Source organism: Clostridium sp. HCP1S3_C6 (assembly GCF_052066735.1).
Lineage (GTDB): Bacteria > Bacillota > Clostridia > Clostridiales > Clostridiaceae > Clostridium.
In genome coordinates this window covers 1-56953 of the sequence record NZ_JBQHRN010000014.1, presented here as the reverse complement: position 1 = coordinate 56953, position 56953 = coordinate 1, and the positions used below count along the sequence as shown (strand labels likewise).

Genomic DNA, 56953 nt, shown 5'->3' with positions numbered 1-56953 from the left:
ATAGAATAATAATATGTTAACAAATAAATAATTATTATTTATTTAGACTTATAGGAGTTGATAAAACACATAAAAATGATATACAATTATTAGTATATAATAAAAAAAAGTAGGTAAAAATATAATGACATTAGGACTTAAGGATATAATTAATGAAGTATTTAAAAATAAATATGAAAGAACCACTTCAAATGAAGAATTAAAACCTCTTTTTTATAGATTTATAGGTGTTAAAGATCAAAATGAATATGATGATGTATTGAAAACGTTACAAAGTAAGTGTCTACAATATAAGGATGTTAGCATAATTTTTGATAATGAACTTCCTTTTAAACCTGAAATGGATCTTATAAATTATATTTATTATGAGCTTGGTAATATGAATATTACATCTATGAAGACTCAAGATATAGTAGTTTTTAAAAATGAAAATATTAATAACAAATTTTTAGAAGCTTTAGATTATGTTATAAATATTGCAAGACAAAAAGAAAATTTCTTTAGTGAAAATGTTCTTAAAAATTTTATTACAAAGCTAATTGTTTGGGCATATACTTATGGAAAAGATATTAATTTTGAGTCAGATTATAATCCAAAATGTATTTATTATGGCAATATAGAAAGGCATGCTGTGTATTTCTTAATAATATTATATTTAATTGGTTTTGATGTATTATATATTAATCCATTAAAAGAAGAATATTTTGAGGATATTGAGCAATCTAAATTAAGTATAAAGGTTCAAAATATGGCAATAGTTAGTCTTGACTCTTTTAAAGAACATGCCAAAAGAGGTAAGGAAATTGAAAATATTGAAACTGTAGCAAAAAAATTAGAAAAAGAAGTTACATCACAGTTTTTTGAAGGCACAGGTATGTATGCACCTTGGCAATTTAGAGATGGATATACAAAAGCTGTACTTTTAGATGGTATACTTGAAGATATTTTAATATATTGGAATGAGCCTGCTAAATTAAGAGATGGTTTTAGGGTAGATAAAAATGTGGTAACGGTTCCTTGCCTTTTTAAGAAAATAAGTGGTGTTTATAATGATTTATTTGAATACCAAAAGCTTATAAAAAAATGTATTGAAACAGAAAATACTCTTGTTTTTAATAACAATAATATTTCTACAGAAATTAAATTTAGTGAAGATATGTATGAACTTATGTTTTGTCAGTTAAGTGATGGAACATTTGATATTGCACAAGTTAAAAAATCAAAATTTTATAAATTCCAAAAGTTTAGTGATGAAGTACAAAATTTACTTTTAAATAAATTTAATGAAACAATAAAATCTAAAGATGTTTTTGCTAATGCTTTTGACAAAAAAGCTTGTCTTGAATTATTATGCCTTGTATTATCTTTAAATGAAGATATAGTAAAGCTTATAGATAATTTTGATTTTACTTCTAATATTCCTAAGATTGTTATTTTCTTAGATGAAGAAAATACATTGTCAGAGCAAATGATTAAACTTCTTGCTTATCTTCATTTAATTGGTTTAGATATTGTAGTATTTAATCCATCAGGTTCTTTAAATTTTAATCTGATTTTAATGAAAGAGGTGTATACTGAGGATAGGTTAGAATCAATGAAGTATGACATTTCATTTAAAAAGGTTATGTCTTTAAAAAAAGGTTTCTTTTCAAAATTATTTAATATGTAAAAATAATTTGTTTTTTAATATAAAGGTATTATGTGTAATTAGGAATTAAAATTCTTAATAAAAATGGAGGATAATATGGATAATCAAAATAACAATTATAATAATATGAATGAAAATAATTATAATGGTATAAATCAATATAATAGTGGAATGAATAATAATATGGGATATGCAGAAGCAAATCCAACTGTTAACATAATGAAGGATACTATGCCTCAAATGGATCAAAACTCAATAATGAATTCAAATAATAATGATATGCAAATGATGAATGATATTGATGAATATAAAATGAAACTTAGAAATGAAAAGGAAGTTCAAAACTTAACAAGCGAAGTAGATATTAATAATACAAATTCTATAATAAATTTCGGACAAAAGGCTAGTGAAAATATTTCAAGAATATCTGATGAACTATTAAATAATATGAAACAAGTTAAATCAGAAGAAGCAAGTGAAATGCTTATGGCTTTAACTAAGATAATGGATAAGTTTGACATTGATGAGTTGAAAAATGTAAAAGAGGAAAGTGGTTTGTCTAAACTATTTAAAAGAGCAGGTAATGCAGTAGCAAAGCTTTTCCAAAAATATGATACACTTGGTTATGAAGTAGATAAAGTTTATGTATTATTAAAAAAATATGAATCAGATATAAGGGAAGCAAATGCAAAATTAAAAAAATTATATGATGGTAACATACAATTCTATAAAATATTAGAAAAGTATATAGTGGCTGGGGAACTTGCTGTAGAAGAAATAGATGGTTATTTAGAAAGTTTCCCAAATAGAACAGATATAGATGAAAATGAAAAGCAAATGATGCTTCAAAAGCTTCAAATGAGCAAAGAAATGATGCAACAAAGAATTTATGATCTTAGAATAGCTGAAAATGTAGCAATTCAAGCTGCTCCAATGCTTCAAACTATTCAAATGTCAAATTTTAACCTAATGAGAAAGATAAATTCTTCATTTATAGTTACTTTGCCAATATTTAAGCAATGTTTAGCTCAAGCAATAATACTTAAGAGACAAGAAATTCAAGCTAAATCTATAAAGCAACTTGATGATAAAACTAATGAACTTATTATGAGAAATGCAAATAGTACAGCAAGACAATCTGTTGAAATAGCAAAAATGGCATCAGGCAGTTCTATTGCTCTTGAAACACTTGAAAGATCTTATGATACTATAATGAAAGGTATTGAAGATACAAAGCAAATTCAAATTGCTAATGCACAACAAAGAGTAGAAAATACAAAGAGATTAGAAACACTTAAATATGAAATGAAGAAAAATGCTTTTGGAGTTTAAAAATTAAGGAAATTTTAAGAAAGTAAAATATTTACTAATTAAACTCATTATGATAAGATATTGATAATTTATATATATTTAATTTTTTATATTATGTGGGAGGAATGAAAAATGGCAATTAATTTAGGAGGATTTTCTGGGGGAAGTAATTTTCAACCTAATAATGGTAACCAGAATATGAATAATAATCAAAATATGATGGGATCAAATTCAGGTATGATGGGGTCAAATCCAGGTATGATGGGGTCAAATAAAAATATGATTAATAATGGCGGAGTAATTAATAATAATGCAAGTCCTCTTAATCTTAGAAAAAATGATATTTTAGATTTAACTAAAAAAGTTCCAGGACTTAAAAAGGTAGTTTTAGGAGCTGGATGGGATGTAGCACAAAATGGTCAGGACTTTGATTTAGATATAGCAGCATTAATGGTAGGTGCAAATAATAAAGTACAACGTATACCAGATGATGTAATATTTTTCAACAATATGAGAGCAGATGGAATTTATCTTGAAGGAGATAATAGAACAGGTGCAGGTGAAGGTGATGATGAAAGAATTGATATTGATTTATCACAAATTAGACCTGATATACAAAAAATAGTATTTTGTGTAACAATATATGATGCACAGGCTAAAAGACAAACTTTTGGTATGGTTGATAATTCATATGTTAGACTTCTTGACGCAGAAAATAACGAAAGAGAAATATGCAGATTTAATTTAAAACAAGATAGTTCAACAGTAACAGCAGTTATTTTTGCTGAATTATTTAAGGAAGGCATGGATTGGAGATTTAAAGCAATAGGAGAAGGAAAAATAGCAGATTTAAATGGAATATTAAGTTTATACATGTAAATTTTATGGAGGTGGAGTACTATGGCAGGAGTTTTAAATTTAAAAAAGAATGACATTTTAGATTTAACAAAAAGAGATCCTTCATTAAACAAATTAAGATTATGTGCAGGATGGGATGTAGCATCAAAGGGTATATTTGGAATATTTAAACAAGATTTTGATCTTGATTTATCAGCAATACTTTTAGATAAAAATAATAAGATATTAAAGAAAAATGGGATAGTTTATTATGGCAATTTAAAAGGAACAGGATTATTTTTACATGGAGATAATTTAACTGGCGAAGGTGATGGAGATGATGAGATGATATCAATCTCATTAAATAATATTCCAAATGATTGTGAAAGAATAATTTTTGCTGTTACCATTTATGATGGAATAGAAAGGAATCAAAGTTTTGGTAAGGTTAAAAATGCATATGTAAGACTTCTTAATGAAGATAAAAATGATGAAGAAATATGCAGATATAATCTTACAGAAGCTGGTGGAGATAATACAGCAATAGTATTTGCAGAACTTAATAAGATTAATGGCCAATGGTCTTTTAAGGCTGTTGGAGATTTATTTAGAGGTAGCTTACAAACTTTAGCTAATAGATTTCGCTAAAGTTTAAAATATATAAGATATAAGTAGGAGTGAAGGGAAATGGGAATAAACATTGGAAAATTTAACGAAAATAGTGGAAATGGAGCTATGCCAAATCAAGGAGGTGCACCTTTAAGTTTAAATCTTAAGAAAAATGATATTCTTGATTTAACAAAGAGAAATCCAGGACTTAAACATGTAATACTTGGAGCAGGATGGGATATTGCAACTTCAGGAGATAGTTTTGATTTAGACATTGCAGCATTTTTATTAGATGCAAATGGAAAGTTTAATACAGTAGACAATGTAATATATTTTAATAATATGCAAGGTCAAGGTATTTTCTTAAATGGAGATAATAGAACTGGTGCAGGTGAAGGTGATGATGAGAGAATAGATATAAATCTAGATCAAATTAATCCAGCTATACAAAAAATAGTTTTTGTAGTATCTATTTTTGAAGCACAAACTAAGAGACAAACATTTGGTATGGTAGATAATTCATACATAAGATTACTTGATGCAGAACAAAATGAAAAAGAAATATGTAGATTTAATTTAAAAGAAGATGGTTCTGCTGCAACATCTGTAATTTTTGCTGAACTTTATAGACAAGGACAAGAATGGCAATTTAGAGCTGTTGGAGAAGGCAAAATAGCAGATTTAAATGGAATTTTAGCCTTATATCAATAATTAAAAATAATGTATAGTAAATAGAAGTCTTACTTAGGACTTCTATTTATGTACTTATTAATAAAATTTACAAACAATTATAGCTCATATTTAGGAGGAAAAAATGAAAGGTTTAAACAAACAAGAAGTAGAAGAAAGCAAAAGAAAGTATGGTCAGAATATTATAGAAGAAGCTGAACCTGAAACATTCTTTGATAAGCTTAAAGATGCATTAGATGATCCTATGCTTAAGCTTTTAATTGCAATTGCAGTAATAATGATAATTCTTACACTTATTACTGGTGGTAGTATACTAGAATCTGTTGGAATTATAGTAGCTGTAGCAATAGTTTCAGTAATTTCTGCAAAAACAGAAATGTCATCAGACCAAGAATATAGAAAGCTAAAGCAGGAAACTAAAAAAGACGTCTGTAAAGTTTATCGTGATGGTCAAATTGAAGAAATAATAATTGATGATATAGTTGTTGGAGATTATGTATTACTTCAATCAGGAGATAAAATACCAGCTGATGGTATTTTAATAGAAGGAAATATTGGAGTAGATAACTCTTCATTAAATGGTGAATCTGAAGAATGTAAAAAATCACCTAAAGAAGATTACTCAATGGATGATGCTGAAAAAGAAGTTGCTTTAACAGGTGATACATTTGTTGATAAAAGTTCTTTATTTAGAGGAGCAGTTACTTTAAGTGGAAAAGGTGTAATGCTTGTTCAAAAAGTTGGTATGAAAACTGTAATGGGTTCTATGGCAAAAGATATGCAAGACGATAATGTTGATAGTCCCCTTAAAGTTAAACTTACTGACTTAGCTGATAAAATATCTAAATTTGGATATATTGGTGCAATAGTTATTTTTATAGCATTAATGATTCATGGTGTTATTGTTCAAGGAGGTATAAGTGATTACCTTGGCATGGGAGCTATTAAAATAGTATCAGATGTACTTGAAAAGGTAATGGTTTCTGTAACAATTGTAGTTATGGCTGTTCCAGAAGGATTACCACTTATGATTGCAATAGTACTTATGCAAAATACTTCAAAAATGCTTCAAAAAAATGTATTAGTTAGAAAGCCTATAGGTATTGAAACTGCAGGTTCATTAAATGTATTATTTAGTGATAAAACTGGTACAATTACAAAAGGTATGCTTGAAGTTGTAGAATTTTTTGATGGTGACATAAAAGATTCATATAAAGACAGTGAAAATATAAATGAACTTGTTAATCTTTGTATTGGTAAAAATACAGCAGCTATGTTTGATGGAGAAGGCAAGGTAATTGGTGGTAATGCAACAGATAAGGCACTTTTATCATTCTTAGGTAAAGAAAAGTCTGAAAAGTATTCTCAAACAGAAGTTTTGAAAGTTCAAGAATTTAATTCTTCTAACAAGTATTCAGCAGCAGAACTTAATGGAAAAACAGTCTATAAAGGAGCTCCAGAAAGATTACTTTCAAAGGCAACTAAGTATATAAATGCTGAAGGTAAAGTAGTAGATATAGATAAAGACAAAATAAATGCTAAGATAGATGCTTTAGCAGAAAAAGCAATGAGAGTTTTAGGATTTGCATATAGTGAAAGTTCTCTTTCTGAAAATGAATTACCAAATGATTTAATAATTGTAGGATTTGTTGGAATAAGAGATGATGTTAGAGAAGAAGCAAAAAGAGCAATAAAAGAAGTTAGAGGTGCAGGAGTTCAAGTTGTTATGATTACTGGTGATAGAAAAGAAACAGCAGTAGCCATAGCCAAAGATTGCGGACTTATAGAAAGTGAAGAGGATATTGCACTTACATCAGATGAACTTAATAAAATGAGTGATGAAGAAGTAAAAAATATTCTTCCTAAGCTAAGAGTTATTGCAAGAGCACTTCCTACCGATAAATCAAGAATGGTAAGATTAACTCAAGAACTTAATCTTGTTTGTGGTATGACAGGTGATGGTGTTAATGATGCACCAGCATTAAAGAGAGCAGATGTTGGTTTTGCTATGGGATCTGGTACTGATGTGGCAAAAGAAGTTGGGGACATAGTTATTTTAGATGATAACTTTAAATCAATTGAAAATGCAATACTTTATGGTAGAACAATTTACAATAACATATTAAAATTTATAAAATTCCAATTAACTATTAATGTTGCTGCTGTTGTAATATGTGCTGTTACTCCATTTTTAGGAATTGACCAACCACTTGGTATAATTCAAATGCTTTGGATTAACCTTGTAATGGATGGACTTGGAGCTTTAGCCCTTGGTGCAGAACCTGCACTTTCTAAATATATGCAAGAAAAACCAAAGTCTAGAACACAAAGTATTATTTCAAAGAAAATGATGACACAAATTAGTTTAGCAGCTGCTTGGATTATAGCTGTAAGTTTAGTATTTTTATTTGCTCCATTTATGAAGGATTTATTTACTGTAAATGGAGAGTATGATAAATTGCTTCACTTTACAGGATATTTCTCATTATTTGTATTTTCAGCAGTATTTAATGGATTTAATGTAAGAAATGATAGTTTTAATGTTCTAAAAAATGTAAAAGAAAATCTAGGATTTCTTAAGGTAATGGGAATTATTGCAGTAGTCCAAGTGTTAGTTTCAACTTTTGGTGGAGAATTATTTGAATGTGAAGCTATTGGAATAAAGCAATGGGGTATAGTTTTATTACTTGCATTTACAATAATTCCATTTGATATGATAAGAAAAGCAATTACAAATAAGTTAGTTCAAGAATAATTTAAATAATAGACAAGAGGGAGTTTTCTCTCTTGTTTTATAAAATAAATGTAAATGTTTAAATGGAGGGATGTTTATATGGCATTAACTGATAAGGTAAAAGAAATAAGTGAAGAAATTAAAAAAACTGTTGAAGAAAGTGGAATAAAGGATACTGCAATAAGTGCTGGAATGATAATAACAGATACAGCTAAAAAAGGGAAAGAAACAATTGAAAATAAAATAGAAGAAAATAGACAAAAGCTTCAGGAACAAAGGCAATTTTTAAGTGATGTTCAAAATGAAACATATACTAGAATAGCAGAAAACAGTGTTTTATATGGAAAGTCAATGTTTTTAAATGTTTCGTCTAGTAAGCTACTATCATATTGCAATGACTTTAATAAAAATATATATAATTTTTATAAATCAGAAATTAAGAAACCATTGTATTTTTCGCAATCAATACCAGCAAGAACAATTGAAAAAATCAAAAATATATATGAGTTTAAAGATGATACAGAAGAAATATTAATGTGTTATTATGGAGGTAGTAAAGACAATTATGTTCTTACAACTAATTGTTTTTATTTTAACATAAAGCATTATAATGAAACTTTAATTTATACATTATCAATTGATTTAGATAAAATAAGTGAAATAGAAATAGATGATGTTACAAATGATTTAAAAATAAATGATGTACCTCTATTTAAAGTTGATGAAGATAAAAAGTACATATTAAATAAATTTTTTAGTAAACTAAAAGCACAAGATTTATCTTTTAGTGATGATGAAATATCAAAGGAAATTGAAAAATTAATAGATATTGATGAATTAGAAAAAATAAAAGAATCTATGAGTTTAAGTGAAAAGTTCATATATTTTGCAAGGTCATATAATAAAAATAGTGAAAGTATAATTTGCACAAGTAATAAATTAATTATAAAATCTTTAAAAGTAGATGGAATTACAGTTGTAAATAGTATATTATATAAGAATATAGATTATATAGATATAGAAGATTTAAATGATGCCATATCTATACTTAATATATTTAAGCAAGGTTCATTAGAAATTATATATAAAGGATCCAAAATAAAAATAAATAATATAGCATTAGAAGATGCTAAAAAGATAGTTGAAATAGTTAATGGATTAAGAAAAAATAATGATGATTGTATTAATCTTAACAAAGAATCTAGCGAAGATATATTTGTTAAAATAGAAAAGCTTTCTAAATTAAAAGATATGGGAGCTATAAATGAAGATGAATTTAATGAAAAGAAAAAAGAATTACTTGCAAGAATTTAAATAAAAGGAATTAGTAATGAAAAAATATAAGAGAATCTACATTGAAATAACTAATATATGCAATTTAAATTGTCATTTTTGCCCTAAAACAAAAAGAAAATATAAATTTATGAATATAAAAGAATTTGAAAAAATATTATATGAAATTAAACCTTATACAGATTATATATTTTTTCATCTTATGGGAGAACCTCTTTTAAATGATAATATAGGTGATTTTTTAGAATTGTCTTATAAAATGGGGTTTAAGGTTAATTTAACAACTAATGGTACACTGATAAATAATAGAAAAAACATTTTATTAGAATCAAAGGCTCTAAGACAAATTAATTTTTCGCTTCATAGTTTTGAAGCTAATGATAATGAAATAGACTTTTATGAATATGTAAATAACATTATATCATTTGTAAAGGAAGCAAAAAGCAATACTAATATTATATCAGCCTTAAGGTTATGGAATTTTAACAGTAGTATATTAAAGGGAGAAAATAACCTTAATGAGGATATTATAAATATTATTAAAAATGAATTTTCATATAATGGTGATTTACTAGAGAAATTAAATAAAAATAATTCAGTTAAAATTTCTGATAGGATTTATATAAATGGTGCAGAAAAATTTAGTTGGCCTAATATAAATATACAAGAAATAAGTGATAGAGGTTTTTGTTATGGGATTAGAAGTCATGTGGGCATATTAGTTGATGGGACAGTTGTACCTTGCTGTTTAGATAGTGAAGGCAATATTCCTCTTGGAAATATTTTTGAAAAAGATTTTGAATCTATAATAAATGGTGATAGAGCAAAAAATATGTTTAATGGATTTTCTCAAAGAAAAAAAATAGAAAAATTGTGTAGAACCTGCGGTTATAGCACAAGATTTTAAGAAAAATGCATCCTAAATTTTGGGGTGCATTTTTTTGTTGAAAATAATTTATTGACAGTGTATAATTAGCAAGAAAATTAATAATAATAGTAAAAATGCATAACATATGAATGTACATTTTAAAATTTATTTACACAAAAGGAGACACTATGACAGAAAATAATAATGACAGTTTAATGATTGATGTTTTGGAAAAGGTGCCATTTAAGAAAGCTTTTCCTCTTAGTTTTCAACATTTATTTGCTATGTTTGGATCTTCCATTTTAGTTCCCATAATGTTTAATATTGATCCTACAACAGTACTCTTTTTTAATGGTATAGGAACACTTTTGTATGCACTTATTACAAAAGGAAAGATTCCTGCATATTTAGGTTCAAGTTTTGCATATCTTTCACCAGTATTGCTGCTTATGGGAGAAGGATATAATTTTCAAACTATCCAAGGTGGTTTTGTAGCAACAGGCCTTGTATTTGTTCTTATTGCTATAATTGTAAAATTTACTGGTACAGGTTGGATTAATAGATTGTTTCCACCAGCTGCTATGGGAGCTATAGTTGCTATTATTGGACTTGAACTTGCAAGTTCTGCTGCTGATATGGCAGGATTTCCAGTAGGAGGAAGTAATACAACTGAATTTAATGGAACATGGGTACTTGTGTCTATGATAACTTTAGCAGTAGTTGTATTTGGAAATGTTTTATTTAGAGGATTTTTTAAGATTATCCCTATTCTTATAGGTGTAATAGTAGGATATATAGTATCATATTTTACTGGCTTAGTAGATTTTACACAAGTTAGAGAAGCAAGCTTTTTTACACTTCCTAATATTCAGCTTGCACATTTTGATGTAAAGGCAATATTAACTATTGTTCCAGCAACCTTTGTTGTTATTGCAGAACATATAGGTCATCTTAAGGTTACAAGTAGCATTATAGGAAGAGATTTAACAAAAGATCCAGGCCTTGATAGGTCACTTTTAGGTGATGGACTTTCAACAGTTATTTCAGGAATGTTTGGCTCAGTTCCTACAACAACATATGGTGAAAATATTGGAGTTATGGCACTTACAAAAGTTTATAGTGTATATGTTATCTGTGGAGCTGGCATAATATCTGTAATTTTAGGCTTTTCAGGGAAAATATCAGCCCTTATTAGCACTATTCCAACACCAGTTGTAGGAGGAATTAGCTTATTATTATTTGGTACTATTGCTGTGTCTGGGCTTAGAACATTTATAGAAGAAAAAGTTGATTTTTCCAAATCTAGAAATTTGATTTTAGCATCTTTAACATTTATATCAGGCCTTAGTAATATTACTATTCCTTTAGGTTCAGTAGAACTTTCTGGAATGGGGCTTGCAACAATAGTTGCTATGATAGTAAGTATATTATTTATTATATTTGATAAGCTTGGAATAATGAATGAAAAATAACATAAAAAAAGCGCCTAGGCGCTTTTTTTATTGTGAGATTATTTCAAGTTCTTTAAGAGATATATCTAAAACTTTAAATGAATGAGTAAGTGCACCAACAGATATATAATCTACACCAGCTTCTGCATAGTCTTTTATATTATCTATTGTAATATTACCAGAACATTCAACAATAGCTTTATGATCAATTAGCTTAACCATTTCTTTTACCATTGAAGGTGTCATATTATCAAGCATTATTATATCAGCCTTTGCTATTAATGCTTCTAAAACTTCAGATTTATTTTCTGTTTCTACTTCAATTTTACTTGTAAAAGAACAATTTTTTCTTGCAAGCTTTATAGCATTTACTATTCCACCAGCTGCATCTATGTGATTATCTTTTATTAAAACTGAATCTGATAGAGAAAATCTGTGATTTGCACCGCCTCCACATAAAACTGAATATTTATCTAAGTTTCTATATAATGGAGTTATTTTTCTTGTATCTACTACTTTAGCATTAGTAGATACAATTTTATCAGCATAAGCTTTTGTAATAGTTGCTATTCCACTCATTCTTTGCATTAAATTAAGTGCAATACGTTCGCCTATTAATACATTTCTTGTATTTCCAGTAACTAAAGCTATTTTTTCACCTTTAAAAACAGTGTCACCATCTTTTTTAAAGGCTTCAACTTTAACATTACCAAGTAATTCAAATACTCTTTTAAATACTGGAAATCCACATATTATTCCATCTTCTTTAGCAATTAAATTAACTTTACATATACTTGTAGGACTTATAATGCTATCTGTGGTAATATCACCAAATGGAGCATCTTCTTTTAGTCCTTCTTTTATGATATTATCAACAATTAAGAAGTTTAACATAATTTTCATCCACTCTTTCTTTTAAAAATTCAATAAGGGCTTCTCTGCTTGGACTTTCAGCATTACAGTTAAATAATTCATCATTTATTTTATGTGCACATCTATATCCAAATACTATTCCTTCAAGTAATGAATTACTTGCAAGTCTATTGCTTCCATGAACTCCAGTACAAGCAGTTTCACCTAAGGCATAAAGATCCTTTAAGCTTGTTTCTCCATATAAGTTAACTTTAATTCCCCCCATTGCATAATGATGAGCAGGAGATACAGGTAACATATCTTTTTCCATTGCATAACCTCTTTTTAAACATTCATCATAAAGATATGGAAATCTCTTCATAAGGAAATCTTTCTTTAAATGAGTCATATCAAGGTATACATATGGAGTTTCAGGAGTTTTTGCTATTTGTTTAAGTATTGCACGAGACACAACATCACGTGGCTTTAGAGAATCAACAAATTCAGCTCCCTTTAAATTTCTTATTTTTCCACCTTCACCACGTAATGATTCAGACAATAAAAGTCTTTTTCCTATAGAATCTTTTTCATATAGTACAGTAGGGTGAAGTTGAAGATAATTAATATCTTTTATTGTTATTCCATTTTTTAATGCTATGGCAATTCCATCACCAGTTAAAGAAGGAAAGTTTGTTGTAGATTTAAATAATCCTCCAAGACCACCAGTTGCAAGAATTGTACGTTTGGCATGAATTTGAAGGTTCTCACCTTTATATGAACATATTCCACCAGTACAAACATTATCTGTTTTAATAATATCAAGTAAAGTGCAATGTTCTAGGACACTTATATTATCTCTTGTTTCAAGTTCTTTAAATAAAGATTCCATAAGATATTTTCCTGTTTCATCTTTAATGTGTACAATTCTAAAGGTGCTGTGACCACCTTCTCTAGTATAGTTTAAGGTACCATCTTCGTTTCTATCAAATGGCACATTAAGATTTATAAGTCTTTTTATATTTTCTCTAGATTCAGAAACTAATGTTTCAACAGCATCAGTATCATTTTTATAGTTACCAGCAGCAAATGTATCATCCATATAGGCTGGCATATCTTCATTATTTAATGCAGTTGATATTCCTCCTTGTGCTAAATAAGAATTACAATCTCTTAAATTTTCTTTGCATATTAATAGTACACGTAAGTTTTTGTCAATATTAAGGGCAGAATATACTCCAGCAACACCAGATCCTACGATTAATACATCACAAGTTTTAATCATTATTATCTATCTCCTAACACATGCATGTTTTTTAGTGCATTAAGCGCTTTTAATCTTTTTTCTTCATCTATAATTATTTCATTAGATTCATTTTTTAAGCAGTCATATAATTCTTGAAGAGTTGTCATTTTCATATTAGGACAAATCATTGAATTTTTTAGAGGAATAAATGTTTTGTTAGGATTCTTTGTTTTCATTTGATACAAAACTCCCTCTTCTGTAACTACTATAAATCCTTTTGATTTTGAATTTGTTGAATAAGTAATAAGTTCAGAAGTGCTTCCAATGTAATCAGAAATAGATCTTACTTCTTTATTACATTCAGGATGACATATTACTTCAAAATCAGGATATTTATTTTTTAGCTCAAGAACTTCTTCCTTTGTTACTCTTTCGTGTGTTGGGCAAAATCCTTGATAAAGAATAAATTTCTTTTCAGGGAAGAACTCACTAATATATCCTCCAAGGTTTCTATCTGGAATAAATATTATTTCATCTTCTTCAATGTTTTTCATAATTTTAAGTGCAGATGATGATGTTACACAAACATCAGACAAAGCTTTAATATCAAGGTTAGTATTAATGTAACTAATAACCTTGGCATTTGGATGTTCTTTTTTCATATCATTAAGCTTGTCCACTAATGCCATGTCAGCCATTGGACATCTTGCTTCTTTTGCAGGAAGCAAAACTTTCTTGTTTGGTGAAAGAATTTTTGCACTTTCTGCCATAAATCCAACTCCGCAAAATACAATAAGATTAGAATCAGATTCAACAGCTTTTTTACTTAGAAAGTATGAATCTCCAACTATATCAGCAATTTCTTGTATTTCTTGTCTTTGATATAAATGAGCTAATATAAGGGCGTTTTTTTCTTTTTTAAGTTTTTTTATTTCGTCTATAATATTCAATTTAATACAACTCCTTGAATTAGGTAAAAAAATATATACTTATTATAGTTTAAATTAAAATATGGATAATTGTCAATAAAAATAAACTAATAAGTATAAAAAAAGTATAATTGGTTATAATTTGAGGTATAAGTAAAGGAGTGGTACGTAATATGAAAATTATTATAAAAAGAATTATTATGATATTAATGGTGATTTTTACATTATTTTATACAAGTTATATAGTTACAAGTATTAAAAGTCAGTATAAAAAGAATCAAAATGATATTTTACAAGAGCAAAATAATAAAAACAAAATATTAAGTAATAATGTTAAAATTTCTCTATTTAAGGGTGATATTTTAGAAAAACAAAAGTCCCTTTCTGATTTAAAAAAAGATTTAAACTTAGATGATGATTTGTCAGAACAGAAATTAGGAGAAGCTCTTGAAACTTTAGGATATTCATTAGAAAGTGAAACAGGGTCAGAATATATATATAAGAGGGATGTAAAGGATAGTGCTGAAGCCAATAAGTATTATATAAAAGAATATGATGGATATTTAGCAATATTTAAATGTGATGAAGAGGGTAATTTATTTATTGAAGATAAAGACAAGGATGTATATAGAAATTCTATAAAATTTAAAGATTTACCAGAAGGAGATAAGGAAATGATTAATAATATGCAACTTGTATATAATACAAAAGAAGAGGCACAATTAGATATTTCAGATATTATTTCATAAATATAAATTTAGACATTATAATTTTAGTGACAAGAAAAATAAAGTTAATGGTGGTTAGGTTATGAAAGCAAACCACTTGAAGGATGGGGAAATGGTGGAGCAATTCAATATGAATTTAGTCTTACGGTTGAACAATTAGAAAGATTAGGTCTGCTTAAGGAAATCAAATAAGAGGATAGAGTATGAATATAAACGAGGCAATAAAAATTATACATGATGAGAAATTACAAGATTATAATTTGAATGAAGAAAGGAATAATAGAGAAAATGAAGTTGTATTAAGGTATGAGAATGATAAATGGATTGTTTATGTAACAGATGAGAGAGCGAGTAAGATTACAAATTCACAAGATATTTATTCAGATGAGGAAGAAGCATTAGATGATTTTATTGATAGATTAAGAGCTGATAAAATATTGAGAGAGTTATAAAATGATGATGTAGCTAAAACAGTAAAGAATGTAGATAAAGCAGAAGATGTTGCATAGAAAAGTATGGAGCTGAAAATGTAGAGTGGGTTACAAATACAACAGAAGGAAGGCTTGCATTAAGAGAAAGAGTACTTAATAATATAAATGAAAGCAAAATAGCTAGAGAAAGTTCTGAATATAAGAGAGTTAAGAGGGCGTATGAAAAATAAAATTGGGAGTTGTGAAATAAATAATGTTGTTGATGATAATAATAACCATAGAGCAATTAGAATTAAGAATACCAGATAAATTTTTAGAAGCTAATGGTTGGAAATAGAATGCATAATTTAGAGGTATGTAACTGCATAATATGGAATATTAAGTTCAATAGTAAGTGATTTAAAGCAATATAATGAAGCAATAGGAAGTATATGCCTTAAATGAAGCAATGTTAGCTCATGGAGGGGTTAAAGTATGGAAAATAAAATATTGACAAAAGAGTATGTCTTAAAGAATGGAATAGATTTTGATGATGATATTTTAGAACAAGAATATTTAAGTGATAGAATTTTAGATAACTCAAAAGAATCAGGTGGAAAACCATTTACAGGATTAACCTATGAAACTTATCCAAATGGAAATTTGGCATATTATTGTTTTTATAAAAATGGTTTTTCGGATGGGGATTTTATTGAGTTTTATAATGATGGAAAAGTAAAGAGTATGCAGTATATGCAAAGAGGAAGAACTTTTGGCATTGAGAAAAGAATTGGTATAATAATGGCATATTAAAATCGGAAGGCAGATATGAATATGGTGTATGTTTAACATTAAAAGAATGGGATGAAAAAGGAAATTTAATAAAGGAAAAATCAGAACCAACTGAAGATGATATAAAGATTAGAGTAGGAAAGAAAAAATTCTAGGATATGTAATGTTTCCTGAATAAAAAGTGTCTAGATGCAAATTCTTGGCACTTTTTATTTTTGTTATAGATTGCAAAAAGTCTATTGAAACATAATAAGTAAAATGATAAAGTATAATATAGACTTATGAGAACATACTTTCACATGGAGGGGTATATGTACGAGTATATAAAAGGAAAATATATAGATATAAATAAAGATTATGTAATTATAGAAAATAATAAAATTGGTTATAAAATATATACTTCAGGAGCTACTATGGCTGAAATGCCAGAATCAGGACAAGAAACTATGCTTTATTTAGAACAAATAGTTAGAGAAGATTTTATAGGACTTTATGGTTTTACTACAAGAGAAGAACTTGAAATGTTTAAGCTTTTAATAAGTATTAGTGGGGTTGGAGCAAAGGCTGCTTTGTCTCTTCTTTCTATATGCAGAGTAAATAGTTTAAAGTATGCTATTATTTCAGAAGATCAAAAGCTTATTATGAGGGCACCTGGTATAGGAAAGAAAATGGCAGGAAGAATTGTTTTAGAACTTAAAGATAAATTAAAGAAGGAAGATAAGGTAGTAGAAAGTAGCTCATTAGATTTATCACAAGAATCAAATTATAATGAAAATACAAATAATAATATAAATGAAGCTATTTCTGCTCTTGTAACTTTAGGATATACAGAAAAAGAAGCTGAAAGTGCAGTAAGTAAAGCAGATAAAAACGAAACAGTAGAAAATATTATAAAAAGTTCATTAAAAGCATTAATGGGATAGGAGGTTTTACCTTATGGAGAGAATTATTACTCCAGAAGAATTAGAAGAGGATTCCATAGGATTAAGCTTAAGACCGCAAAAAATAAGTGAGTATATAGGACAAAGAAAAGTAAAAGAAAAATTAAATATTTTTGTAAAGGCTGCTAAAAAGAGAAATGAAGCTTTAGATCATGTACTTTTATATGGGCCTCCAGGTCTTGGTAAAACCACTCTTGCCAATATTATAGCAAAGGAAATGAGTGGTGATTTGAAAATAACCTCAGGTCCTGCAATAGAGAGAGCAGGGGATTTAGCTGCTATTTTAACTACACTTAAAGATAATGATGTTTTATTTATTGATGAAATACACAGACTAAATAGAAGTGTAGAAGAAATACTATATCCTGCTATGGAAGATTATGCTTTAGATATAGTAATTGGAAAAGGAGCTGCAGCAAAATCTATAAGGCTTGATTTGCCTAGGTTTACTTTAATAGGAGCAACTACAAGAATTGGAATGCTTACTTCTCCACTTCGTGACAGATTTGGAGTGTTATGCCCTATGGAGTATTATGAAAATGAAGAATTAAAACAAATTATTATACGAAGTGCTATGGTACTTGGGTGTGATATTACAGAAGAAGGTGCCTTTGAAATTGCAAGAAGGTCAAGAGGTACCCCTAGAGTTGCTAATAGACTACTAAAAAGAGTTAGAGATTATGCAGAAGTTTGCTCAGATAATGTAATAAGTTTAAAAGAAGCTAAAAAAGCTCTAGATATTCTTGAGGTAGATAATGAAGGGTTTGATAGGGTAGATAATAATATTTTAAAGGCAATTATTGATAATTTTAATGGTGGCCCTGTAGGTATAGAAACATTATCATATTTTATAGGTGAGGAACTTGGTACAATAGAAGATGTTTATGAACCTTATCTTCTTCAAAAAGGTTTTATTATAAGAACATCAAGGGGAAGAGTTGCTACAGATAAAGCTTATAAACATTTAGGAAGAAGCAAGAAAAAAGGTGATTCAAAACAACAAAGTTTTTTTAAAGATAAGGAGTAGAGTATTAAATGAAAGCAAGTGAATTTGATTTTTATCTTCCAGAGGAGCTTATAGCTCAGCATCCTTTAGAAAAAAGAGATGAATCAAGATTAATGATTCTTGATAAAAAAACAGGAGAAATAGAGCATAAAAAATTTTATAATATTATAGACTATTTAAATGAAGGTGATACTCTCGTTTTAAATAATACAAGGGTTTTACCAGCAAGATTAATAGGTGAAAAAGAAAATACAGGTGGAAAAATAGAATTTTTATTACTTAAGAGAATAGATAAAGATAGATGGGAATGTTTAGCAAAGCCTGGTAAAAGTGCAAGAGTAGGTAGAAAGTTTACTTTTGGAGATGGAAAACTTAAAGCAGAAGTAGTAGATGTTCTTGAAGATGGTAATAGAATAGTTGAATTTAAGTATGAAGGAATATTTGAAGAGGTGTTAGATGCTTTAGGGGAAATGCCACTTCCACCATATATTCATGAAAAACTAGAAGATAAAGAAAGATACCAAACAGTATATTCTAAGGAAGAAGGGTCTGCAGCAGCACCAACAGCTGGACTTCATTTTACAAAGGAACTTTTGCAAAAAATCAAAGATAAGGGCGTAAATGTAGTTTATTTAACTCTTCATGTAGGACTTGGAACTTTTAGACCAGTTAAGGTTGAAAATATAGAAGATCATGAAATGCATTCTGAGTATTATACTATGTCAAAAGAAACAGCCAATATAATAAATGAAACAAAGAAAAAAGGCAAGAGAGTAATATCAGTTGGAACAACATCAACAAGGACTCTTGAAACAATTGGTGATTCAAATGGAATAGTAAGAGAAGCTAGTGGCTGGACTAATATATTTATTTATCCTGGATATAAATTTAAAGTTGTAGATAATTTAATAACTAATTTTCACTTGCCAGAATCAACTCTTATAATGCTTGTATCAACTCTTGCAGGCAAGGAACATGTATTAAATGCTTATAATGAAGCAGTTAAAGAAAAATATAGATTTTTCTCCTTTGGAGATGCTATGTTTATAAAGTAAGGAGTGAAATATTTGTCAAAAAGATATACATTAATAAAAAAAGACGGTAAAGCTAGAAGAGGAAGATTTGTTACTCCTCATGGTACCATTGAAACACCTGTATTTATGAATGTAGGAACTCTTGCAGCCATAAAGGGTGCAGTATCTACAATGGATTTAAGGGAAATTGGATGTCAAGTTGAGCTTTCTAATACATATCACCTTCATTTAAGACCTACAGATAAGGTTGTAAAGGAACTTGGAGGAATACATAAATTTATGAATTGGGATAAACCAGTTCTTACTGATTCTGGTGGATTTCAAGTGTTTTCTCTTGCACAAATGAGAAAAATTAAGGAAGAAGGAGTTTATTTTAATTCACATATAGATGGTCATAAAATATTTATGGGACCAGAGGAATCTATGCAAATTCAAAGTAATTTAGCATCTACAATAGCTATGGCTTTTGATGAATGTATTCCTAATCCATCACCTAGAGATTATGTTATAAATTCAGTTAATAGAACAACAAGATGGCTTAAAAGATGTAAAGTAGAAATGGATAGACTTAATTCTCTTCCTGATACAATAAATAAAGAACAACTTTTATTTGGAATAAATCAAGGTGGAGTTTATGATGATATTAGAATAGAACATGCAAAGGAAATTGCAAAGCTTGATTTAGATGGATATGCTATTGGTGGTCTTGCAGTAGGAGAAACTCATGAAGAAATGTATAGAATAATTGATTCTGTGGTTCCACATTTGCCAGAAGATAAGCCAATATATTTAATGGGTGTTGGAACACCAGAAAATATATTAGAAGCAGTAGACAGGGGAGTAGATTTCTTTGATTGTGTACTTCCTGCAAGAAATGGAAGGCATGGACATTTATTTACTGATGAAGGTAAAATAAATATTATGAATGCTAAATTTGAATTAGATAGTAGGCCTATTAATGAAGGATGTAACTGTCCTGCATGCAAAAATTATACAAGAGCTTATATAAGACATTTATTTAAAGCTAAAGAAATGCTTGCTATGAGACTTGCTGTTCTTCATAATTTGTATTTCTATAATAATCTTATGAAGGAAATAAGAGATGCAATAGATGGTGATTATTTTAAGGAATATAAAGAAGAAAAGTTAAGAAATTGGAGTATTAATAAAAAGTAATCACATTTAATTTATTTTGTTGACAAAAAGAATAAATAATTGTAAACTACTCTACAAGACATTAGAAAAAGTCAAAAATATTAAAGAAAGTGGTGTTTTAAATGCAAACAATAATATCGTTTCTTCCTATTATATTGGTATTTGTTGTAATGTATTTTCTTATGATAGTACCAGAAAAAAAGAGAAAAAAACAATACGACGCTATGCTTGAAGCTCTTCAGCTTAATGATGAAGTTATGACAAGAGGCGGGGTTCTTGGAAAAATAGTTGCTTTAGATGATGATTCTTTAGTTCTAGAATCAGGACCTAATAAAACTAGAATTAGATTTTCTAAAAATGCTGTGGCCAATAAAGTATATAAAGATAATGAAAAAGAAGATAAGAAAAAAGTAGATTAATTTGAATAGTGCCTCCTAATAATTCATATTATGAATTATTAGGAGGTGTTTTTATGAAATTAAGAGCATTAAAAGGTATAGGAAGAGGAAGTTTATGTTCTATAATATTATATTGTTTGCTTGTATTTATTCTTTCAATAATTATGATGTCTTTAAATGTAGATGAAAAATATTATAAATTCTTATACTCATTTATTTCACTTTTAGCCTTAGCAGCAGGAAGTGTATTTGCTGCTAAATATAATGGAAAAAGAGGCTTCTTAATGGGATTTGCTGTTTCAATAATTTTTTCATTTTTTTTAGCTTCTATAACTTTTTTAAGTACTGGGAAAATAGAAATAAATGGAGAATTGTTAAAGAGAATATTAATTGATGGAATTTTGGGGATATTTTGTGGTAGCCTAGGTGTTAATCTTTGACACAAATTATGTAAATATATACATTAACCATAAAAAAACTTTATTATGGTAATTTGGTATGCTATAATATCATTATGTGTTAAATATAGTTATAAAGCTTAGGAGGAGAGAAATGAAAACACGTAGAAACAAAGCTAAAAAAAGTAGCGTAATAATAATGATTGTTTCTGTAATCGTAATCGGTTTTCTTGCTTTTACTGCTTTTAAGGGGTTAAATATCTTTGGGGTATTTGAAATAAAACCTTTTTCACAAGTAATAAAACAAGGACTTGATCTTCAAGGTGGAGTTTCAGTTGTAATGGAAATTCAGGACGAGGATGTTACAAGCGAACAATTAAATAATACAAAAGAGCAATTAGAACTTAGAGTAAATAAAGTGGGGGTATCTGAAACTGTTGTTACAACAGAAGGAGATAAGAGAATAAGAGTTGATATTCCAGGTCAATATGATTCTTCTGAAATTGTTAATAGCTTAAGCCAAAGTGGTGAATTAACATTTACATCACCAGATGGAGATGTTTTATTAACTGGTTCAGATGTATCAAAGGCAACAGTTGTAACAAATTCAGAAACAAGTAAAATAGAAATTCAATTAGAGATGACAGAAGATGGTAAGTCAAAATTTGCTGATGCTACATCAAAATATGTTGGTCAAGCAATTTCAATTAAGATGGATGATGAAGTTTTATCAAGTCCAACTGTTCAAACAGCAATTACTGATGGAGTGGCACAAATTACAGGCGATTATACAGCTGAAAGTGCTAAAAGACTTGCAGGACTTATTAATTCAGGAGCACTTCCTGTTACAGTTAAAGCAGCTTCTGTTCAAACTGTTGGTTCTCAACTTGGAGCAGATGCACTTCCAAATGCATTAAAGGCATCAATTATAGGTATTGCTCTTGTATTTATATTTATGATTGTAGTTTATAGAATACCTGGTTTACTTGCTGATTTAGCTTTAGCATTATTTATATATATAGTACTTTTCATATTTGGTGAAGTAGGAGTTACACTTACACTTCCAGGTATAGCTGCATTAATGCTTACAATAGGTATGGCAGTAGATGCTAATGTGCTTATATTTGAAAGAACAAAAGAAGAATTAAAAAAAGGTATTTCAATAAAAACAGCTGTTCAAAAAGGATTTGAAAATGCAAGATCTTCAATTGTAGATTCAAATGTTACTACTATACTTGCAGCACTTGTTTTATATTTCTTAGGCTCAGGATCAGTTAAAGGTTTTGCAGTAACACTTCTTATAGGTGTTCTTGCAAGTATGTTTACAGCACTTACTGTAACAAGATTCTTTATTAAGAAATCTGTAGAAGCTAGATTTTTAAGCAAACTATCTCATTTTGGCGTTAAAAAGGAGGTAGTAGAAGAATGATAAAAGTAATTGAAAGAAAGAAAATATGGTTTTCAATATCAATTGGTATTATGATAATAGGACTTATATTTGGAATAATAAATGGAGTAAATATAGGTATTGATTTTAAAGGAGGAACTCAATTAGTCCTTCAATTAACAGATGATTACAATAAGCAAGAGGTTGATGAGATAACTGCAAAATATACTGATGATTATGTAACTAATACAGTTGATGGCTCTCAGTATCAAGTTAAATCTAGTAATTTAGATTCTGAAGCGGTTGGTAAATTAGTAGATGAATTAAAAGAAAAATATTCTCTTGAAGATGATATTGTTGTATCTCAAGATGAAATAGGTGCATCAATTGGAAATGAATTAAAAGAAAAATCATTAATAGCTCTATCTATAGCATTTGTAGTTATGCTTGTATATGTAGCTATAAGATTTGAAATAGATTTTGGTATAGCTGCTTTATTAGCATTATTCCATGATATATTAATTACTATTTCATTCTATACAATATTTGATATTCAAATTAATTCTCCATTTATTGCAGCAATACTTACTATAATAGGTTATTCAATGAATGATACAATAGTAATTTTTGATAGAATAAGAGAAAATGTTAAAAAATTCAGAGGAAAAGATTATTCAGAAGTTGCTAATATGAGTATAGGAGAAACTCTTAGAAGATCAATATATACTTCTTTAACTACATTATTTACAATAGTTTCAGTTTGTGTATTTGTTCCTTCTGTTAGAAACTTTGCAGTACCATTAATAGTTGGTATTGTTGCTGGTGCTTATTCTTCAATATTTATAGCATCACCAATTTGGGTTTTATTAAAAACAAGAAAGAGTAAAAAATCTAATAAATCAGATGAAAAAACAAAGATAAAGAAGAAAGAGTTAGCAAAGGCTTAATAAAAAGACTACTAAAAATGAATATTTTTAGTAGTCTTTTTTGTAAAATAGTTATTCCTGTAATATAAATTTGTTATATGATAATATATAAAAATAATATAAATCATTTTTGCAAAAAATGTTTGATATTATGACTAATATAATCTATAATATAAGTGTTTTCTTATTTTATGGAGGAATAATTAATGCGTAAATTTTGGGAAAGTATTTATAGTCCAAATTATATATCTGGATATAGTCCCTTTCTGCTTAAACATATGAATAAGGCTATAGAAAAATTATCTTATGCTATAAACAACAGAAAAAAAATAGTTGTTTATGGAGTACCATCTGTAGATGGTATTTGTGCAATAGCTTCTTTAAGTTTGTTACTTAGGTATCTTAATGCAGATGTTGAGTATTTAATTGCAGATAGTAGAGAAAATGGCCAGCTTATAGGTGCTGATGAAATAAAAAATGATATTGATTTTTTAGGAACCAATTTGTTAATTACACTAGGAGTTGATTTAGCATCTGATAATGAACTGGATTTGTGTAAAAAACTTGGAATTGATTTAATAGTATTAGAAAACAAAACTACGAATTCCAAGAAAGAATATGTTTACATTAATCCTAATCAGAAAGGTTGCCAGTATAGGTATAAGGATTTATCCCTTAGTGCATTAACCTTTAAAATTATGCAAGCTATTGCTATCTATTATAATATGAAGAGTATTAATAAGTATCTTGACTTAATATTAATTGGAGGGCATTCAGCTAGAGTTGGTAATGTTAAAGGCGAAAATGCAGTATTTTTAAAAGAAGGAAGAAGATTCTTAGATAATACAAATAATAAAGGCTTACAGGCAATAATGGAGACTAGTAATATTAAAATTATAGATAATAATAGTATAGAAAAGATTATTAATCTTATGACACCTGCAGATAATACTGTTGGTGTAGTTAGTAATGCAAGAATTGTACTTGAATTATTAACAACAAACGATATAGATAGAGCGGAACAAATATCAAAATACTTACATAATTTATAATATTTTAGGAGGGAGATTATGGATTTAAAAAGTAAGATAAGAATAGTTGAAAATTTCCCAAAAGATGGGATAAGCTTTAAGGATATTACAACATTAATAAATGATGGTGAAGCTTTAAAAGAATCTATAAACAAATTTGTTGAGTATTTAAAAGATAAGAACATAGATTTAGTAGTTGGTCCTGAAGCAAGAGGATTTATTTTTGGAGTGCCAGTTGCATATGCTTTAGGAGTAGGGTTTGTTCCAGTAAGAAAAAAAGGAAAATTACCTTGCGAAACTGTTGAAGTAAAATATGGACTTGAATATGGGGAAGATATTCTTCAAATTCATAAAGATGCTATAAAGAAAGGTCAAAAAGTAGCTATAATAGATGATTTATTGGCTACAGGAGGAACTATTGAAGCTGTAACAAAACTTGTAGAATCTACAGGTGCTGATGTTGTTTCATTAAACTTTTTAATTGAACTTACAGGACTTAAAGGTAGAGAAAAATTAAAGGGCTACGATGTAATGAGTTTAATAGATTATGAATTCTAAATATAAAAGACAAGAAAGCTTTTGGCTTTTCTTGTCTTTTTTCATTGAAAAAATAATAGTAATACTATATAATAATGACTATACGTAGTGGCTGGTTAGTGGTGACCAGCCTTTGATTTTAAAAATTAATAAAGGGGAGTTATCCTTATGATTGAAGAACTGCTAAAAAGTATTGATAAGAATTGCACAAATGTAGATAAAGAACTTGTAAAAAAAGCTTATTATTTTGCAAAAGAAGCACATAAAAATCAAATGAGGGAATCTGGTGAACCATATATAATTCATCCTGTAAATGTAGCTATAATATTATCAGAATTAGGAATGGATACAAGTACAATTGCTGCAGGACTTTTACATGATGTTTTAGAAGATACAGATTGTACATACGAAAAAATGGCAGAGATCTTTAACGTAGAAATTGCTAATTTAGTTGATGGAGTTACTAAGCTTAGCAAAATTGAGTATAAAACAAAAGAAGAACAACAAGCTGACAATGTTAGAAAGATGCTTCTTGCAATGGCAAAAGATATTAGAGTAATAATTATAAAACTTGCTGATAGACTACATAATATGAGAACTCTTAAATATAAGAAGAAAGAGAAGCAAAAGCAAAAGGCAAAAGAAACATTAGATATATATGCACCTTTAGCTCATAGACTTGGTATATCTAAAATTAAATGGGAACTTGAAGATTTATCTCTTAGGTATCTTCATGAAGAGGAATATTATGATTTAGTTCATCAAATATCTGAGAAAAGAGTTGAAAGGGAAAATTACATAGCAGTAATCATTAAAGACTTACATGAAAATTTGGAAGAGGCAGGAATAGATTCAGATATAGAAGGAAGGCCTAAACATTTTTATAGTATATATAATAAAATGGTAAAAAAGAATAAGAGTATTGAACAAATTTTTGATTTAACAGCCATTAGAGTGCTTGTTAATTCAGTTAAGGATTGTTATGGAGTACTTGGAATTGTTCATACTATTTACAAACCAATACCAGGAAGGTTTAAAGATTATATTGCAATGCCTAAAGCTAATATGTATCAATCTTTACACACAACAGTAGTTGGCCCCCAAGGTAAAACCTTTGAAATACAAATTAGAACATTTGATATGCATAAAACAGCTGAATATGGTATAGCTGCCCATTGGAAATATAAAGAAGGAAATTCAACAGCTGATGATAAGGACAAAAATTTTGAAAAGAAGCTTGTATGGCTTAGGGATATGCTTGATTGGCAAAAAGAAACATCAGATGCAACTGAATTTATGGAAGAATTTAAAATAGACTTATTTTCAGATGAAATATTTTTATTTACGCCAAAAGGTGTAGTTATTAATCTTGCAAGTGGATCAACACCAATAGATTTTGCATACAGAATTCATACAGATATTGGAAATAAATGCGTTGGAGCTAAGGTAAATGGAAAAATTGTTCCACTTGACTATAAATTAAAAACAGGTGAAATTGTAGAAATAATAACTTCTCAAAATTCTAAAGGACCAAGTATGTCATGGCTTAATATAGCAAAAACAAATCAAGCTAAGAGTAAAATTAAGTCATGGTTTAAAAAGGCAAAGAAAGAAGAAAATATAGTTAGAGGTAAAGAGCTTTTAGAAAAAGAGATGAAAAAACAAGGTGTTCATTTTACTGAAATTGCCAAAGGTGAAGTTTATGAAAAAATGAAAAAAAGGTATAATATTCATGCCATAGATGATTGGTATAATCTTGTTGCAACTGGTTCAATTTTAGCATCTACTTTTGTATCTAGATTAAAAGAAGTAAATGCTCCTGAAAAAGATAAACAACATAGTGATGCCGAGGCATTAAAGTTAGTAGAGGAACAAATTGAAAAAAATGAAAGTAATCCTACAAAAAATACTGAATCAACTAATAGCTATGGCGTTACAGTAAAGGGTGTAAGTAATGTTATGGTTAGATTTGCTAGATGCTGTAGTCCTGTGCCAGGTGATAACATATTAGGATATATTACAAAAGGCAGAGGGGTTTCTGTTCATAGAGCTGATTGTGCAAATCTTAGAAATTTAATAAAAACAGATAGTGATAAGGTAATTGAAGTAAGCTGGGGAGGTACAAAAGGCACATCTTACATTGCTGAAATAAGAATTAAAGCTGGGGATAGAATGGGAATATTAAGTGATGTTATTCAAATAATAAATGATTCTAAATTAGAAGTTAATGCACTTAATGCAAATGCAGGAAAAGGAAATGATGCATGCATTGATATAAAAGTAAAAATAAGTTCAGTAGAACAGCTTAAAGCTTTAATGAATAAAATACGTCATATAAAAGGTGTAGATGATGTATTTAGAATGAATAGTTAGGAGGACTTTTTCTTGAGAGCATTAATACAAAGAGTTTCATCTTCAAAGGTAGTTGTATCTGGAAAAGTTGTTGGAAGTATTGGAAGAGGATTTAATGTACTTATAGGAATAGCTAAAGATGATACTTTAGAGGATGTTTTATACATAAAAGATAAAATTTTAAACTTAAGAATATTTGAGGATGAAAATGAAAAAATGAATTTATCACTTAAAGATATAAAGGGAGAAATACTTGCAATTTCACAATTTACTTTATATGGTGATTGTAGAAAAGGTAGAAGACCTAATTTTATGAATGCCATGGCAGGAGAAGATGCTAAAAAACTTTATGATGAGTTAGTTTTAGAACTTAAAAAAAGCAATTTAAAAGTTGAAACAGGTATTTTTGGAGCAGACATGAAGGTTGATATTCAAAATGATGGACCTGTAACAATATTAATTGAAAGTAAAAATTAAAATTTAGTGAGGTGCTTAAATGATAATTAAAGCTGTTGAAGCAGGACCTATTCAAGCTAACTGCTATATATTAATGGATGAAGAAACAAAAGAAATAGTTATAATGGACCCAGGTGGAGAAGCAGAAATGCTTTCTGAAGAAATTGATAATTTTAAGGGAAATGTTAAATTTATAATTTTAACTCATGGACATTTTGATCATGTAGGTGCAGTAAAAGATTTATGTCAAAAATATAAAGTACCTTTTTATATATCTGCAGTTGATTATGAATATGTTCAAAAAGATGATTCTGGAATATTTGGAAAGTTACCTAATAATCCTTTGGTGATAAAAGAAGGAGATACAATATCTTTTGGAAAAAATACAATAAAAGTATTAGAAACTCCAGGACACACAAAAGGTGGATTAAGTTTTGTAATTGATGATAAAGTATTTACAGGAGATACATTATTTAGAGGCTCTATTGGAAGAACAGATTTCTTAGGCGGAGATTTTGATGAAATAATTAATAGTATAAAAACAAAATTATTACCTCTTGGAGATGATATAATAGTGTATCCTGGACATGGTCCTTCATCAACTATTGCATTTGAAAAAAGAAATAATCCTTATTTAGATTAGAGGGATAATAAATGGATGTAAATGTACAATTAAATGATTTTAAATATAGATATCATGTTTATCATGTATTTAATATATATAACCATTTAAAAAAGATAAATTTTTCAGAAACTACTGGCGATTATAAAATAAATATTTTTAAAGATAAGGTTACATTTGAATATAAAGATATTTTTGAAGAAGATTATTTTAATGAATATGAAAAACCAAAGGAAGTAGTAAAAAGGCTTATATTTAGGGAATTAAAAAAGATAACAAAGGATGAATATCCATGGGGAACTCTTATAGGCATAAGACCTTCAAAAATAGCATTAAAATTGCTTAGAGAAGGTAAAAATGAAAAAGAAATAAAAGATTACTTTTATAAAAAACATTATACAAGGGAAGATAAGGTAAAAATATGTATAGATGTTGCAAAATTTGAGGAAGCTCATGTAAATAAAGATCCAAGAAAAATATCAATATATATTGGAATGGCTTTTTGTCCTACAAGATGCCTTTATTGTTCATTTGCATCTAATCCAATAAATAGTGCTTTTTCAAAAAGTATGATAAAGCCTTATTTACAAGCATTAAAATATGAAATTAATGCTATAAATGAATATATAAATAATAATAATCTTGAAATTGAAACTGTATATTTTGGGGGAGGAACTCCCACTTCTGTAAGTGAGCAAGACTTTTCTTTTGTAATGAATCAAATATATAAATGTTTCATTAAAAATAGAAATGTAAAAGAATTTACAGTAGAATGTGGAAGACCAGATTCTATTACATTAAATAAGCTTAAGACTATGAAAAAGTGTAATGTTACAAGAATAAGTATAAATCCCCAAACTATGAATGATAAGACTTTAAAACTTATAGGAAGAAATCATACATCTCAAGATATAATTGACAAATTTAAAATGGCAAGAGATTTAGGGTTTGATGATATTAATATGGATATAATTATAGGACTTCCGGGAGAAGGATTAGAAGAAGCTAAAATTACTGTTTCTGAAATAGAAAAACTTTCACCAGATAGTATTACAGTTCATGGATTGTCATTAAAAAGAGGTTCTATTATGTTTGAAAACTTCATTTTAAAAAAGGGTCTTGGACTTAAAAGCCAGGAGGAAATAATGCAAATGTATGAAGAAAGTAAGAAACTTTCTAAGGATCTTAATTTGCATCCATATTATATGTATAGGCAAAAAAATATGGTTGGTAATATGGAAAATTTGGGATATGCTAAATATGGAAAAGAAAGTTTATATAATATAGAAATGATTGAAGATAAACAAACTATTATAGCAATAGGTGCAGATGCTGTTTCAAAAGTAGTATTTTTAGGGGAAGATAGAATCGAAAGATTTGGAAATGTTAAAGATGTAAGAGAATATGTAGATAGAGTGGAAGAACTTACCGAAGGAAAAATTGAACTTTTAGACACTTTATATAATAAATAGTATTATATTACAATTATTAGATACTTTAAAATATATATGATATAATAAAAAATGCAGTTAAGACGAAAGGAAGGATAAAAATGGGTGAATCTTTAAATGGATTAAAGAGAAGCATGTATTGTGGTGAACCTAGAGAAGAACACATTGGAAAGAAAGTTACTCTAATGGGATGGGTTCAAAGAAATAGAAATAAAGGTGGACTAGAATTTATAGTTTTAAGAGATAGAACTGGTTTTATGCAAGTAATATTTAGTGAAGATATAAATGCTGAAGCTTTTGAAAAAGCTAAAACAGTAAAACCAGAATATTGTATAGCAGTAACTGGTGAAATAGTAAAAAGAGAAGCTCCTAATAAGGATATGGAAACAGGAATGGTAGAGCTTCAATGTACTAGCATGAAAATTCTTTCTGAATCTGAAACACCACCAATAATGGTAGTTGAAGGATTAGATGCTTCAGAGCAAATAAGACTTACAAATAGATATTTAGATTTAAGAAGACCAGATATGCAAAGAATATTCTTTATTAGAAGTGCTGCTACAAAGGCTGCAAGAGATTTTCTTCATGATAATGGATTTTTAGAAGTAGAAACACCAATACTTACAAAATCAACTCCAGAAGGTGCAAGAGATTATTTAGTTCCTTCAAGAAATTATCCAGGTAAGTTTTATGCACTTCCACAATCTCCTCAATTATTTAAGCAGCTTTTAATGGTATCAGGATTTGATAAATATTATCAAATAGCTAAATGCTTTAGAGATGAGGATTTAAGAGCTAATAGACAACCTGAATTTACTCAAATAGATATGGAACTTAGTTTTGTAGAACAAGATGACATAATGGATTTAAATGAAAAATTTATTAAGCATATATTTAAGGAAGTAATAGGTTATGATGTTAAATTACCAATTCAAAGAATGACTTTTAAAGAGGCCATGGAAAAGTATGGTTCTGATAAGCCAGATATAAGATTTGGTATGGAAATACATGACTTAACTGATGTTGTAAAAGATGTAGATTTTAAAGTATTTAAAGGTGCAATAGAAAATGGTGGATCTGTTAGAGCATTATGCTTAAAAGGTGGAGCAAGTGTAGGTAGAAAAGATCTTGACAGATTTGGTGAATTTGTAAAAACATATAAGGCTAAAGGCTTAGCATATATTCAACTTAAGGAAGAAGGTATAAAATCTCCTATAGCAAAATTCTTAAAAGAAGAAGAAATAAATAATATTATATCAAAGATGGAAGCTGAGCAAGGTGATGCAATACTTATAGTTGCAGATAAGGATTCTGTAGTATTTCAAAGTCTTGGAGCTCTTAGATTAGAACTTGCTAAAAAGTTTGATTTAATAAAAGATAAAAATGAATTTAAATTTACATGGGTTACAGAATTCCCACTATTTGAATATTCAGAAGAAGAAGGAAGATATACAGCATGTCACCATCCATTTACAGCTCCAATGGATGAAGATATTGATTTTATAGAATCAGATCCAGGTAGAGTAAGATCAAAAGCTTATGACCTTGTTTTAAATGGTGAAGAACTTGGAGGAGGTTCTATAAGAATTCATGATATGGAACTTCAAGAAAGGATGTTTAAGGCCCTTGGATTTACTCAGGAAGAAGCTTGGAAAAGATTTGGTTTCTTACTTAGAGCATTCAAATTTGGACCACCACCACATGGCGGTTTAGCATTTGGTTTAGATAGAATGATTATGTTTTTAGCTGGTACTGATAATATAAAAGATGTTATTGCGTTCCCTAAAAACCAAAATGCATATTGTTATTTAAGTGATGCACCAAATGTAGTTGATCAAAAACAAATTGATGATCTTCAATTAGATATTAAGGTTTTAGGACAAGAAGAAGATAATAATTAAATTGTATAAATAACATAGTTGTTAAAAAATGAAAATGGGAGTGTTGCTTAGAAGTTTAAAACTGCTAAGTAGCACTTCTTATTTTTTTGACATTTAATATTAAATTTAACATAATATTAAAATTAGGTACATTCTTAGTTAAAAAATCCAAAATATAATATTTATTGTAGACTTATGATAAAATTTAAAAAAATTTTCATGTAAGCGAATACAAGGCACAGAAGAATATTGACTAATAGTCATAAAAATAATATACTATGTTTATCAAATGAATATTGGTCATTAAGGAGGATGATTTAAGTGAATTTTATACAAGTATTTGTTACAGATCTTAAACGAATGGTAAAAAGTAAATTGTTTTTAATTTCTGTAATAGCAATTATAATTGTACCAGTTTTATATTCTCTTCTATATTTAAAGGCCTTTTGGGATCCTTATGGTTCTCTTGATAATTTACCAGTTGCAGTGGTAAATTTGGATGAGGGTGCAACCTTAGATGGGGAAGAGGTAAATTATGGTGCTGATGTAGTTGATAAATTGAAAACAAACGACAAAGTTAAATGGGTATTTGTTTCAACAGAAGATGAAGCAGATGCAGGATTAAATGGAAGCAAATATTATGCTAAATTCCAAATTGACAAGGATTTTTCAGAAAAAGTAATTGCTGCAAAAAGTGGCACTCCTGAAAAAGCAGGTATGGAATTTGTATGCAACCAAAAGAAGAATTATTTAGCATCTCAGGTAACATCTAAAGTTCAAAGTGTTTTAAAAGAAGAAATAGTAAGTACAATAACAAATAATTATGTTACAGCTTCTTTTGATTCTTTATATGAAGTCAAAGACGGAATGATTAGTGCAGCAGATGGAAGTTCTAAAATAAATGATGGAATTAAAGAACTTTTAGCAAAGGTTCCAGAACTTAAAGATGGAGTAAATCAATTACAAGATGGTGCTAATCAATTATATGATGGACAATCATCATTAAATAATGGACTTGGACAATTAAATAATGGTCTTTATTCACTAAATGAAGCTTCACCACAATTGTCTAATGGTTCTTTATCTTTATATAATGGTATAGGTTCATTAAAAGATGGATTAAATACTATTAATGGTGGTTTAGCACAACTTAATGAAAAAGTACCTGGTCTTTCAAGTGGATTAGGAAGCTTATATTCAGGTTCACAAAGTCTTAAGGCTGGTATCGATTCCGCTAAAAGTGGAAGTACAGAGTTAGCAAGTGGAACAAAGAATTTATATAATGCTTATACAACTACTGTTTATCCAGGTGTAGAGCAATTAAATAATGGTGTCAAAACATTACAAAGTAGCATAGAAAGTGGAGCAGATAGTATAAAGGCACTTCAAAGTGGAGCTGATACTTTAAATGCTTCAAGTGATGCAGTAAAGAAGGCATCTAATGATTTAAAGGATGGCTATTCAAATATAAAATCTGGTGTAGATCAAGTTGTTTCAGCAAGTAGTAGTACAGAACAAGTAATGAAGTCAATAGGTGAAGATTTACAAAGTGCTATGGCATCAACTGATGATAGTACAAAAAATCAAAAGATAATGGCAGCATTACAAAAAATGCAACAATATCAACAAGCTAGTGAAGGTTCTGCTGAGAAGATAAAAGCTTTATCTGAAGGAACAGCACAATTTGAGAAAAGTTATAATGAATATAATAATAAAGTTTCTGAATATACAGAAGGCGTTAAAAACTTGTCAAGTGGCACTTCAAGTTTAATTGGAAGTGTATCACAAATAAGCTCTGGTGTATCTCAGCTTAGTGGCGGAATTGATAATTTACAAAAGGGACTTAACACATCATTTGGACCAGGACTTGAAAAAATAGCAAAGGGTACTTCTTCACTTGATGGTGGCTTAAGTCAATTACAATCAGGAAGTAATAGTTTATCAAATGGTCTTCAAACTGTAAATGGTAGTGTGCCTACATTATCATCAGGAATATCACAATTATATGAAGGTTCAAATTCAGCTTTAGTAGGAGCAGATAAATTATATGCAGGGGCAAGTGATTTGCACAATGGAATTGGCACTGCTACATCTGGAATAGGTCAATTATATGAAGGTTCAAACTCAGCTTTAAGTGGTTCAAATCAATTGTTAACTGGAACAGCTAAACTTAAGGATGGAACAAATTCATTAGCAGCAGCAGTTCCAACACTTCAAGATGGTATAACTAAATTATCTGATGGTTCAGGAGAACTTGCAGAAAAACTACAAAGTGGTGCTAGTGATTTATCTGATGGACTTGTAAATTCAGCACAAGATATGGGTGATTTTGTATCAGATCCAGTAAATCTTGAAATAAAACCAATTAATGAAGTAGATAATTATGGCTCTGGTTTTGCACCATATTTTATGAACTTATCTTTATGGGTTGGAGCAATAATGATGTTCTTTGTTATTGATCCAAAAGCTAGAAGCAAGAAAGAAACTAGTAAATTTAATGGAGTATTTGGTAAATTCTTAACTAGTGCTTTTGTTGGAACATTACAAGCTATATTAGTTGGACTTGCAATTTATGCTATTGGTTTAAGACCAGAGCATATGGTACTATATTTTGCAGAATTAATATTCTTCTCACTTGTTTATGTAGCAATGGTACAATGCTTTATTACATTATTTGGTGATGTAGGAAGATTACTTAGTATTGTTTGCTTAATATTACAACTTACAGGATGTGCAGGAACATTCCCATTAGAAATGATTCCAAAGATATTCAATGTTATTAATCCATATATGCCATTTACATATGGTGTTGAAATATTAAGAGAAGTATGTGCAGCAGATGTTGTTAATTATTCAATAATTGGAAAAGATATGGCTGTACTTATGATATTCCTTGTAGTATTTTTAGTAGCAACAATTCTTTTGAAGAATGTTGGAGAAAAAGTACTTGCATGGTATGAAGAAAAGAAAGAAAATTATATGAATTACTGCGATGAAAAGTAGAATATAAAAATTTCTTTTAATAAAGGACTGATGTATAAAAATTATACATCAGTCCTTTTTTTAAGCTAGCTTTAAGCTTTACATTTTATGATTATCACATAAAGTAAAGGAGATGGTAATTTTGAATAAAAAAATTAAATTTATCATAAGCGAAATTTTAGTATGTTCTTTAATAGGAACTTCAGCTATTTGTTATGCAAAAACTGATACACAAGAAGTTCAAAGTAGTGATTCAGTTAGTGAAACAACTGCTACACCATCTGCTGAAAATAATTCAGGAAATACATCTGATAGTAGTAAGCTTATGCTTTTAATACTTGGAGTATTTTCTGCAGCAGCTCTAAAAATATCTTCTGCTAAAAAAGCTTTAAAAATAAGAAAATAGTAATTTTAATTTAGGCTTCACTTTTACTTTTATAAGTGAGGCCTTATTTTTTATAAATTTTTGTTCAAAAAATGTTAAAAAAATATTCATATTGGACGATAATTATGTATAATATAATTAAGATTCTTAAAGGGGGAATAATTATGGTTGATTTTATAAGAAATAATATTGATAGGATTATAAGGGCGGAAAATGAAAAAGTAAATGGACTTAATAAAACTAGTATTATTCATAAAGAATCTGAAAGTAGAAATCATGGCAGAGGTCAAAAATTTGATAAAGAACTTAAAAAAAGAAAATCAGTTAAAAGACAAGCTTATAATGTGGAAAGAAGATCAGAAAAAGAGCTTTTAGAAAGTAATATAATTGTTGAATCTAGTCTTAACAAAGAACTTGAAAAAAATAGAAGAATAAGTGAATTAGTAAATGAAAAGTTTGTTAATAATGAAGAACTTAAAGGTCAAATAGATTTTGAAATAGATGAAAAAAAAGATGAAATAGACGAAACAGATAGGGCCTTAAGAGAAGTAAAAAAATATAATAGTATTAGGAATAAAAATAAGCTTTAACTTTTAAAGCTTATTTCTATTTTCTATTTTTTTCTTGTAAACAATGATAATAATGAAAAAGGAGATTTTAAACTTTTACTATAAGCACTTCTACCTGATTTTAATTTGATATTTATTTTCTTTAATGAATTAGTATACTCTTCGTTATAAGGATTTATTGAAACTGATTTTCTAATATGTGTTACTCCAGAATCTATGCAGCCCTTTTTTATTAGTAATATGCCCTTTAAATAATTCCACTCTGCAGATGAGTAGTCTGAAATTAAATTTAATTTTGACTCTGCTGTTATAAAATCATCTTGATCTATTAAATCTCTAACTTCTTCACAGGTTATCATATTTGTAATTAATCTAAAAGCTTCATTAGCTTCATTAAGTTTGTTAGAAAATAAATTTCTTTCAGCATCATTTTCAGCATTTTTTATGGAATATTTTTCTATAATGTTAGAATAAGCATTTTTAATTTCTTCTGTTGATGAACTTTCAGAAATTCCTAATATTTTATATGGGTTCATAAGTATCCTCTAAAAAATTACTATATTTGAAGTATATTAAAATATATGAAAAAATATTCATGAGATATATGAAAAAATATTCATGAGTTATAGTTTAATTATTAATAATGTTTTAAATTTTTAATATATTATTAAAGCTTGTTGAATATTTTTTTTATAAGAAGTACAATTATTTTAAAGCAAATAAAATTTTAGAAGGAGGATAAAATGAAAGGAAAAAGAAATATAATTTATTTAGTATTACTTACTTTTTTGCTAAGTTTCATGCCTAAAGGATATAGTACTTTAGCTGAAGACGATATAAACATTATATCTAGTACAAATGTTACTTTAGCAACTGCAAAAGAATGGGCAAAGGAAAAGGGTGCAACAGAAACCTTTATAAATCTTGCAGATCTTTATTACAAATATTCAGGTGAACATGGGAATATTAATCCTGCCTTAGCATATGTTCAAGCAGCATTAGAAACTGGTTATGGAAATTTTGGTGGTGTAATTGATGAATCATTTAATAATCCTTGTGGTTTAAAGATTACAGAAGGTGGTAGTAATTCAGATCCTAATGCACATAAAAGATTTTCTAGCTGGGATGAAGGCGTACAAGCTCAACTAGACCATTTAGCTCTTTATGCAGGTGCAAGTAGTTATCCTAGATCAAATACATATGATCCTAGACATTTTCGATATCTTTATGGTACAGCAAAAACTGCTATGTCACTAAGTTCAAATTGGGCTGGAGCAGATTATGGAACTAAAATTATGAAGCTTTATAATGAAATTGTGGACAAGCAGTCTAAAATGCCAAGTGATGATAATTTAGAAGATGTGGTTTTACGTTATTCTAGTAAATATTATACAAATAATAGGCTTCAACTTAATGGTTGGATATTAGCTAAGAGTGCAATTAAAAATGTAGATGTTTATATAAATGGTATAAATAAAGGAAGTTTTGGACCTAGTATAAGCAGAGAAGATGTTTATAATGCTTATCCTAAATATAATCAACATAGCTCAGGATTTAATTTTGTTTGTGATATATCCGACATAGATAATGGAAATAAAACTTTAAAATTAGTTGTTACAACATATGATGGTCAGACTTTTGAAAAAAATGAAACAATAACAATACAAAAACCAAGTAGATTTTTAATAGCTTTAGATCCAGGTCATTGCTATGGTTCAGATGATGGTGCTTATGCTACTGTAAACGGTGTAAGATATTCTGAAACAGAACTTAATCTTGAAATTGCTTTAAAAACAAGAGAAAGACTTCAAAATGCAGGATATAGTATTATTATGACAAGAGAAGATAATAATCAATTGGCTGCAACTACTACAGAAAGCCTTCAAAGAAGATGTGATATAGCTAATAATGCTAAGGCAGACTTGTTCATAAGTATACATCAAAATTCCTTTAACAAAGAATCAGCTAATGGAGATGAGGTATTTTATTATTCTTCAAATGCTAAAGGTAAGGAACTAGCACAAAAGATAGCTCAAAATATTAGTAATAGCCTTGGAATGACAAACAGAGGTGGTAAAACAGGAGATACTTTATATGTGTTGAAAAATACCAATATGACTGCGGTGCTAGTTGAATGTGGTTTTATTACAAATTCATCTGATGTAAGTAAGCTTGCAAATGCAGATTGTCAATACAAAATTGCAGATGCAATTACAAGTGCTGTAATTTCTGTTTATGGTAAACCAGTAGGTTATGAAGAAGGAGAACCTGGTGAAACAACAGTAGCACCAGGTGAACCAGATAAACCAAGTAAGCCAGATACGCCAAGTGAGCCAGATACGCCAAGTGAGCCAGATACGCCAAGTGAGCCGGATACACCAAGTAAGCCAGATGCACCAAGTGAGCCAGATACACCAAGTGAGCCGGATACACCAAGTAAGCCAGATACTCCAAAACCAGATGAACCAAGTAACCCAGAAAAACCAAGCAAACCTAGTGATACTTTTGATGGAACACAAGTATTAGGTTTTACAATAATTTTTGCTATAAGCATAATAGCATGTATTAAAACAAGAAAAATAAGTTAATTTATGGTATAATTAAGATGTAAAAATGAATTAAATTCTTTTTACATCTTTTTTATATTGGGGGAATAATAATGAATTTAAAAAAATGTATAGCAGGCATAATGATTTCCATTATAAGCGTAAGTACATTTCTATGTAACAAGAAGGAAAATGCTTATGCAACAGAAGTTGTACAAGATATAAATATTATATCAGATACTGATATTTTACCTGAAAGTGCAAAGGAATGGGCAAGAAGAAGAGGGGCAACAAGTACATTTATTAATTTAGTTGACCTTTATTATAAATATTCTAAGGATCATGGCAAAGTGAATCCAGCAATAGCATATGCACAATCAGCACTTGAAACTGGATATGGAAGGTATGGAAGCGTTTTAGGGGAAGAATGTAAAAATCCTTGTGGTATGAAGCAGACTCAAGGTGGTGGTGATTATGATGCAAGTATTCACATGAGATTTGCAACATGGGATGATGGTGTTACAGCTCATTTAGATCATTTAGCCTTGTATGCAGGGGCAAAAGGATATCCTGTAAAAGATACAAAGGATCCAAGACATTTTAATGAATTATATAATAAGTGTCCTACAGTTAAATCACTTGGTGGTTGTTATGCACCAAGTTTAACATATGGTGATACTGTTTTAGAACTATATAATTCTTTAGTACAAGTAGATAAAGAATATAGACCATATGTAATAGCTAATTTACCTATAGTAGCATCAATTGATAATATTGATACTTCAAATATGCTTGAGAATAAAACAATAAAAGTAAGTGGTTATGCAATTTCAGGAAGTCCTATAAGTATATTGAATTTGTATGTAGGAGGCAAATTTAAGGCCTCATTTAATGGAAGTTATATTAGACAAGATGTAAAAGCTGCATATCCTTTATATAATACGGATACCAGTGGTTTTAGTATAGATGTTGATGTTTCAGATATGGAGGCAAAGGAACAGGAAGTTAAGCTTATTGTTACTACAAGTAATGGTAAATCATATGAAATTTCTAAAAATTTTATTTTAGAAAAAAAACCACCATTAACAATGGAACAGCTAAAACAAATTGAAAATGTAGTGTATATCAATTTAGATAAGGATATTTATAAACAATATATTCAGTATACAGTAGAAAATAATAATGTAATTGATAATTTAAATTTAATTAAAATGATATGCACAATAGAAAAAGAATTGAAAAAAAGGGATTATAATATAATAGTTAGAAGTAATGAATTGTTAAATAGTAATATGTATAATAGTGACTTAAAAGAAAGAGCAGAAATTAACATAAATAATAATTATATTTCAAATGAATTTAATAATGAGGATATAAGTAAAATATATAATAATTATGTTAGTGAAAATAATAAAACATATTTTGCTATATTTGATAATGTACAGGATTATGACGTTTATAATGAAGCTGCAGATAATATATTAAAAGATTTTATAAGTTGTGATAATGATATTAATAAGGATAGAAAAAATAATTATAAAATAATAAATTCAAAAATATCAGCTACTGATATAAAATATGATATTAAAAGAAAAAATATATTTAATGATACATTAGAAAATAACGAAAATTTAAAAGATAAATCATTTAATAATATAGGAAGAGATAAATAGCATGCACTTGTTGTATGCTTTTATATTTTAAAGATTTTTAATATGTTTATAGTGTATAATATAAGTATAAAATATTTGACAATAGGAGGGGATATTATGAAAAATAATGTAGCACAAAAGGAATTTGGTAGGTTAAAAAATCAAATTGCTCAAATAGAACAAATAGTAAAAAATTCAAAAGGCAATGCATTTATTGAACATGAAACTGTTGTACGAAAAAAGATACTTCTTCTAGAGCAAATGGATAAAGAATTTATAAAGGATTATGATAAAGTATATGAAAGATATCAGGAACTTTTAACATTTATAGGAATTAAATTAATAGAAGATTATAATAAGAAAAATAATACTGAATTTGATTATTATGAAGTTGCAAGAGGAAACTATAAGAGTTTGGTAAACTCTGGAATAATGACTGTTCTTACAAAACAACATATACCAAAAATGATTAAAAATGAATTTGAAGAAAATTTTCCTGATAATCCTAAAGATGAATATAGAGAAGCTAGAGGGATTAAAAGAAAATTTTATATTCATTTGGGGGATACCAATACAGGTAAAACCTATAATGCAGTAGAAAAACTAAAAAAATGTAAAAAAGGAGTATACTTATCTCCATTAAGAATTTTAGCTTTAGAAAATTATGAGAAACTAAACGACCAGGGAATTATTTGTAATTTACAAACTGGAGAAGAAGAAATTATAAAAGAAGGTGCTACACACACTTCATGTACTATTGAAAAATTAAATTTGAAAGAGCAGTATGAAGTTGCTATTATAGATGAAATTCAAATGATAAATGATTCACAAAGAGGAGCAGCTTGGACTAGAGCAATTTTAGGTGTAAGGGCTAAAGAAGTTCATGTATGTGGTGCAATGAATGCTAAAAAAATTATAAAAACTATTTTAGAAGATTGCAAAGATGATTATGAAATTATTGAATATAATAGAAGAATTCCATTAGAAGTTATGAAAGAAGAATTTAATTCAAAAAAGATAGAAGAAGGAGATGCAATAGTCCTATTTTCTAAGAAAAAAGTTTTGGAACTTGCAGAGGATTATTCAAAACGTGGTATAAAGGCAAGTGTTATTTATGGTGATTTGCCACCAGAAGTTAGAAAAATGCAATATGAATACTTTTTAAATAAGAAAAATAAAATATTAATAACAACTGATGCTATAGGAATGGGAGTTAATCTGCCAATACGAAGAATTATCTTTTTAAACACTAGAAAATTTGATGGTGATGAAGTAAGAGATTTAACAAGCCAGGAAGTAAAACAAATTGCAGGAAGAGCAGGAAGAATTGGAATATATGATGTTGGATATGTTGCATCTGTAGGCAGCAAGTACAAATTTTTACAGGATAAACTTAATGAAGAAGATAAGGAAATAGAAAAAGCAGTTGTAGGTCCATCTGATGCAATATTAAAAATAAAAACACTTCCATTAATAGATAAACTAGCACTTTGGAGCACAAGAAAAGAAAAATTAAATTATTACAGAAAGATGGATATAAATGATTATATAATTGTTTTGCAAAATGTAAAAAGATACAAATTAAAAGAAGAAGTTCAATGGAATTTATTAAAGGTGCCTTTTGATGTTTCACAAGATGAACTTATGAAACAATTTTTATTCTATGTAGATGAACTTTTTATATCAAAATCAAAAACAATTTCAAAACCAACTATTATAGTCGAATGTTTAGATGAACTTGAAATATATTATCAAAAAATAAACATGTATTATTCTTTCTGTAAAGTATTTAATTTAGAATTTGATATGCAGTGGATATATGATGAAAGGCAGAGAGTTAGTGAAGCTATTAATGATATTATAGTTCATATTTAATAAAACATAGTCATTCATTATTTAATTAAATAATGAATGACTAAGAGTAATAATACAGATTCCAAGAAGAAGTGAGAATAAAGATACTTTAGTGTGACCATCTTCTCTAGATTGAGGTAAGAGTTCTTGAAGAGAGATATATATCATTATTCCAGAAACTAATGCAAAACAAATAGCTAGTATTGTATCATTTATAAATGGTTTTAGAAATAAGAAAGCAATAAATGCACCAAGAGGTTCTGCTAGGGCTGACAAAATAGTGTAATTAATTGCTTTCTTTTTTGACATAGTAGAAAAATATATTGGCATAGCAATGGAAATCCCTTCAGGAATATTATGAAGAGCTATGGCAATGGAAATATATATACCTAGTTTTGTACTTTGATAACCAGAGATAAATGTTGTAATTCCCTCTGGAAAATTATGGAGCATTAATGCAATCATGGTTACAAGACCTACTTTATAAAGTTTATAATTTGAACTGGAAGGTGAATTTTGTATTTTAGTGCAATCAGAGGGAATGAAATTATCTATAAGCATAGCCATAACTAAGCCAATGCTAAAAAATAGTAAAGCATATAATGTACCTATTAATGAACCATTTTGTTTTATGAGAACTTCTTCTGAAAATGGAAAAAGATCAGTAAGAGATATTGTTACCATAACACCTGCAGCAAAAGCTAGGGAAAAAGAAATAAATTTTTTATTTACTTTTTTTATGAATAATATTATTATTCCCCCAAGGATGGTAGACAATCCCGCAAGAGTTGATAATAACAATGGTAATGCACAAGAATTATTCAAAACTATTCCTCCAAAGATTACTCTAATAATATATATTCTTTTTTATTGAAACTATTCAATTACAATTATAATATTTGTATGTATTATAAATATCTATGTATAAATTTAATATTCTTATAGATATTTTATTAAATTAGTAATATAATAGCATTATGTATATTTATGTTGGGAAATATACAAGAGTGCGAAGGGGGAAATGTATATATGAAAAATGTAAAAATTGCATTACTTGGACTTGGAACTGTTGGTTGTGGAGTTTGGAAGATTCTACATGAAAATGGTGAAGAAATAACAAAGCGTTCAGGTTACAAAGTAGAAATTGCAAAGGTCTTAGTTAGAAATGCAAACAAAAAAAGAGGAGTAGATATTCCAGACAGCGTAATTACAACAGATTTTAATGATATCTTAAATGATGACTCTATAAAAATAGTTGTTGAGGTTATGGGTGGAATTGAACCTGCAAGAGAGTATATGCTTCAAGCTATGAGCAAGAAAAAGCATATTGTTACTGCTAATAAAATGCTTCTTGCAACAGGTGGAGATGAAGTGTTTAAAAAAGCTGATGAAGAAGGTGTAATGTTTAATTACGAAGCATCAGTTGCAGGTGGTATACCAATTATTCAAGCTGTTAATGAAAGTCTTACAGCTAATAAAGTGGAAAGTCTTTATGGAATAATAAATGGTACTACAAACTTCATATTAAGTAAAATGGAGCTTGAAGGTAGTAAATTTGATGATGTATTAAAAGAAGCTCAAGATATGGGTTATGCAGAAGCAGATCCTACATCAGATATTGAAGGGTTTGATGCTCAATATAAGCTTGCTATATTATCATCTTTATCTTTTGGAACAAAGATAGATGTAGAAAAAGTATATAGAGAAGGTATAACAAAAATATCAGACATTGATATGCAATATGCTAAAGATTTTGGTATGGTAATAAAGCTTTTAGCTATTGCAAAGGAAATAAATGGACGTCTTGAACTTAGAGTTCATCCAACAATGATTCCAGAAACACACCCACTTGCAAATGTATATGATTCATTTAATGCTGTATTTGTAAAAGGTAATGCAGTAGGAGACTTAATGTTTTATGGAAGAGGAGCAGGAGAGCTTCCAACAGGTAGTGCTGTAGTATCAGATGTTATTGCTCTTCTTAGAAATGACATTGATACAGAAAATCCTATTCCAGTAGAAAAGAATAATTTATGGAAAAAAGAAATTATGCCAATGGCTGATGTACAAAGCAGATATTACTTAAGAATAACTGTAAGTGATAAGCCAGGAGTTCTTGCAGATATAACTGCAATACTTGGTAAAAACAGCGTAAGTTTAAAATCAGTTATTCAAAGAGGAGAAGTTAAACATAAGGGTGATGATATTACATTAGTATTAGTTACTCATAATACAATAGAACGTGAACTTCAAAATTCTATAAATTTAATAAAGAATCTTGAAGCTGTAAAGAGTATTGATAGCTTAATTAGAATTGAAGATTTTGAAGAAAAATAATAAAAAAGAGGCAATTGCCTCTTTTTTTATTCATAATATACAGAACCTAAAGCAACAGCCAAAATAATACTAAAAATAATAGCGATAGCAGCAAGTGTTATTGAAATTATAAAGAATATAAAACCTGCTCTATTCCAACTTTGTTGAGCTTTTGCAAATTCTTCTGGTGAATCATAATACATGCTTGTATTATTATATGCCCACTTATTACCTAAAGCGCCACATATAAAATTCATAATAAATCCTATATAAGGTATAAGTGTTAAGAGTGCTAAATAGCTTTTGTTTCCTATACCCCAAAATAGTGGAAACATGAAGGCGCCCCAATTCCACTTGTTTACTTCTGGTGGCATTGAGCCATATGCATTAGTAGAATAATTATTATTGTTATTTAAATTATAGTTCCCATTATTGTAATAGTTGTTATTGTAAGGATTGTTATTCTGATTGTAGGAATTGTTGTTTTGGTAATTATAATTTTCATATTGGTTGTAGGAGTTGTTATTTTGATAATTATAATCACCATATTGACTGTATGAGTTATTGTTTTGATAATTGTTATTATTGTTAGAAGAATAAGTATTGTTATAATTTTGATAATTAGTATTGTCAGTAGAATTATTATAATATTGTTGGTTATTATTGTTAGGATTAGAAATGTTATTATAATAATTATTATTTAAATTCATGTTATTATTATTTGAATTATTATCCATAAAAATCCCCCTATTAATAATGGTAATGTACGTTAGAGTCGAATAAATTAACTCCTAATATTAATATAATTATATATATAATTATAAAAATAATAGTTAGGATAAAGCATGCAAAGCCTGCAGTATTCCAAGATGTTTGAACATTATATAATTCTTTTGGTGTACTATATTGTCCAGTTTTCCAAAGCCAACGATTTCCATATGCCCCACAGACAAATGCCATTAGAATATTAACAATTGGAATAAGGCATAGAAGTGTCATGTAACATTTATTACCTAATCCCCAAAAGATATTAAACATGAAAGCTCCCCAGTTCCATTTTCTTAAGTAGTAATTATCATTTGCTTGTATGTTACTTGGATTGTTGTAAGAATTAGATTGATCATAACCAAAATTAACGTTATTCAATAAAATCTCCCCCTTATAATTTATTACTAAAATATTTTACATAAACTGCTATTAGAAATCAACTATTATAATAAGATAAATGCAAATTAAATAAAATATTTCTAAATTGTAAATTCAGCTAAATATTCTTTATATTGATAATTCCATAGGGTATAATTAATATATAAAGGTAATAAAAAGTAATAACATAGTAATTTTGATAAAAAATGTAATTAGCTATAAGAGGGTGAGGGTAAAGTTGAAGCTATCAAAAAAAATTGCACTAATATTTATAGGAACAACAATTTTAACAACAATAATATTTTTAATATGTTCAAGTTTTGTAACTAAGTATTTATTTAATGGAGAAATAAGTAGAATAGAAACAATTTCAACACAATATATAAATCAATTTAATGTTGAAAAAGCAAGATTAGAAGCCAAAATTCAGGGTTATGCAAATTTAATACAAAATAGTGGTATAGCTGATTTAAATTCAGGAGCAGCACCTACAATGAGTAGTATAGATGGACAGGATGCTGGGGATTTGGATTATAAAGTTATTATGGGAACTGATATGTCAGAGTTTGCTGCTTCATCAAAGCCAGATTCAACACCTGAAAATCAAAATGATTATGCGTCTATATTAGCAAAGGTAAAGGAAATACTTAAAAATAATAATAACCTTCCTATTAATACTATAATAGCTGGATCTACAACACCATATATGGTGTTTAGTTCTCCCATATCATTAAATGGACAGGTGGTTGGAAATTTTGTTTCTATGGAACAAATAAATAATGATAGAATTCTTCAAATATGTCAAAGTGTAGGAAAAAATATAAGAATAGTATCAAATGTGGATGAGGATGAATTAACTAAAAAAAGTGGTGATAAATCAGAAGATACGTTAAGTTTTAAAGAAAAGGAAAATGAAATAAGCAGTTATTACAAATTAGATGGTAATACTTATTATTTAGAAATATCAGAACCAGCACTTGTTACAAGTAAGATAAAAAGTGCTACATTAATATCATCAGCAGTTATACTTGTTATTAATATAATATTTAATATAATATTACTTTTCATAGTTGAAAAATTAGTGGTTAAGAGAATTGCAGTGGTTAATACTGAAATTAATAGAATAAGACAAAGCAAGAGACTTGAACAAAGAGTTCCAGAAGATAATGGAAAAGATGAAATATCAATTCTTACTAAAGATATTAATGCTATGTTTGAATCTCTTCAAGATTATAATAATATAATTTTATCTAATGAAAAGAAATATAGTAAGCTTGTTGATGGACTTGACAATGGTTATGCATTATTTAAGCTTTTAAGAGATAAATCAGGAAATGTAAAAGATGCATTTGTTGTAGAAGCTAATACATCTCTTGTAAAAATGCTTAAGATATCAGGGGAAAAAGTTATTGCAAGTAGCTTTAGTGATTTAATAAAAAAATCATTTAAGGATGAATCACTTATATCAGATATTTTGCTTTGTGTTGGAGGAGCTTATCATAAAACAATGCAAAAAGATGTTCAATTTGGAGTGGACAGCTGGGCATATTTAAATGTATATCCAATTGAAGATGATTTCTTTGCACTTATATTAACTGATGTATCTGAAAACAGAAAATATGCAGAAGATATGAAGCATTTAGCAAATTACGATATATTAACAAATCTTCAAAATAGATATAGTTTAAATAACTATCTTCAAGAGCTTAAAAAGAAAAAACAAGTATTTAATATTTATTTTATAGACTTAGATAACTTTAAAACAATTAATGATACATTAGGTCATAATATTGGAGATGAAGTTCTTTGTAAAACAGCACAAATACTTCAAGGAATAAAAGTTAAAGGAATCACAGTAGGTAGACTTGGAGGAGATGAATTTATTGTTATTATGGAGGGTAATAACAATAGAGTTAAGGTAAAAGAAGTTGGAGAAATGATGCTTAAAGAACTTAATACAACATATACTACTGGAGATGTTACTTATAAAATTGAAGCAAGTATGGGAGCAAGTTTATTCCCAGATGATACAGATGATATAGATGCTCTTCTAAAATATGCTGATATAGCTATGTATAAAAGTAAAAAGAGCGGTGGTAATAAAATTGAAATATTCTCTAAATCAATGTTTGAAGAAGTGGTTATTGAAACACAACTTCAAGAGGCCATGGAAAATAATGAAATTAAAGTTTATTTCCAACCTATTTACGATTTTGAAACTAACAAAATCACTGGTGCAGAGGCATTAAGTAGATGGGCTAAAGATGGTAAAATATTAGAACCAGATAAATTTATTCCAGTAGCAAAGAAAACAGGAGATATTGTGGCTATTGATAATTTTGTATTAGATGAAGCATGTAAGTTCTGTAAATATAAGAGAGATGAAGGATTTGAAGATTTTAAAGTATCTATTAATGCATCATATAAATTCTTAAAGCAGCCAGATTTTATGGCAAAGCTTGATAGTGTACTTGAAAAATATCATTTGAATCCAGATGGATTAGAACTTGAAATAACAGAGGATGAACTTTTAGATGATGTAAAGAGTATTGTTTCAATATTAGAAAGAATTAAGAGAATTGGTGTTAAAATATCATTAGATGATTTTGGAGTTGGATATTCTGCATTTAGTTATATAAAGATTCTTCCAATTGATACTATAAAGATAGATAGAAAATTATTATTAAAGGTTGAAAAGGATAGAAAGACATTAGCTATAATATCTGCATTAATTCAACTTGCTCATACACTTAATTTTTCTGTGGTTGCTGAAGGGATTGAACTTGGAGAACAATTTGATTTGCTTAAAAAATTAAAATGTGACAAGGTTCAAGGATATTATGTATGCAAACCAGTTTCAATTAGTGAATTTCCAATAAGAACTGAAATATAAAATGATTTAAATAAGAACTATGGCACTAAGTTAAAAAGCTTTTGCTGTAGTTCTTTTATTATGTTTGAATAAAGACAAAATATTATTTTTGTGGTAAATTATATATGTGACAATTAATTTGTTTTATATTTATTTAATTAAGAATGTAATATGAGTTTTAAAAGGAGTATTAATCATGCATGATGTTAAAAAAATTGATGAATTATATGAGTATAAAGGTACACTAGGTGCTATTTATAATAATGATAGAACTACTTTTAAGGTGTGGTCTCCTGAAGCTTCTGAAATTAATGTTTTGCTATTTAAAAAGGGTGATAGTAAAAGCTATTATGAAAGTGTAAAGATGCAAAAGCATCAAAGAGGTCTTTGGAAAGCTGAAGTATTAGGAAATTTAAAGAATTGCTATTACAATTATGAGGTTACATGTAAAGGAAATGTAAGTGAAGTAGTAGATCCTTATGCAAAGGCTGTTAATATTAATGGTACAAGAGCCATGGTTGTAGATTTAAAAGATACTAATCCAGTTGGTTGGCAAGATGATAAAAAACCTGAACTAAAGGGACCTTGTGATTCTATTCTTTATGAAATGCATATAAGGGATTTTTCTATAGATGAAAGTTCTGGTGTTTCAAAGGATTACAGAGGTAAGTATGAAGGAGTATGGGAAGCAAACACTAAAAATCCTAAATCATCATCTAAAACATGCTTAAGTCATTTAGTTGAGCTTGGAATAACAACAGTACATTTATTACCTACATTTGATTATGTAACTGTGGATGAAGGAAAATATGATCCAAATGAATATAATTGGGGATACGATCCTGAAAATTATAATGTACCTGAAGGATCTTATTCCTTAAATCCATATGATGGAAACTTTAGAATAAAAGAATTTAAAGAAATGGTATTAAATCTTCATAAAGCTGGAATAAGAGTAGTAATGGATGTTGTATATAATCATACTTACAAATCTTCAGATTCTAATCTTAATAAATTAGTACCAGATTATTATTATAGACAAGATGAAAATGGAAATTTTTCTAATGGGTCAGGCTGTGGTAATGAGCTTGCAACAGAAAGATTAATGGTTAGAAAATTTATAGTAGATTCCATTGTTTATTGGGCAGAGGAATATCATGTTGATGGATTTAGATTTGATTTAATGGGTTTGTATGATACAGAAACAATAATTCAAATAAGAAATGAACTAAATAAAATTGACAAGAGTTTAATAATGTATGGAGAAGGATGGACTGGAGGAGATTCACCACTTCCAGAAAGAAAAGCAGCCATAAAAGCAAATACAATAAAGTATGGAAATATGCAAATAGCAGCCTTTAATGATGATATAAGAGATGGAATCAAAGGACATGTTTTTTATGCAGATGAAAAAGGCTTTGTTAATGGAGCAGAAGGTTTTGAAGAAAATATAAAATTTGGAGTTGTAGCAGCAACTTACCATAAAGATATAAATTTTGATAAGTTTGAGTCTTCCAAAAAACCTTGGGCAAATGAACCATATCAGTCAATAACTTATGAATCTGCCCATGATAATTTTACATTATGGGACAAATTAAAAGTAAGTACTAAGGCTACTGAAAAAGAGATTATATCTATGAATAAACTATGTGCAGCTATAGTATTTACATCTCAAGGTATACCATTTATTCAGGCTGGAGAAGAATTTGCAAGAACTAAGAAAAATCCAGATGGTTCTTTAAATGATAACAGTTACAATGCTCTAGATTCTGTAAATAAAATATGTTGGGATAGAAAGGATAAGTTTAAAGATCTTTTTGAATATTATAAAGGACTTATAGAACTTAGAAAAAGTCATGTGGCTTTTAGAATGGATACTAACATTAAAATTCAAGATAATTTAAAATTTATCAATTTTGAAAAAAAGAATATAGTTGGTTTTACTATTAATGGTAAGGCATTAAATGATTCATGGAATAAAATTGTAGTCATTTATAATGGAACAGATAAAAACATAAATGTAGATTTAGATGAAGAGGATTATAAGATTGCTGTAAATGAAAATATTGCAGGAAATAAAGAACTTGCTAAGGTTTCAGGAAAGAAAGCAGTAGTGTCAAAGAAAAGCTGCTATGTTTTCTTTAAATAATTAAAATTTTAAGCATTAAAATGTTATAGAAAGAGGAATAATAAATGAGCAAAAGTTTAAAATGGTTAAGTGAAAAAATTATTAAATTAAATGAAAGTAAAGATGAAGAAAAGTTAAAGTTAGCTGATGATTTGTTTAAAAGTGTATTAAATGAAGCTGATATATATATAGTTTTGTTAAAAGAAACAACAGATGAAGAACTTGAAAATAATAGAGCTAGAGCATATATAGACATTTTAGATAATAAATCATATTTAAGAATGTTTACTGATTTAACTCTTGCAAAAGAGTTTGCAAGAAAAGCTGGATGTGTAAAAAATGATAAAGAACTTGTAATTAAGGTATCTTGTGAGCAATTTATATTAGATGTAAAAGATGCTTTTATGATGATAGGGTTAGATGGTATTTTAATAGAAGACGGTAAATATTTTGCATCTATTTCTTCTGAAGAGTTACTTAGAATTGGAATTTTAGAGGTTCTTAAGTTAGATAAGGGATATGATATAGATTTTATTAATACAGTAAGAGCTATTTTTGATATTAAAAACAAAAGATATAGACTTGTAGCACCTATTAAGGGAAATAGTAAAGAAGAATTTTTAAATGGTATTTCAAAGGAATATTCAATAAATAATGAGTTATTAATATTTGAATACTATGATAAATACAAAGTAGAACATTTTTTTAAAGAAGAAACATATTACTTAGATTTAGATATAGAATTATTTTATGAAGTTGTAAAGAGAGCATATAACAGCGGTCTTCAAAAGATAAATATTGTTTATGAAGGCAAGAAGGCCTCTGCTATGCCAAAAGATATTTTAGGATTGTTAGAAGTAATAACAAAATAATTTTTTTAAATTATTTTACCTAGAATGAGACATATTCTTGTTCTAGGTTTCGTATTATAAAAAAGGCGGGAAAAAATACATATGATTAATATTAAGGAATATTTAAAAAATAATATCTTGATTTGTGATGGGGCTATGGGGACATATTATTCTGAAATTACAGGAAATGATAGTGTATTCTGTGAATTAAGTAGTTTAAGCAGTCCTGATATTATAAAAAAAATACATGAAGAATATATAGAAGCTGGCGCTAAATTAATAAGAACAAATACTTTTTCAGCTAACAAGTTTACTCTAAAAAAGGAAAGAAAAGAGATAGATAAAATTATTACAGCTAGTATTAATATAGCAAAAAGTGCATGTAAGGATAAAGATGTATTTATAGCAGCTAGCATTGGGCCCATAAGAGATGAAGAAACAGAAAATCCTATGGAGATTCTTGATGAATATAAAGCTATAACTGATATATTTTTAAAGGAAGATATAAATATATTTATATTTGAAACTTTTAGTAATACTTCATATTTAGGAGAAGTAACTAAATATATTAAGAGTATAAATGAAAATGCCTTTATAATATGTGATTTTGCAATAACACCAGATGGATTTTCAAGAGATGGTATAAAGACAGCAAGAATATTAAATTCTGCTGAAGACATGGATGGAGTAGATGTAGTTGGTTTAAATTGTGCTTCAGGACCTACTATTATGTATAAAACAATAAAAAATCTCAAGGGAAGTAACATAAGTAGTAAGCCTTTTGCTGCAATGCCAAATGCAGGTTTTCCAATGGTTGTACATGAAAGATCTATATTTACTGATAATCCTAAATTTTTTGCTCAAAAGGTAAATGATATAAAATCATTAGGAGTAAGAATACTTGGAGGTTGTTGTGGTACTAAACCTTCTTATATAAAAGAATTAAATGATATTATTAATGTAAAGTCACAATATAAAAAAATATCCGTAAATAAAATTAGAAAAAATCAAGCTAATAATGATGTACATGAAGACAAAATAATTAAAAATACATTTATTAATAAACTAAGAAGAGGTGAATTTGTTACTGCAGTAGAATTATCAGCTCCAGTAGATGCAGATGTAAGTAAAACTATTGAAGGTGCAAAAATATGTAAAGAAAATGGAGTAGATATGGTGACTATTCCTGATTCACCTATGGGAAGGGTAAGAGCAGATTCTGTAATAATTTCATCTAAGGTAAAAAGAGAAGTATCAATAGAGGTTATGCCTCATGTTTGTTGTAGGGATAAAAATATTAATGCAATAAGATCAAGCCTTCTTGGAGCTTATATTGAAGGCATTAGAAATGTACTTGCTATAACAGGTGATCCTGTTTGCGATGCCAAAACTTCTGAAACAAAAAATGTTTTTAATTTAAATTCTTTTAAACTTATAAAGCTTATTAAAGATACCAATGAAGATGTATTTAATAGTGGTGATATGGCTATTGGGGGAGCATTAAATTTAAATGTTATAAATAAAGAATCTGAATATAAAAGAATGAAGAAAAAAATTGAAAATGGTGCAGAATTCTTTTTGACTCAGCCAATTTATGAAGATAAAGCAATTGAATTTTTAAGAAAGATTAAAAGTGAAACAAATGGAAAGATACTAGCAGGAATTATGCCTATAGTAACATATAAAAACGCTATGTTTTTAAATAATGAATTGCCAGGTGTTTCAATACCTAAGGAAATTATAGAGAGGTTTTCTCCCGACATGAACAAAGATGAAGCACAGGAAGTAGGAATAGAAGTTGCTTGTGAACTTGCTCAAAAATTAAAAGATGTATGTGATGGTTTTTATTTTGTTACTCCATTTAAGAGAGTTGAAATGATAGCGGAAATAATTAGAAGATTAAATATTAAATAGTCATTTAACAATTTTTAATTAATACTTTAAAATAATAGAAATGTTTAAATATATTTAATATTATTATGATAAAGGTAAAAAGTGTGGTAAAATAGTAATATGTTTCTACCAGTGACAAAAAAGGAGGTAATCAAGTGGGTGGGATTTTAGAAAATAATTTTTCAGAAATAACAGATGAAATATTAAAACTTAATGATATAAGTTTAAAAAATAATACAATCGACCAGAGCTTATATTCTAAGCATAAGGTAAAAAAGGGCCTTAGAGATGAAAATGGTAAAGGTGTATTAACAGGGCTTACTGATATTTCTGAAGTACAGGGTAAAAAATTAGTAGATGGTATAGAAGTTCCAGCGGATGGAGAATTATATTATAGAGGATATTGTATTGACGATTTAGTAAATGGTTTTGTAAAAGACAAGAGATTTGGATTTGAAGAAACAACATATCTTTTAATGTTTGGGGAACTTCCTAATAAAGAAGAATTAAAGAAATTTACTGAGCTTTTAGCAAGCTATAGAACACTTCCAACTTCTTTTGTCAGAGATATAATAATGAAGGCACCAAGTTTTGATATGATGAATACATTAGCAAGAAGTGTACTTACTTTGTATTCTTATGACGAAAATGCAAATGATATATCAATACCTAATGTTATTCGTCAGTGTCTACAACTTGTAGCTTTGTTCCCATTACTTTCAGTATATGGCTATCAAGCATATGATTATTATTACAAGCAAAATAGTTTAATAATTCATACTCCAAATCCTGAATTATCTACTGCTGAAAATATACTTTATATGTTAAGACCAGATAGTAAATATACAGAGCTTGAAGCAAGAATTTTAGATTTAGCATTAGTTTTGCATGCAGAGCATGGTGGTGGTAATAATTCAACATTTACTACTCATGTTGTATCATCATCAGGTACTGATACTTATTCAGCTATAGCTGCAGCACTTGGTTCATTAAAAGGACCAAAACATGGTGGTGCTAATTTAAAAGTAATGCAAATGTTTGCTGATTTAAGAGAACATGTAAGGGATTTAGAAAATGAAAAGGAATTAGAGGAATATTTAAAATCACTTCTTGATAAAAAGGGATTTGATAAAAGTGGTTTGATTTATGGAATGGGTCATGCTATTTATTGCCTTTCAGATCCTAGGGCAAGAATATTTAAAGGATTTGTTGAAAAGTTATCTAAAGAAAAAGGACTTACAAAGGAATTTAAATTATATGATACAGTAGAAAAAATTGCAGCAAAACTTTTAATTGAGAGAAAGCACTTAAAAGGAATTAGTGCCAATATAGATTTCTATAGTGGTTTTGTTTACACAATGCTTGGTCTTCCTTTAGAATTATATACACCAGTATTTGCAATTGCACGTATATCAGGCTGGAGTGCTCATAGAATAGAAGAACTAACAATAGGAAATAAAATCATTAGACCTGCTTATATGAATATTCAGGATAGAAGACCTTATGTTCCAATGGAAAACAGATAAAAGTTAATAAAAGAATTTTTATTATAAGAGCATTTCATTTTTGAAGTGCTTTTTTATTAAAAGCATTTATTTATCATAAAAATAGAAAAATAAAAATTTTGTACTTAAAAACAAGAAAGTTGGTATAGTAAAAATTAAATATGTAAAGTTATGATATAATTATTGTGATAAAAAGGAGGAAGATTATGAAGAAATTAAGGGTATTTAGTGTGATTATATTATTAATTGGAGTAGCACTGGTAGGATATGCAGGATACAATTATTATATTGAAAAGAAGACAGCTCAAGATAATTTAGATGCTTTTGATAAAGCAAAGGAAGAAATGGCGAATTCAGGAGAAGTAACTGATGATTTGCTAAATGGAAAAAACGTTTATTGCAAATTAACATTTCAAAAGTTGCAAAAATCAATAGCTGTTTTAAATAAAGCTGATGAAGAAACTCTTAAATATGGTTCAGGGTGGCTTGATACAAGTAAAAAGCTTGGAGAAAATGGTTTATGTGTTATGATGGGACATAGAGATACAACAATGAACTTTTTACAGGATGTAGAAGGTGATGAAACAATTATAGCAGAAACTTTAACAGAAAAGTATACTTATAAGGTTAAGGAAATTAAGGTAGTTAGTCCAGATGATGTGTTGCTTGGAGAAGATTTTAATAAGAAACAATTAAGACTTATTACATGTTATCCATTTTCATATTTCGGATCAGCACCAGAAAGATATATTATTACAGCAGAATTAGTAGAATAAAAATAAGGGCTACTTTATAAAAGCAGCTCTTATTTTTTTATTTCCTTTTTGAAGTGTTATATGTTCCTTTTAATTTGGCTTGTCTCATTTTTTTTCTACGTTTCATTCTTTTGACATATTGTATTCTTCTATATGCAATGTATATTAATAATATTATTATAATTACAATTGCGATTATAGAATATTTTATTATTTTTACATTACGATTAATGGTATTTATATAATCAGAGTTGTCATTTACAAAATCGCTTGTAGACATATTTGTATATAAATCGTAAGTATTTGTACCTAATTTTGTAGTTACAATTAATTTTCCAATAGAAGTATTTTTATCAAGATTCCAAGAATCAATGTTATCATTGATTTTTATTTCTGTAGATGTATTTTTATCATTAAAATCATTTTTGTATTCTGTTATATCTTCTTTTACAAACACTGGAATATCATATTGAACTTCTTTGTTTGTATATTTAGATGGTTTAAATGTTAAATTTACATTTTTTAATGTTTCGTTTTTACTTATAATTGGTTCTTTTTCTTTTTTAAAGCTATAGTCAATTATAGTATTCATGTCAGTAAAAAAGCCAGGGCTTTCACCTCCAAGTACTACACCAACTAAATTTCTGTTATTTTTATTATAAAATGCTACAAGGCATTTGCCAGCCTTATCAGTATATCCTGTTTTACCACCTAAACATCCATTTTTATTAAGATTGCTATTTGTGTTACGTAAGTCACATTTTAAACCACTAACAGTAGTGAATTCAGATTTTTCAAGTGCAATAGTATCTTTGATCCACTGATGCTTAAATGCCTCAATTCCAAGAAGTCCCATATCATATGCAGTTGAATAATGTTCATTTCCATCAAGAAGATTGTCAGAATCTAATCCATTTGGAGTATAAAAATGTGTATTATTCATATTAAGTTCTTTGGCTTTATCATTCATAAGTACAGAAAAATCCTTTATAGAACCTTTTATGTTTTCTGCAATTATTTCAGCCATATCATTACCTGAAGTCATTAATAAACCTTTCATAACATTATCTGCTGTTATTTTTTCACCAACTGGCATTTGAGGAAGCTTGTCCTTAACTATAGATGATGAAGGTAATGTTTTTGCAAAAGCAGACATTTCAAGAATGTCACTTTTTTGTCTGTTTTCACTAAGTAAAATTGCGGTCATAAGTTTTGTAGTGGATGCCATTTGAGTTTTGCTTTCAGAATTTAGAGAATATATAACTTCTCCAGTATCCATATCAATTACTATTGCATATTTTGAAGTTAATTTAAGTGAAGAATCTGATGTGGCAGCATTTACGTAAAATGGCTTTAAACATATAACACATATGCAACATAATATTATTGTGAGTAAATATTGTTTATGTTTCTTCATAATTCCTGCTACTTAAAACGTAATCAAATATAAACATTTTAAGAATTTTACTGTTTCAATGTATCTGCTTTTGTTATAAAAACTACTTGCATTTGATATGATACTCCACAGTC

48 protein-coding genes are annotated in these 56953 nt (G+C 28.1%); 40 read left to right on the top strand and 8 right to left on the bottom strand.

What is annotated here, in order from left to right:
• Positions 1-124 precede the first annotated feature (124 nt).
• From ACTNAO_RS07020 to uraA, 9 genes are all read left to right on the top strand, one after another.
• Positions 125-1669, top strand: a complete 1545-nt coding sequence (locus ACTNAO_RS07020; protein WP_441026399.1) for a YceG family protein — start codon at positions 125-127, stop codon at positions 1667-1669.
• A 75-nt stretch (positions 1670-1744) separates the two neighbouring features.
• A complete protein-coding gene (locus tag ACTNAO_RS07015; RefSeq protein ID WP_441026397.1) occupies positions 1745-2980 on the top strand; it encodes a toxic anion resistance protein in 1236 nt (411 codons plus the stop codon).
• 111 nt (positions 2981-3091) lie between these two features.
• Positions 3092-3838 (top strand): TerD family protein, encoded by a 747-nt coding sequence (locus tag ACTNAO_RS07010; protein WP_441026395.1) that lies wholly within the window; start codon positions 3092-3094, stop codon positions 3836-3838.
• Between the two features lie 21 nt (positions 3839-3859).
• Positions 3860-4444: a TerD family protein gene (locus tag ACTNAO_RS07005; RefSeq protein ID WP_441026393.1), complete on the top strand. Its 585-nt coding sequence runs from the start codon at positions 3860-3862 to the stop codon at positions 4442-4444.
• A 39-nt stretch (positions 4445-4483) separates the two neighbouring features.
• Positions 4484-5116 (top strand): TerD family protein, encoded by a 633-nt coding sequence (locus ACTNAO_RS07000; RefSeq protein ID WP_441026391.1) that lies wholly within the window; start codon positions 4484-4486, stop codon positions 5114-5116.
• 103 nt (positions 5117-5219) lie between these two features.
• Positions 5220-7850 carry a calcium-translocating P-type ATPase, PMCA-type gene (locus tag ACTNAO_RS06995; protein WP_441026389.1) on the top strand — a complete coding sequence of 877 codons (2631 nt, stop codon included), beginning with the start codon at positions 5220-5222 and terminating at the stop codon, positions 7848-7850.
• A gap of 78 nt (positions 7851-7928) precedes the next feature.
• Positions 7929-9143: an SHOCT domain-containing protein gene (locus ACTNAO_RS06990; protein ID WP_441026387.1), complete on the top strand. Its 1215-nt coding sequence runs from the start codon at positions 7929-7931 to the stop codon at positions 9141-9143.
• 16 nt (positions 9144-9159) lie between these two features.
• Positions 9160-10029, top strand: a complete 870-nt coding sequence (locus tag ACTNAO_RS06985) for a radical SAM/SPASM domain-containing protein (protein WP_441026385.1) — start codon at positions 9160-9162, stop codon at positions 10027-10029.
• A gap of 149 nt (positions 10030-10178) precedes the next feature.
• The gene (gene uraA / locus ACTNAO_RS06980; protein ID WP_441026383.1) at positions 10179-11462 is read left to right on the top strand and encodes a uracil permease; all 1284 of its coding nucleotides are present in this window, start codon (positions 10179-10181) and stop codon (positions 11460-11462) included.
• A 27-nt stretch (positions 11463-11489) separates the two neighbouring features.
• Here the strand turns inward: uraA and nadC are convergent, their stop codons facing one another.
• Genes nadC through nadA form a run of 3 tightly spaced genes read right to left on the bottom strand, consistent with a single transcriptional unit; the run spans position 11490 to position 14486 of the window.
• Positions 11490-12335 carry a carboxylating nicotinate-nucleotide diphosphorylase gene (gene nadC, locus ACTNAO_RS06975; RefSeq protein ID WP_441026381.1) on the bottom strand — a complete coding sequence of 282 codons (846 nt, stop codon included), beginning with the start codon at positions 12333-12335 and terminating at the stop codon, positions 11490-11492.
• Positions 12313-13575, bottom strand: coding sequence for an L-aspartate oxidase (locus tag ACTNAO_RS06970; protein ID WP_441026379.1), 1263 nt, complete (start codon positions 13573-13575; stop codon positions 12313-12315). Before ACTNAO_RS06970 ends, nadC begins: the two co-directional genes overlap by 23 nt.
• 2 nt (positions 13576-13577) lie before the next feature.
• The gene (gene nadA / locus ACTNAO_RS06965) at positions 13578-14486 is read right to left on the bottom strand and encodes a quinolinate synthase NadA (RefSeq protein ID WP_441026377.1); all 909 of its coding nucleotides are present in this window, start codon (positions 14484-14486) and stop codon (positions 13578-13580) included.
• 152 nt (positions 14487-14638) lie between these two features.
• Between nadA and ACTNAO_RS06960 the strand changes: the two genes are divergently transcribed.
• The 21 genes from ACTNAO_RS06960 (at position 14639) to ACTNAO_RS06860 (ending at position 35926) form a co-directional block, all read left to right on the top strand.
• Complete coding sequence (locus ACTNAO_RS06960; RefSeq protein WP_441026375.1) at positions 14639-15214, top strand: hypothetical protein; 576 nt, start codon at positions 14639-14641, stop codon at positions 15212-15214.
• Between the two features lie 182 nt (positions 15215-15396).
• Positions 15397-15645, top strand: coding sequence for an Imm59 family immunity protein (locus tag ACTNAO_RS06955; RefSeq protein ID WP_441026373.1), 249 nt, complete (start codon positions 15397-15399; stop codon positions 15643-15645).
• Positions 15646-16098: 453 nt separating this feature from the next.
• Positions 16099-16416, top strand: a complete 318-nt coding sequence (locus ACTNAO_RS06950; RefSeq protein ID WP_441026371.1) for a hypothetical protein — start codon at positions 16099-16101, stop codon at positions 16414-16416.
• Between the two features lie 290 nt (positions 16417-16706).
• Positions 16707-17318: a Holliday junction branch migration protein RuvA gene (gene ruvA / locus ACTNAO_RS06945; protein WP_441026369.1), complete on the top strand. Its 612-nt coding sequence runs from the start codon at positions 16707-16709 to the stop codon at positions 17316-17318.
• Positions 17319-17331: 13 nt separating this feature from the next.
• A complete protein-coding gene (gene ruvB, locus ACTNAO_RS06940) occupies positions 17332-18363 on the top strand; it encodes a Holliday junction branch migration DNA helicase RuvB (RefSeq protein ID WP_441026367.1) in 1032 nt (343 codons plus the stop codon).
• Positions 18364-18371: 8 nt separating this feature from the next.
• Complete coding sequence (gene queA / locus ACTNAO_RS06935) at positions 18372-19397, top strand: tRNA preQ1(34) S-adenosylmethionine ribosyltransferase-isomerase QueA (RefSeq protein WP_441026365.1); 1026 nt, start codon at positions 18372-18374, stop codon at positions 19395-19397.
• 12 nt (positions 19398-19409) lie between these two features.
• Positions 19410-20552: a tRNA guanosine(34) transglycosylase Tgt gene (gene tgt, locus ACTNAO_RS06930; protein ID WP_441026363.1), complete on the top strand. Its 1143-nt coding sequence runs from the start codon at positions 19410-19412 to the stop codon at positions 20550-20552.
• Between the two features lie 101 nt (positions 20553-20653).
• Complete coding sequence (yajC, locus tag ACTNAO_RS06925) at positions 20654-20950, top strand: preprotein translocase subunit YajC (protein ID WP_441026361.1); 297 nt, start codon at positions 20654-20656, stop codon at positions 20948-20950.
• Positions 20951-21003: 53 nt separating this feature from the next.
• Complete coding sequence (locus ACTNAO_RS06920; RefSeq protein ID WP_441026359.1) at positions 21004-21369, top strand: TIGR04086 family membrane protein; 366 nt, start codon at positions 21004-21006, stop codon at positions 21367-21369.
• Between the two features lie 112 nt (positions 21370-21481).
• Positions 21482-22756 carry a protein translocase subunit SecD gene (gene secD, locus ACTNAO_RS06915; protein WP_441026357.1) on the top strand — a complete coding sequence of 425 codons (1275 nt, stop codon included), beginning with the start codon at positions 21482-21484 and terminating at the stop codon, positions 22754-22756.
• Entirely contained in the window at positions 22753-23661 is a 909-nt protein-coding gene (secF, locus tag ACTNAO_RS06910) for a protein translocase subunit SecF (protein WP_441026355.1), read from the top strand. Before secD ends, secF begins: the two co-directional genes overlap by 4 nt.
• A gap of 185 nt (positions 23662-23846) precedes the next feature.
• Entirely contained in the window at positions 23847-24692 is an 846-nt protein-coding gene (locus ACTNAO_RS06905) for a DHH family phosphoesterase (protein WP_441026353.1), read from the top strand.
• 18 nt (positions 24693-24710) lie between these two features.
• Positions 24711-25229, top strand: a complete 519-nt coding sequence (locus ACTNAO_RS06900; protein WP_441026351.1) for an adenine phosphoribosyltransferase — start codon at positions 24711-24713, stop codon at positions 25227-25229.
• 147 nt (positions 25230-25376) lie between these two features.
• A complete protein-coding gene (locus tag ACTNAO_RS06895; protein WP_441026349.1) occupies positions 25377-27581 on the top strand; it encodes a RelA/SpoT family protein in 2205 nt (734 codons plus the stop codon).
• 12 nt (positions 27582-27593) lie between these two features.
• Positions 27594-28037, top strand: coding sequence for a D-aminoacyl-tRNA deacylase (dtd, locus tag ACTNAO_RS06890; RefSeq protein WP_441026347.1), 444 nt, complete (start codon positions 27594-27596; stop codon positions 28035-28037).
• A 19-nt stretch (positions 28038-28056) separates the two neighbouring features.
• Positions 28057-28659, top strand: a complete 603-nt coding sequence (locus ACTNAO_RS06885) for an MBL fold metallo-hydrolase (RefSeq protein ID WP_441026345.1) — start codon at positions 28057-28059, stop codon at positions 28657-28659.
• An 11-nt stretch (positions 28660-28670) separates the two neighbouring features.
• Positions 28671-30110, top strand: coding sequence for a coproporphyrinogen III oxidase (locus ACTNAO_RS06880; protein ID WP_441026343.1), 1440 nt, complete (start codon positions 28671-28673; stop codon positions 30108-30110).
• Positions 30111-30190: 80 nt separating this feature from the next.
• Positions 30191-31990, top strand: coding sequence for an aspartate--tRNA ligase (gene aspS / locus ACTNAO_RS06875; RefSeq protein WP_441026342.1), 1800 nt, complete (start codon positions 30191-30193; stop codon positions 31988-31990).
• Between the two features lie 300 nt (positions 31991-32290).
• A complete protein-coding gene (locus tag ACTNAO_RS06870; protein ID WP_441026340.1) occupies positions 32291-34972 on the top strand; it encodes a YhgE/Pip family protein in 2682 nt (893 codons plus the stop codon).
• A 121-nt stretch (positions 34973-35093) separates the two neighbouring features.
• Entirely contained in the window at positions 35094-35357 is a 264-nt protein-coding gene (locus ACTNAO_RS06865) for a hypothetical protein (RefSeq protein WP_441026338.1), read from the top strand.
• A 143-nt stretch (positions 35358-35500) separates the two neighbouring features.
• Positions 35501-35926, top strand: coding sequence for a hypothetical protein (locus ACTNAO_RS06860; protein WP_441026337.1), 426 nt, complete (start codon positions 35501-35503; stop codon positions 35924-35926).
• A gap of 23 nt (positions 35927-35949) precedes the next feature.
• On the opposite strand, the gene ACTNAO_RS06855 is transcribed toward ACTNAO_RS06860, so the two are convergent.
• Positions 35950-36441: a J domain-containing protein gene (locus ACTNAO_RS06855; RefSeq protein WP_441026335.1), complete on the bottom strand. Its 492-nt coding sequence runs from the start codon at positions 36439-36441 to the stop codon at positions 35950-35952.
• Between the two features lie 207 nt (positions 36442-36648).
• On the opposite strand from ACTNAO_RS06855, the gene ACTNAO_RS06850 reads away from it, so the two are divergent.
• From ACTNAO_RS06850 to ACTNAO_RS06840, 3 genes are all read left to right on the top strand, one after another.
• Entirely contained in the window at positions 36649-38493 is a 1845-nt protein-coding gene (locus ACTNAO_RS06850; protein ID WP_441048060.1) for an N-acetylmuramoyl-L-alanine amidase, read from the top strand.
• A gap of 71 nt (positions 38494-38564) precedes the next feature.
• Positions 38565-40124 (top strand): glucosaminidase domain-containing protein, encoded by a 1560-nt coding sequence (locus ACTNAO_RS06845; protein WP_441026331.1) that lies wholly within the window; start codon positions 38565-38567, stop codon positions 40122-40124.
• A 96-nt stretch (positions 40125-40220) separates the two neighbouring features.
• A complete protein-coding gene (locus tag ACTNAO_RS06840; protein WP_441026329.1) occupies positions 40221-41978 on the top strand; it encodes a helicase-related protein in 1758 nt (585 codons plus the stop codon).
• A 21-nt stretch (positions 41979-41999) separates the two neighbouring features.
• Here the strand turns inward: ACTNAO_RS06840 and zupT are convergent, their stop codons facing one another.
• On the bottom strand, positions 42000-42782 hold the full coding sequence (gene zupT, locus ACTNAO_RS06835) for a zinc transporter ZupT (RefSeq protein WP_441026327.1): 783 nt from the start codon (positions 42780-42782) through the stop codon (positions 42000-42002).
• Positions 42783-42986: 204 nt separating this feature from the next.
• Between zupT and ACTNAO_RS06830 the strand changes: the two genes are divergently transcribed.
• On the top strand, positions 42987-44294 hold the full coding sequence (locus tag ACTNAO_RS06830) for a homoserine dehydrogenase (RefSeq protein ID WP_441026325.1): 1308 nt from the start codon (positions 42987-42989) through the stop codon (positions 44292-44294).
• A 26-nt stretch (positions 44295-44320) separates the two neighbouring features.
• On the opposite strand, the gene ACTNAO_RS06825 is transcribed toward ACTNAO_RS06830, so the two are convergent.
• Both ACTNAO_RS06825 and ACTNAO_RS06820 read right to left on the bottom strand, forming a co-directional pair.
• The gene (locus ACTNAO_RS06825; RefSeq protein ID WP_441026323.1) at positions 44321-45010 is read right to left on the bottom strand and encodes a hypothetical protein; all 690 of its coding nucleotides are present in this window, start codon (positions 45008-45010) and stop codon (positions 44321-44323) included.
• Between the two features lie 13 nt (positions 45011-45023).
• On the bottom strand, positions 45024-45419 hold the full coding sequence (locus ACTNAO_RS06820; RefSeq protein WP_441026321.1) for a ribonuclease G: 396 nt from the start codon (positions 45417-45419) through the stop codon (positions 45024-45026).
• Positions 45420-45657: 238 nt separating this feature from the next.
• Here ACTNAO_RS06820 and ACTNAO_RS06815 point away from each other — a divergent pair, with 238 nt between their 5' ends.
• From ACTNAO_RS06815 to ACTNAO_RS06790, 6 genes are all read left to right on the top strand, one after another.
• Positions 45658-48312 carry an EAL domain-containing protein gene (locus tag ACTNAO_RS06815; RefSeq protein ID WP_441026320.1) on the top strand — a complete coding sequence of 885 codons (2655 nt, stop codon included), beginning with the start codon at positions 45658-45660 and terminating at the stop codon, positions 48310-48312.
• 175 nt (positions 48313-48487) lie between these two features.
• Entirely contained in the window at positions 48488-50440 is a 1953-nt protein-coding gene (pulA, locus tag ACTNAO_RS06810; RefSeq protein ID WP_441026318.1) for a type I pullulanase, read from the top strand.
• Between the two features lie 44 nt (positions 50441-50484).
• A complete protein-coding gene (locus ACTNAO_RS06805) occupies positions 50485-51291 on the top strand; it encodes a hypothetical protein (protein WP_441026316.1) in 807 nt (268 codons plus the stop codon).
• A gap of 81 nt (positions 51292-51372) precedes the next feature.
• Positions 51373-53184, top strand: coding sequence for a bifunctional homocysteine S-methyltransferase/methylenetetrahydrofolate reductase (locus ACTNAO_RS06800; protein ID WP_441026314.1), 1812 nt, complete (start codon positions 51373-51375; stop codon positions 53182-53184).
• Between the two features lie 143 nt (positions 53185-53327).
• Positions 53328-54689: a citrate/2-methylcitrate synthase gene (locus tag ACTNAO_RS06795; protein ID WP_441026458.1), complete on the top strand. Its 1362-nt coding sequence runs from the start codon at positions 53328-53330 to the stop codon at positions 54687-54689.
• Between the two features lie 185 nt (positions 54690-54874).
• Positions 54875-55444, top strand: a complete 570-nt coding sequence (locus tag ACTNAO_RS06790) for a class D sortase (RefSeq protein ID WP_441026312.1) — start codon at positions 54875-54877, stop codon at positions 55442-55444.
• Between the two features lie 37 nt (positions 55445-55481).
• Here the strand turns inward: ACTNAO_RS06790 and ACTNAO_RS06785 are convergent, their stop codons facing one another.
• Positions 55482-56840, bottom strand: a complete 1359-nt coding sequence (locus tag ACTNAO_RS06785; protein WP_441026310.1) for a D-alanyl-D-alanine carboxypeptidase family protein — start codon at positions 56838-56840, stop codon at positions 55482-55484.
• Positions 56841-56953: the final 113 nt, after the last annotated feature.

Coding starts and splice junctions, on each gene's coding strand:
- ACTNAO_RS07020 (WP_441026399.1), top strand. CDS start 125: ATGACATTAGGACTTAAGGATATAATTAATGAAGTATTTAAAAATAAA.
- ACTNAO_RS07015 (WP_441026397.1), top strand. CDS start 1,745: ATGGATAATCAAAATAACAATTATAATAATATGAATGAAAATAATTAT.
- ACTNAO_RS07010 (WP_441026395.1), top strand. CDS start 3,092: ATGGCAATTAATTTAGGAGGATTTTCTGGGGGAAGTAATTTTCAACCT.
- ACTNAO_RS07005 (WP_441026393.1), top strand. CDS start 3,860: ATGGCAGGAGTTTTAAATTTAAAAAAGAATGACATTTTAGATTTAACA.
- ACTNAO_RS07000 (WP_441026391.1), top strand. CDS start 4,484: ATGGGAATAAACATTGGAAAATTTAACGAAAATAGTGGAAATGGAGCT.
- ACTNAO_RS06995 (WP_441026389.1), top strand. CDS start 5,220: ATGAAAGGTTTAAACAAACAAGAAGTAGAAGAAAGCAAAAGAAAGTAT.
- ACTNAO_RS06990 (WP_441026387.1), top strand. CDS start 7,929: ATGGCATTAACTGATAAGGTAAAAGAAATAAGTGAAGAAATTAAAAAA.
- ACTNAO_RS06985 (WP_441026385.1), top strand. CDS start 9,160: ATGAAAAAATATAAGAGAATCTACATTGAAATAACTAATATATGCAAT.
- uraA (WP_441026383.1), top strand. CDS start 10,179: ATGACAGAAAATAATAATGACAGTTTAATGATTGATGTTTTGGAAAAG.
- nadC (WP_441026381.1), bottom strand. CDS start 12,335: ATGTTAAACTTCTTAATTGTTGATAATATCATAAAAGAAGGACTAAAA.
- ACTNAO_RS06970 (WP_441026379.1), bottom strand. CDS start 13,575: ATGATTAAAACTTGTGATGTATTAATCGTAGGATCTGGTGTTGCTGGA.
- ACTNAO_RS06960 (WP_441026375.1), top strand. CDS start 14,639: ATGAAAATTATTATAAAAAGAATTATTATGATATTAATGGTGATTTTT.
- ACTNAO_RS06955 (WP_441026373.1), top strand. CDS start 15,397: ATGAATATAAACGAGGCAATAAAAATTATACATGATGAGAAATTACAA.
- ACTNAO_RS06950 (WP_441026371.1), top strand. CDS start 16,099: ATGGAAAATAAAATATTGACAAAAGAGTATGTCTTAAAGAATGGAATA.
- ruvA (WP_441026369.1), top strand. CDS start 16,707: ATGTACGAGTATATAAAAGGAAAATATATAGATATAAATAAAGATTAT.
- ruvB (WP_441026367.1), top strand. CDS start 17,332: ATGGAGAGAATTATTACTCCAGAAGAATTAGAAGAGGATTCCATAGGA.
- queA (WP_441026365.1), top strand. CDS start 18,372: ATGAAAGCAAGTGAATTTGATTTTTATCTTCCAGAGGAGCTTATAGCT.
- yajC (WP_441026361.1), top strand. CDS start 20,654: ATGCAAACAATAATATCGTTTCTTCCTATTATATTGGTATTTGTTGTA.
- ACTNAO_RS06920 (WP_441026359.1), top strand. CDS start 21,004: ATGAAATTAAGAGCATTAAAAGGTATAGGAAGAGGAAGTTTATGTTCT.
- secD (WP_441026357.1), top strand. CDS start 21,482: ATGAAAACACGTAGAAACAAAGCTAAAAAAAGTAGCGTAATAATAATG.
- secF (WP_441026355.1), top strand. CDS start 22,753: ATGATAAAAGTAATTGAAAGAAAGAAAATATGGTTTTCAATATCAATT.
- ACTNAO_RS06905 (WP_441026353.1), top strand. CDS start 23,847: ATGCGTAAATTTTGGGAAAGTATTTATAGTCCAAATTATATATCTGGA.
- ACTNAO_RS06900 (WP_441026351.1), top strand. CDS start 24,711: ATGGATTTAAAAAGTAAGATAAGAATAGTTGAAAATTTCCCAAAAGAT.
- ACTNAO_RS06895 (WP_441026349.1), top strand. CDS start 25,377: ATGATTGAAGAACTGCTAAAAAGTATTGATAAGAATTGCACAAATGTA.
- ACTNAO_RS06885 (WP_441026345.1), top strand. CDS start 28,057: ATGATAATTAAAGCTGTTGAAGCAGGACCTATTCAAGCTAACTGCTAT.
- ACTNAO_RS06880 (WP_441026343.1), top strand. CDS start 28,671: ATGGATGTAAATGTACAATTAAATGATTTTAAATATAGATATCATGTT.
- aspS (WP_441026342.1), top strand. CDS start 30,191: ATGGGTGAATCTTTAAATGGATTAAAGAGAAGCATGTATTGTGGTGAA.
- ACTNAO_RS06860 (WP_441026337.1), top strand. CDS start 35,501: ATGGTTGATTTTATAAGAAATAATATTGATAGGATTATAAGGGCGGAA.
- ACTNAO_RS06855 (WP_441026335.1), bottom strand. CDS start 36,441: ATGAACCCATATAAAATATTAGGAATTTCTGAAAGTTCATCAACAGAA.
- ACTNAO_RS06850 (WP_441048060.1), top strand. CDS start 36,649: ATGAAAGGAAAAAGAAATATAATTTATTTAGTATTACTTACTTTTTTG.
- ACTNAO_RS06845 (WP_441026331.1), top strand. CDS start 38,565: ATGAATTTAAAAAAATGTATAGCAGGCATAATGATTTCCATTATAAGC.
- ACTNAO_RS06840 (WP_441026329.1), top strand. CDS start 40,221: ATGAAAAATAATGTAGCACAAAAGGAATTTGGTAGGTTAAAAAATCAA.
- ACTNAO_RS06830 (WP_441026325.1), top strand. CDS start 42,987: ATGAAAAATGTAAAAATTGCATTACTTGGACTTGGAACTGTTGGTTGT.
- ACTNAO_RS06825 (WP_441026323.1), bottom strand. CDS start 45,010: ATGGATAATAATTCAAATAATAATAACATGAATTTAAATAATAATTAT.
- pulA (WP_441026318.1), top strand. CDS start 48,488: ATGCATGATGTTAAAAAAATTGATGAATTATATGAGTATAAAGGTACA.
- ACTNAO_RS06805 (WP_441026316.1), top strand. CDS start 50,485: ATGAGCAAAAGTTTAAAATGGTTAAGTGAAAAAATTATTAAATTAAAT.
- ACTNAO_RS06800 (WP_441026314.1), top strand. CDS start 51,373: ATGATTAATATTAAGGAATATTTAAAAAATAATATCTTGATTTGTGAT.
- ACTNAO_RS06790 (WP_441026312.1), top strand. CDS start 54,875: ATGAAGAAATTAAGGGTATTTAGTGTGATTATATTATTAATTGGAGTA.
- ACTNAO_RS06785 (WP_441026310.1), bottom strand. CDS start 56,840: ATGAAGAAACATAAACAATATTTACTCACAATAATATTATGTTGCATA.